The sequence below is a fragment of the Flavobacteriales bacterium genome (genome assembly GCA_019694795.1).
Classification (GTDB): Bacteria; Bacteroidota; Bacteroidia; order Flavobacteriales_D; family UBA2798; genus UBA2798.
Map to the genome: position 1 here is coordinate 57672 of JAIBBF010000003.1, position 57671 is coordinate 115342.

Annotated in this window: 47 protein-coding genes (2 of these 47 cut by a window edge); 26 read left to right on the forward strand and 21 right to left on the reverse strand. The window is 39.2% G+C overall.

The genetic code is table 11. The features are described 5' to 3' along the window. Both K1X56_02380 and odhB read left to right on the forward strand, forming a co-directional pair. Positions 1-2182: the 3' portion of a 2-oxoglutarate dehydrogenase E1 component gene (locus K1X56_02380; GenBank protein ID MBX7093540.1), read on the forward strand. The gene continues 575 nt to the left of window position 1, outside the view; 2182 of the gene's 2757 nt are visible here — the last part of the coding sequence; its start codon lies beyond the left edge, outside the window; the stop codon is at positions 2180-2182. A 29-nt stretch (positions 2183-2211) separates the two neighbouring features. Beyond that, positions 2212-3462, forward strand: a complete 1251-nt coding sequence (odhB, locus tag K1X56_02385) for a 2-oxoglutarate dehydrogenase complex dihydrolipoyllysine-residue succinyltransferase (GenBank protein ID MBX7093541.1) — start codon at positions 2212-2214, stop codon at positions 3460-3462. Between the two features lie 138 nt (positions 3463-3600). Here odhB and K1X56_02390 read toward each other — a convergent pair whose 3' ends face one another. After that, positions 3601-4713, reverse strand: a complete 1113-nt coding sequence (locus K1X56_02390; protein ID MBX7093542.1) for a hypothetical protein — start codon at positions 4711-4713, stop codon at positions 3601-3603. 224 nt (positions 4714-4937) lie between these two features. Here K1X56_02390 and K1X56_02395 point away from each other — a divergent pair, with 224 nt between their 5' ends. Further along, positions 4938-6377, forward strand: a complete 1440-nt coding sequence (locus K1X56_02395; protein ID MBX7093543.1) for a hypothetical protein — start codon at positions 4938-4940, stop codon at positions 6375-6377. Here K1X56_02395 and K1X56_02400 read toward each other — a convergent pair. From K1X56_02400 to K1X56_02415, 4 genes are all read right to left on the reverse strand, one after another. After that, complete coding sequence (locus K1X56_02400; GenBank protein ID MBX7093544.1) at positions 6374-7471, reverse strand: tetratricopeptide repeat protein; 1098 nt, start codon at positions 7469-7471, stop codon at positions 6374-6376. The two genes, K1X56_02395 and K1X56_02400, sit on opposite strands and share 4 nt — an antisense overlap. Then, complete coding sequence (locus K1X56_02405) at positions 7455-8030, reverse strand: sigma-70 family RNA polymerase sigma factor (protein MBX7093545.1); 576 nt, start codon at positions 8028-8030, stop codon at positions 7455-7457. Before K1X56_02405 ends, K1X56_02400 begins: the two co-directional genes overlap by 17 nt. 50 nt (positions 8031-8080) lie before the next feature. After that, positions 8081-8797: a TonB-dependent receptor gene (locus tag K1X56_02410; GenBank protein ID MBX7093546.1), complete on the reverse strand. Its 717-nt coding sequence runs from the start codon at positions 8795-8797 to the stop codon at positions 8081-8083. A 98-nt stretch (positions 8798-8895) separates the two neighbouring features. Beyond that, on the reverse strand, positions 8896-9519 hold the full coding sequence (locus K1X56_02415; GenBank protein MBX7093547.1) for a NifU family protein: 624 nt from the start codon (positions 9517-9519) through the stop codon (positions 8896-8898). Between the two features lie 97 nt (positions 9520-9616). Between K1X56_02415 and K1X56_02420 the strand changes: the two genes are divergently transcribed. Genes K1X56_02420 through K1X56_02440 form a run of 5 tightly spaced genes read left to right on the forward strand, consistent with a single transcriptional unit; the run spans position 9617 to position 13728 of the window. Next, positions 9617-10063, forward strand: coding sequence for a hypothetical protein (locus tag K1X56_02420; protein MBX7093548.1), 447 nt, complete (start codon positions 9617-9619; stop codon positions 10061-10063). A gap of 53 nt (positions 10064-10116) precedes the next feature. Next, positions 10117-12339, forward strand: coding sequence for a TonB-dependent receptor (locus K1X56_02425; protein MBX7093549.1), 2223 nt, complete (start codon positions 10117-10119; stop codon positions 12337-12339). A gap of 11 nt (positions 12340-12350) precedes the next feature. Continuing rightward, positions 12351-12701: a heavy-metal-associated domain-containing protein gene (locus K1X56_02430; GenBank protein ID MBX7093550.1), complete on the forward strand. Its 351-nt coding sequence runs from the start codon at positions 12351-12353 to the stop codon at positions 12699-12701. Positions 12702-12703: 2 nt separating this feature from the next. Further along, on the forward strand, positions 12704-13216 hold the full coding sequence (locus tag K1X56_02435; GenBank protein ID MBX7093551.1) for a gamma carbonic anhydrase family protein: 513 nt from the start codon (positions 12704-12706) through the stop codon (positions 13214-13216). 41 nt (positions 13217-13257) lie between these two features. Then, the gene (locus K1X56_02440; protein MBX7093552.1) at positions 13258-13728 is read left to right on the forward strand and encodes a hypothetical protein; all 471 of its coding nucleotides are present in this window, start codon (positions 13258-13260) and stop codon (positions 13726-13728) included. 46 nt (positions 13729-13774) lie between these two features. On the opposite strand, the gene murI is transcribed toward K1X56_02440, so the two are convergent. The 10 genes from murI to K1X56_02490 form a co-directional block, all read right to left on the reverse strand. Next, positions 13775-14602, reverse strand: coding sequence for a glutamate racemase (gene murI, locus K1X56_02445; GenBank protein ID MBX7093553.1), 828 nt, complete (start codon positions 14600-14602; stop codon positions 13775-13777). 35 nt (positions 14603-14637) lie between these two features. Continuing rightward, the gene (locus tag K1X56_02450; GenBank protein ID MBX7093554.1) at positions 14638-15141 is read right to left on the reverse strand and encodes an OmpH family outer membrane protein; all 504 of its coding nucleotides are present in this window, start codon (positions 15139-15141) and stop codon (positions 14638-14640) included. 16 nt (positions 15142-15157) lie between these two features. Further along, positions 15158-15667: an OmpH family outer membrane protein gene (locus K1X56_02455; protein ID MBX7093555.1), complete on the reverse strand. Its 510-nt coding sequence runs from the start codon at positions 15665-15667 to the stop codon at positions 15158-15160. 36 nt (positions 15668-15703) lie between these two features. Next, positions 15704-18211, reverse strand: coding sequence for an outer membrane protein assembly factor BamA (gene bamA / locus K1X56_02460; protein MBX7093556.1), 2508 nt, complete (start codon positions 18209-18211; stop codon positions 15704-15706). Continuing rightward, a complete protein-coding gene (locus K1X56_02465) occupies positions 18201-18953 on the reverse strand; it encodes an isoprenyl transferase (protein MBX7093557.1) in 753 nt (250 codons plus the stop codon). The genes bamA and K1X56_02465 overlap by 11 nt, the downstream gene beginning before the upstream one ends. Positions 18954-19062: 109 nt before the next feature. Beyond that, on the reverse strand, positions 19063-19896 hold the full coding sequence (locus K1X56_02470; GenBank protein ID MBX7093558.1) for a hypothetical protein: 834 nt from the start codon (positions 19894-19896) through the stop codon (positions 19063-19065). Then, on the reverse strand, positions 19896-20813 hold the full coding sequence (locus tag K1X56_02475) for a hypothetical protein (GenBank protein ID MBX7093559.1): 918 nt from the start codon (positions 20811-20813) through the stop codon (positions 19896-19898). Before K1X56_02475 ends, K1X56_02470 begins: the two co-directional genes overlap by 1 nt. Positions 20814-20880: 67 nt before the next feature. Then, positions 20881-21759 (reverse strand): NAD kinase, encoded by an 879-nt coding sequence (locus tag K1X56_02480; GenBank protein ID MBX7093560.1) that lies wholly within the window; start codon positions 21757-21759, stop codon positions 20881-20883. Between the two features lies 1 nt (position 21760). After that, complete coding sequence (locus tag K1X56_02485; GenBank protein MBX7093561.1) at positions 21761-23158, reverse strand: hypothetical protein; 1398 nt, start codon at positions 23156-23158, stop codon at positions 21761-21763. A gap of 3 nt (positions 23159-23161) precedes the next feature. After that, positions 23162-23833, reverse strand: a complete 672-nt coding sequence (locus tag K1X56_02490) for a CBS domain-containing protein (GenBank protein MBX7093562.1) — start codon at positions 23831-23833, stop codon at positions 23162-23164. Between the two features lie 76 nt (positions 23834-23909). Between K1X56_02490 and K1X56_02495 the strand changes: the two genes are divergently transcribed. Further along, positions 23910-24626 carry a pyridoxine 5'-phosphate synthase gene (locus tag K1X56_02495; GenBank protein ID MBX7093563.1) on the forward strand — a complete coding sequence of 239 codons (717 nt, stop codon included), beginning with the start codon at positions 23910-23912 and terminating at the stop codon, positions 24624-24626. Next, on the forward strand, positions 24623-25381 hold the full coding sequence (locus tag K1X56_02500; GenBank protein MBX7093564.1) for an alpha/beta fold hydrolase: 759 nt from the start codon (positions 24623-24625) through the stop codon (positions 25379-25381). Before K1X56_02495 ends, K1X56_02500 begins: the two co-directional genes overlap by 4 nt. A gap of 1 nt (position 25382) precedes the next feature. On the opposite strand, the gene K1X56_02505 is transcribed toward K1X56_02500, so the two are convergent. Then, on the reverse strand, positions 25383-26426 hold the full coding sequence (locus tag K1X56_02505) for an endonuclease/exonuclease/phosphatase family protein (GenBank protein ID MBX7093565.1): 1044 nt from the start codon (positions 26424-26426) through the stop codon (positions 25383-25385). Positions 26427-26618: 192 nt separating this feature from the next. Between K1X56_02505 and K1X56_02510 the strand changes: the two genes are divergently transcribed. From K1X56_02510 to K1X56_02550, 9 genes are all read left to right on the forward strand, one after another. Further along, entirely contained in the window at positions 26619-29156 is a 2538-nt protein-coding gene (locus tag K1X56_02510) for a TonB-dependent receptor plug domain-containing protein (GenBank protein MBX7093566.1), read from the forward strand. Positions 29157-29178: 22 nt separating this feature from the next. After that, the gene (locus tag K1X56_02515; protein MBX7093567.1) at positions 29179-30399 is read left to right on the forward strand and encodes a choice-of-anchor J domain-containing protein; all 1221 of its coding nucleotides are present in this window, start codon (positions 29179-29181) and stop codon (positions 30397-30399) included. A gap of 20 nt (positions 30400-30419) precedes the next feature. After that, the gene (locus K1X56_02520) at positions 30420-31757 is read left to right on the forward strand and encodes a T9SS type A sorting domain-containing protein (protein ID MBX7093568.1); all 1338 of its coding nucleotides are present in this window, start codon (positions 30420-30422) and stop codon (positions 31755-31757) included. Positions 31758-31967: 210 nt separating this feature from the next. Further along, entirely contained in the window at positions 31968-35171 is a 3204-nt protein-coding gene (locus K1X56_02525; protein MBX7093569.1) for a PKD domain-containing protein, read from the forward strand. Positions 35172-35310: 139 nt separating this feature from the next. Next, positions 35311-36999, forward strand: coding sequence for a gliding motility-associated C-terminal domain-containing protein (locus K1X56_02530; GenBank protein MBX7093570.1), 1689 nt, complete (start codon positions 35311-35313; stop codon positions 36997-36999). Next, entirely contained in the window at positions 36996-38444 is a 1449-nt protein-coding gene (locus tag K1X56_02535) for a PorP/SprF family type IX secretion system membrane protein (GenBank protein MBX7093571.1), read from the forward strand. The genes K1X56_02530 and K1X56_02535 overlap by 4 nt, the downstream gene beginning before the upstream one ends. A 250-nt stretch (positions 38445-38694) precedes the next feature. After that, entirely contained in the window at positions 38695-43578 is a 4884-nt protein-coding gene (locus tag K1X56_02540; GenBank protein MBX7093572.1) for an HYR domain-containing protein, read from the forward strand. Positions 43579-43718: 140 nt separating this feature from the next. Beyond that, complete coding sequence (proC, locus tag K1X56_02545; GenBank protein MBX7093573.1) at positions 43719-44519, forward strand: pyrroline-5-carboxylate reductase; 801 nt, start codon at positions 43719-43721, stop codon at positions 44517-44519. 1 nt (position 44520) lies between these two features. Next, entirely contained in the window at positions 44521-44949 is a 429-nt protein-coding gene (locus tag K1X56_02550) for a DUF1572 domain-containing protein (GenBank protein ID MBX7093574.1), read from the forward strand. Here K1X56_02550 and K1X56_02555 read toward each other — a convergent pair. From K1X56_02555 to K1X56_02565, 3 genes are all read right to left on the reverse strand, one after another. Then, positions 44946-45332 carry a carboxypeptidase-like regulatory domain-containing protein gene (locus tag K1X56_02555; protein MBX7093575.1) on the reverse strand — a complete coding sequence of 129 codons (387 nt, stop codon included), beginning with the start codon at positions 45330-45332 and terminating at the stop codon, positions 44946-44948. The genes K1X56_02550 and K1X56_02555 overlap by 4 nt on opposite strands. Beyond that, positions 45320-46651 carry a hypothetical protein gene (locus K1X56_02560; protein MBX7093576.1) on the reverse strand — a complete coding sequence of 444 codons (1332 nt, stop codon included), beginning with the start codon at positions 46649-46651 and terminating at the stop codon, positions 45320-45322. The genes K1X56_02555 and K1X56_02560 overlap by 13 nt, the downstream gene beginning before the upstream one ends. 61 nt (positions 46652-46712) lie before the next feature. Beyond that, positions 46713-47471 (reverse strand): EI24 domain-containing protein, encoded by a 759-nt coding sequence (locus tag K1X56_02565; GenBank protein ID MBX7093577.1) that lies wholly within the window; start codon positions 47469-47471, stop codon positions 46713-46715. 98 nt (positions 47472-47569) lie between these two features. On the opposite strand from K1X56_02565, the gene purB reads away from it, so the two are divergent. Both purB and K1X56_02575 read left to right on the forward strand, forming a co-directional pair. After that, positions 47570-48925: an adenylosuccinate lyase gene (purB, locus tag K1X56_02570; GenBank protein ID MBX7093578.1), complete on the forward strand. Its 1356-nt coding sequence runs from the start codon at positions 47570-47572 to the stop codon at positions 48923-48925. Positions 48926-48994: 69 nt separating this feature from the next. Continuing rightward, a complete protein-coding gene (locus tag K1X56_02575; protein MBX7093579.1) occupies positions 48995-50143 on the forward strand; it encodes a thioredoxin family protein in 1149 nt (382 codons plus the stop codon). Positions 50144-50147: 4 nt separating this feature from the next. Here the strand turns inward: K1X56_02575 and K1X56_02580 are convergent, their stop codons facing one another. Both K1X56_02580 and K1X56_02585 read right to left on the reverse strand, forming a co-directional pair. Next, on the reverse strand, positions 50148-51113 hold the full coding sequence (locus K1X56_02580; GenBank protein ID MBX7093580.1) for a fatty acid desaturase: 966 nt from the start codon (positions 51111-51113) through the stop codon (positions 50148-50150). Positions 51114-51152: 39 nt separating this feature from the next. Beyond that, positions 51153-52043 carry a lysophospholipid acyltransferase family protein gene (locus K1X56_02585; protein MBX7093581.1) on the reverse strand — a complete coding sequence of 297 codons (891 nt, stop codon included), beginning with the start codon at positions 52041-52043 and terminating at the stop codon, positions 51153-51155. 120 nt (positions 52044-52163) lie between these two features. Between K1X56_02585 and K1X56_02590 the strand changes: the two genes are divergently transcribed. The 5 genes in view from K1X56_02590 to K1X56_02610 are tightly spaced (at most 19 nt apart) and all read left to right on the forward strand, a layout consistent with a single transcriptional unit that may run on beyond the window. Further along, entirely contained in the window at positions 52164-53243 is a 1080-nt protein-coding gene (locus tag K1X56_02590; protein ID MBX7093582.1) for a tetratricopeptide repeat protein, read from the forward strand. 17 nt (positions 53244-53260) lie between these two features. After that, the gene (locus K1X56_02595) at positions 53261-55351 is read left to right on the forward strand and encodes an OmpA family protein (GenBank protein MBX7093583.1); all 2091 of its coding nucleotides are present in this window, start codon (positions 53261-53263) and stop codon (positions 55349-55351) included. A 19-nt stretch (positions 55352-55370) separates the two neighbouring features. Continuing rightward, a complete protein-coding gene (locus tag K1X56_02600; protein MBX7093584.1) occupies positions 55371-56654 on the forward strand; it encodes a GWxTD domain-containing protein in 1284 nt (427 codons plus the stop codon). Next, positions 56651-57415, forward strand: a complete 765-nt coding sequence (gene rlmB, locus K1X56_02605; GenBank protein ID MBX7093585.1) for a 23S rRNA (guanosine(2251)-2'-O)-methyltransferase RlmB — start codon at positions 56651-56653, stop codon at positions 57413-57415. The genes K1X56_02600 and rlmB overlap by 4 nt, the downstream gene beginning before the upstream one ends. Further along, a protein-coding gene (locus K1X56_02610; protein ID MBX7093586.1) for a hypothetical protein crosses the window boundary here: on the forward strand, positions 57415-57671 show its 5' portion. 205 nt of this gene lie beyond the right edge of the window; 257 of the gene's 462 nt are visible here — the first part of the coding sequence; the start codon lies at positions 57415-57417; the stop codon falls past the right edge of the window. Before rlmB ends, K1X56_02610 begins: the two co-directional genes overlap by 1 nt.

Genomic DNA, 57671 nt, shown 5'->3' on the forward strand with positions numbered 1-57671 from the left:
TGTAGGACAAAAACGATTTTCACTTGAAGGTGGTGAATCCTTGATTCCTGCTTTGGATATGTTGGTGGAGTCGGGTTCTACATTGGGAATAAAGGATTTTGTGTTGGGGATGGCACACCGTGGTCGCTTAAATGTTTTGGCCAACATCTTAAATAAAACGTACAAGGATATTTTTACTGAATTCGAAGGAAGATTATCGGAAGATTCTTTGTTTGATGGTGATGTAAAATACCATTTGGGTTATTCTTCGGATCAACTGACAAACAAGGGAGAAAAAGTTCATATTTCTCTTACGCCTAATCCTTCTCACCTCGAAACAGTAGATGCTGTTGTTGAAGGAATCACCCGAGCTAAAATGGATAACATTCACACAGGTGATGAAAATAAAGTTTGTCCGATTCTGATTCACGGTGATGCAGCCGTTGCTGGTCAGGGTATCGTTTATGAAGTGATTCAGATGTCGCAGCTGGATGGTTATCGTGTTGGCGGTACACTTCACCTGGTGGTGAATAATCAGGTTGGTTTTACCACCAACTATCTTGATGCGCGTTCCTCTACCTATTGTACCGATGTTGCAAAAGTGACCCTCTCTCCGGTGTTTCACGTAAATGGTGATGATGTAGAAGCAGTGGTTTTTGTTGCAAAGCTCGCTATGGAGTTCCGTCAAAAATTCCATCGCGATGTGTTTATCGATATTCTCTGCTATAGAAAATACGGACATAACGAAGGTGATGAACCACGTTTTACTCAGCCGATTCTTTACAAGGCTATTCAGAAACATGCAAATCCACGCGAGATTTACGTTAAGAAATTGATTGAAGAAGGATCGATGTCGACCGATATGGCGAAGGACATGGAGAAGAAATTCAAGGATTTGCTCGAGTCGATGTTAAGTGAAGCAAAACAAACTGAGAAAGCAAAAATCACTTCATTCCTGGAAGGATATTGGAACGGAATAAAAATGGCCGCCCCCAATGCCTTTGATGAATCTCCCAATACAGCCATTGATAAGAAAACGTTCCTCGATATTGCCAATAAAATCGTTACGCTTCCATCAGATAAAAAATTCTTCAATAAGATTGAAAAATTATTTGCCGATCGTAAAGCAATGATTGAAAATGATAATTACGATTGGGCGATGGGTGAATTAATGGCTTATGCTTCGCTTATGAATGAAGGACATCATGTTCGTTTTAGCGGACAAGATGTTGAGCGCGGAACTTTTTCTCATCGTCACGCAGTGGTAAAAGTGGAAGATTCCGAAGAGGAATACACGCCCTTAAATGCATTCGGAGCAAAAGGTGAATTACGCATTTTCAACTCGCACTTAAGTGAATATGGTGTATTAGGATTTGAATATGGATATGCCATGGCATCTCCGAATGCATTAACCATTTGGGAAGCGCAATTCGGAGATTTCTTTAATGGAGCACAGATTATTGTTGACCAATACATTTCTTCGGCCGAATACAAATGGAGAAGAATGAATGGTATTGTGGTTCTCTTGCCACATGGTTATGAAGGACAAGGACCTGAGCACTCTTCTGCTCGTATGGAGCGTTTCCTACAGATGTGTGCCGAAAACAATATGCAAATTATTAACGCAACAACACCTGCAAATCAATTCCATGCTTTACGTCGACAGATAAAACGCGATTTCAGAAAGCCGATGATTTGCTTTACACCGAAGAAATTGCTTCGATATCCCGATTGCGTATCCAAATTGAAAGATTTCACCGAAGGAAAATTCCAGGAAGTCATTGATGATCCAAGTGCAAAAGCAGCTTCAGTGAAAAAACTTGTTCTGTGTTCCGGTAAAATTTATTTTGAATTGAAGGAACGTCAGGCACAACTGGAAAATAATGATGTCGCCTTTGTACGTATTGAACAACTTTATCCTTGGCCTGCAAAACAACTTGAAGCGATTTTATCGAAATATAAATCGGCTAAAGAAATTTGTTGGGTACAGGAAGAAGCTGAAAATATGGGCGCGTATAATTTTGTTGCGAAAAAAATGCGCGATGTGAAGCTGACTTATATCGGAAGAAAAGAAAGTGCCAGTCCTGCTACCGGTTACGCCAAACTTCATCATGCACAGAGTGAAGAAATCATGGATAAAGTTTTTGGTGCTGTAAAGACCATGGACGATGCCAAAAGCAAAAAGAAAGAATCAGTTAAATAAGAGTTTGTAAATATTTAAATACATCGATCATGTCTGTTATTGAACACAAAGTACCCAGTCCGGGAGAATCCATTACAGAAGTTGTTATTGCCCGTTGGATTAAGGCGGATGGTGAATACGTAGAGAAAGATGATGAGCTTTGCGAAATTGATTCGGATAAGGCTACGCTTACCGTGAATGCTGAGGAATCCGGACAATTAAAAATAATGGCTGCAGAGGGCGATACCGTAAAGGTTGGACAAGTGATTTGTTCGGTTGACTCATCTGTGAAAGGTGAAGCGAAACCCAAAACGGAAGCACCGAAAGCTGAAGAGAAAAAAGCAGAGACGTCAAAAAAATCTGAGCCTGTTCCGAATCCGCTTCCGGTTGCACAGGAGAAATCGTATGCATCGGGACATGCATCACCTGCTGCTAAAAAAATGATGGATGAAAAAAACATTTCATCCTCGCAACTTACCGGAAGTGGTCCTGGTGGTCGTATCACTAAACAAGACGTTCAGGCTGCACTTACTGCAGGATTTAATTTTGACAAACCTGCTTTTGGTGGCACACGTGATCAGGAACGTAAAAAGATGACCACGCTTCGTAAGAAAATTGCTGAGCGCTTGGTAAGTGTAAAAAATGAAACGGCTATGTTGACCACTTTCAATGAGGTTGACATGAAGCCGGTGATGGATTTGCGTAAAAAGTACAAAGATAAATTCCAGGAAACTCATGGTATTGGATTAGGATTTATGTCTTTCTTTACAAAAGCGGTTACTATTGCACTACAACATTATCCAGCTGTAAATGCCTATATCGATGGCGATGAAATGGTGTTTAACAATTTCTGTGATGTGGGTATTGCAGTATCTACTCCAAAAGGTTTAATGGTTCCCATTTTAAGAAATGCAGAGATGATGAGTCTTGCTGATATTGAAAATGGAATTAAAAACCTTGCATTAAAAGCACGTGACGGTAAATTATCCATTGATGATATGACCGGCGGAACATTCACGATCACCAATGGTGGTGTGTTTGGTTCTATGTTATCTACTCCGATTATTAATCCTCCTCAATCTGCAATTTTAGGTATGCACAACATCGTTGAGCGTCCTGTTGCCATTGAAGGAAGAGTGGAGATTCGTCCGATTATGTATGTTGCCTTGTCTTACGACCATCGTATTATTGATGGAAGAGAATCGGTTTCTTTCCTTGTAAAGGTAAAAGAAATGCTTGAAAATCCTTCCAAGATGTTATTCAATGGCAGAGATCCGCAGGAAGTTGTACTTGGTTTATAAATCAACTAAGAATATAGTTAAAAGCCGCCCCGTTAGAGGCGGCTTTTTTTATACATGATCCGCTCCGGAAAATGGCTCCTATCGGAGAAACGACAAATTCCGGTGATTTTAAACGTGCATCACAACTGGAGCAGGATCTTATTCCGGTTTTTTAGCGTTAAATCCGAATGAAAACCCGAAACGGAGTCCATCTCGTTGCGGAACAATGTATGCGTTGAATGGGATATTTAATTTTCCGCTGCGGATGGACCGGCCAAAGGCAAAAACAAATCCAGAACTGAACATATAGTTACCGCGCGAATCCATTCGGGTTGTAATGCCATGAGGATTTAAAAGTGTAGAATCTCCCCAGGCCGATTCCAGTTGCCAACCTAAGTCAGGGTCGTAATATCCTCTTGCTTTTTTCATTAATCCGAGCGTGGGACCAAATGCAAATTCCCATCCTTTTTTGTTTCCTCTTAAACCGTGTAGAATGGTCATGCTGGGAATAAATAGGCCCTGATCCAATCCGGTTACCATGGGAATGAATTCAAACAGCGCCTGAAAATTTCCTTCATTGAGATATTGTTTTTCGAATTGATATCCGAATTGGAACATCATAGGAAATCCGTCAAATCCACCATTGTCTTTAGAGGCTTTAAAGATCTCGGCATTGGTTCCGGTCAACATCGTAAATCCCATTCTCGGTCCATCAAGTGCAAGGCGGTCTTTTTTGGGTTCATTGATGGAATTGGCAAAAGCATTTTTTTTCGTGAGACTTTCTACCATTGTTTTATCGTTGTCGATGCCGAACATTTCATTAAGGGTAATGGTGACCATCGTTTTTAGTTCTTTTGGAAGAAATAAAAATTCTTTCACGTTAACTTTTTCAATGGTTTCCTTTTCTACATCAACCATACGGATGGTTATTACCAGCATATCGGCAAAACCTTCAATAGAACCCGTCATCATCTTATCTGATCCAATCGCATTTCCTAATTCAACCAGACAAAGCTTTCCGTAGCAATTATCCACTTTCAGTTTTTTGCTTTCTGCAATGTATTTTACATCGTAAGGATCAGTGACGTCATAGATATTCAGTTTTTCAATTTCGCGTCGAAATAAATCTCCTGCCGTTTCCGGACTTAAGGTGATTCCTTTTACATCCACATTGAGTACAGTTAATTTTTCTCGCTCATTGTTTTGTGCGTTTAATACAGTTGTGTTTAGAATCAAAGCAACAACAGTAAGTGATTTTAAAATCGTTTTCATGTTATTAAGTATTTTGGTTTTCATGCAGCAAACCTAAAACGATGTGCTTAACCGGGAAAGTTCAAATTTTGTAAAAACGGTTTTTTTATTTGTTAAATATTTTTATTAAATTGCAGAAATACAATTATTTAAGTGTTTTATAATGGTCTTAAAAAATGGATAATATTCGTGAAATTATTCTGGGTTTTTCTGAGTCGGACAGAAAAGAATTACGGCTTTTTTTGATGAGGAAGCGCCTGGATTCAACACGAAAAGATGTGGAGTTATTTGATGAATTGAGCAGAGAAGAGCTTCGCGAAAAAAAAATGGATAAATTGGTTGGAACTGTTTCATTCCATTCGAACCGTAAACGGATTATGCGTGGTATTGCAGAATTTATTGCGGTTAAGCAATTGACGGATATTGCCGGAATAAATGGGAATTTGTTTGTGAATTTAAGTTTGTCACGTTTTTTATTCGAAAAAAAATTCTTTGATACCGCCTGGAAATATGTTTTAAAAACAGAGAAACATGCATTGGAGGCCGAGGAATTCGATTTTTTGATTTCCGTTTATAGCTTAATGATGGAATATTCGCACACTTCCGATGTGTATACATTAGAAGAGTTGATATCGCGGCAAAATATTAGTAAGCGTCTTGCTGATGAGGAAAACAGAATGGTGCAGGCCATGGCGTTTATTCGGCGCAAAACGGAAGAAATAAAACGAAGCGGAGAAATTGAAGGATTCTCTTCCTACGTGGAATCGATTCTGGAGGAGTTTGAACTGGATCAGGCTATGTTGTCGCGCCCTTCATTGATTTATCGTTTGGTTGAAATTGTTCGTGCAACCTATCTTACTACCCGAAATCTCACCAATTTTGAGGGTTTATTATTAGAGCAGTTTGAACATTTTGAAAAAGTGTCGAATGAAGGGAAGCATCATACCTTTTACCGGATGAGCTTTTTATATATGATTGCTCATATGTATTACCACAACCGTAAATTTTCTGAATGTTCGCACTACCTGGAAATACTTGGATCATTATTAAATTCCAACGACGACAAATACAAACAACAATTTTTAGCGAGATACCTGTCGCTCAAATGTACATTGCTGAGTTATTCAGGATCCAACGAAATGGCGATTTCTGAAATGAATAAATTTTTAGATGATAAAAAAATTAAATGGGTTTCATCTGATTTGTTCAATTTGCAATTGAATCTTTCGTTTTATTATTTTATTCAAAAAGATTTTAAAAAAGCGAACCGGATTTTTATTCAATGGGGAATTCATAGTGATTCCTACTATGAAAAACGGATGGGGCAGGAATGGATTTTGCGTGCAAAAATGATTCGGTCGATTATTCAGTACGAACTTGGCAAAGATGATCTGGCACTTGCCGGTATTCGTCAGATTGAAAAGGACCATGCCCTGTTATTGGAACAAGCACAGTACCTCAAAGCAAAAAATTTCCTTAAAATTCTATACCGGTATATGTCCGACCCTTACGCACTTAATTTTTCAGAATTTCATAGTCAGGCATTAAAAGAATTGTTTGTATTGCCTGCTGGTACCGAAGAATCGAAAGCTATTGCGTTCTATTGTTATTTGAAATCAAAATTACTTCATCGCGATTATTATGAAGTGCTGCTGGAAGAAGTGTTGACTAAACGGGATGATTAATTCTTCTTTATCTCCTGTGCTTTTTTTGCATAGAATCCATTCTGTTGAATGATTTCCTCTAATAATGCATTTGCCTCTGCTTTATTTCCGGATTTCATTAAACTCAATGCCTTGTACCATTCTGCTTCTTCAGAAAATGTAGAAAAGGAGTGATTGATACAACGGTTAAAATTGGTGATGGCTTTGTCGAATTTCCCTAAGTTGTAATAGCATAATCCGCCATAAAAGGATGCATTTAAATCTTCCGGATATTGTTGCAGAATTAAAGTAAAGTTTTTTAAGGCCGACTTATACCGGTTATTGGAAAATTCTTCCATGGTTTCTTTCAGAAATTTCTCATAAGGAATAAGAACAGTGCGTGTTTCGGGTTCGTTATTTCTTGGTGTTGTGTTATCACCCACATTGGCCGGTGTTCCTGTGAGTAAAATCTCCGTCTTTTTAATATCACTGGTATATAAATCGCTGTAATCAATCACTTTTAAGTCGTGCATAAACGTGAATTTCACATTGGAGTGCGCGACTTTTTCTTCCGGATCAGGTGAGAGGTCCACCACCTTTTTTTCTTCAACTTTATTGATGGAAATATTGTCGTTATCTGTAATCTCTACTGGAGTTGGAATGGTTTGTGGTTGATCTTTTAATGTTTTTTGATACGTGATTTGCTCCTTTTCTTCAATCGGTTCAGTAGCTTCAATTTCCTTTATTTCATTTTCAATTTTTTCTACCTGTTGGGTTTTTTCAGGGCTTTCTTTTACGGCAAGTAACTCAGGTTGCTTTTGCTCTTTGTTTTGTAAAAGGTACACAATACCCGTAATGGCTACTACTGAAATGATGGCTGTTATTCCAAAGTAAATTTTATAGTAATTCACTGTTCCGCCTTTTCCGGAAAGAAAATCGGGTTTTGCAGGAACATTTTTCAGTAATGCGGGATTCTTCGAGTAAATTTCAATGGCTTCCATGTTCATTTCATTGGACGCAATTTTTTTCTCAACCGCTTTTAACGATTCTCCCTTTAGTTTACCTGAAAGGTAATCGCTGATCTCTTGTTGACTAAGAGAACCCTGATCTTTTAATATGTCAGAAGTTCGTTTCATGGCTTTTGCTCAATAGAATCTTCAGGTTTCGTTTCCCGTTTTGTATGTGACTTTTCACTTTGTTCAAATCGAATCCGGTGATGTCTGCAACTTCCTGGTAGGACTTATCCTGAAGATAGAATAATTCAATACATGTTTTTTGTTCGGGATTGAGTTGGTTTATTGCATCCGGAAGTTGATTCAAAAGGTCCTCGGTCAGTTGAATTTCTTCCTGCTGTTCTTCCAATAAATGTTCTAACTCATCAATGTCTTTTTCTTTTCCTTGATTATTGCTTTTTCGTAAAAGCATTAAACAGTGATTTCGTGCAACGGAGTGTAACCATGATTTGAAATTTTCGATGGAATGTAATTTAAGATCATGCATTAATTTTTCGAAAATATTCAAAACGGCATCTCTGCTTTCTTCAGTGTTTTTTAAATATTTCATACAAACCGCAAACACTAAATGAGCGTGTCTCTCGTAGAGCACACCCACTAGTGATGGATCACCGACAGAGGAATATTTTTTTACGATTTCCTCATCGCTTTCACCTGTGATTTGTTTTTTTCTGAAGAACATGCTGCAATATATGCAATTATCACTCTTCTGTTTCTCCTTCCGAAGGAGGATTATTGTTGGTTAGCTTCTCTCCAGAGGTCGAAGTAACTCTTGGTTTCAACCATAATCACCCCACTGGTTACATCACCATATTTGGCTGGAACGCCTCCGGTATAAATGGTCAGACTTCCAATAGCAACTCCAGGCAAATGAATATTTCCGCTTGTCACTTTTACACCATCAATGAAATATATACTGGCATCTGATCGTGATCCACGCACATAGGCATCACCGGATTCGGTGACCATAATTCCGCCCGACATGGATGCAGAAAGTTTCTTGAGGTCGCGTAGATTCGGATTGTTTTTAATTTGCTTGTAATCGACAGTTTGAACGGATGTTTCTTCGGGATTGATTAAGGGGTTTTTATAATCAATTACAACAACGTCATCCAACATCTCATTGCTTAGAAATATATCAGGAAGCATGGTGGTTTGATTGGGATTAACCCTGATTTCTATAATTTTTTTCATCCCGGTGTAGGAGATAGTAAGACTATATGAGCCGGGATCTAGCGGTTTAAGTGTAAATCGTCCGTCTAAATCTGTAGTTGTACCGATCATTTGGTCGCCTACCATCACAAACACATTAGCATTCGGTAGGGTTTCTTTGGTTAAACTATCAATCACCTGTCCTTTTACTGCACCATGGTTTTGTGCATTTAAATTTTGTTGTACAATCATCACCATCCCGATGATGAATGTTACGATGTGGATTTTTGTTTTCATGATCTTTTGTTTCTTCATGGATGCACAAAAACAAAAAAATCCATACGGAATGTATGGATTTAAATAAAAAATACTGTAAATCAGTGTCTTATAAAGGTTTAATCTTCTGCGGCTACGACTTCTTTAACTTCAGGGAGCATCGATTTCATTAATTGTTCAACTCCGTTTTTTAGCGTGACCATCGAACTAGGACACCCACTGCATGATCCGCGCAAAACCAAATGCACTGTTCCTTCATCGAAACTTTTAAAGTGAATGGCACCTCCGTCGTTTTCTACTGCGGGACGAACATATTCATCGAGAATAGAAATGATTTTAGAATCTAATTCTGAGCTGGGTTGTGCATGAGATGCTTGTCCTAACATCGAGAATTTTTTTACTTCTCCTTCTCCTTTTTTGGGTTCCGGAAATTTAGTTACTGCAAGTACATTTTTTCTGAGGTAGTCAAGAATAAATTCTCTCAACTCCATCGTAATAAAATCCCATGCGATGCTGTCATTTTTGGTTACCGTTACAAAATTGGTGGTGATAAATACGCTTTTTACAAATGGAAATTTAAATAACTCTTCTGCAAGTGGGGATGAATTTTTTGCTTCTTCTGCACTGCTGTATTCTGCAACACCATCAATTTGAACAATGGGTCGGTCGGCCACAAACTTCATGGTTGCGGGATTGGGAGTCATTTCCGCGTAAACATTAGTGATCTTGATATTCTCTTCCATGGCACAAAATTAAGCAATTATAAAGCTGAAAAACAGGATTACAAGTTAAACTGCTTTTTGTTTTGAAATTGGTCTTTTTTTTCGTTAATTTTGTACTATGAAAACAAAGGCAAATCTGTTTAAACACTTCACCCTCTGGGTGATGTTGCCCTTGTTTGTATTCATGAATACGGGTTTTAGCCTTTATAGGCACGATTGCCGCATGAGTGGTTCTTCCTTTTCATTTTTTCAGGCAGAAGATGGATGTTGTGTAAAAAAGGTGAAGGCAGAGAAAAAATGCTGCGCGGTTAAAAACAAAACAAAGCTTGCCAAAAAGAAAAAATCCTGTTGCTCTCAGGAACTGATTACAGCTCAATACCGCTTTGAAGCAACAAATCATTCAAAATCTTCAATCCAATTATTCCCTACCGCAATAGTATTAAGCGAATCTGTTTTTTCATTTGATCTGTTTTGGGACAGTCAACTTGAACAGTTTTGCGACAGCTCACCTCCTGGTTATACAGGGAGAGAAATTCTACTCAAAAAACGACAGCTTATAATTTGAATTTGTTCTGACAGGCAAAGCCTGGTTTTTGTTTAACATCAAAATCTCAGAACATGAAATTTATTTTTTCAGGAGTATTATTGCTTCTCCTGACCCATTTTTCATTTGGACAGAAAATTGAGGGTACTGTATATGGAATAAATAGTTCCGGTAATAAAGAAGTATTACCTGGAGTGAACATTTATTTTGTTCCCGGAAATGTGGGGACTGTTTCAGACTCACAAGGAAAATTTTCTATATCCAATCCCACAGCTGAACCCGTTAACATCGTTTTCAGTTTTATTGGTTATGCGAATGATACACTGCTGATTTCTGCTTCAGATACCACACTCGAAGTGATATTGAAAGAATCAAGGATATTGGATGAGGTCTCCATTGAAGTAACGCAATCGACCACTCAAATTTCTATGCTTAAGCCGGTGAATGTAGAAGTAATTGGCCAGGGAGAAATTAAAAAAGCAGCATGCTGTAATTTATCGGAGAGTTTCGAATCGAATGCTTCAGTAGATGTAGTTTATGGGGATGCAGTTTCAGGAGCACGCGCTATTCAAATGCTTGGCCTAAGTGGAGTGTACACGCAATTGCAAATTGAAAATGTTCCGATGTTGCGTGGACTTTCAGCCAATTTCGGTTTGCAATATATTCCCGGAACATGGCTGGAATCGATTCAAATTACTAAAGGAGTCGGAAGTGTAGTGAATGGATATGAATCGATGAGTGGACAAATCAATGTTGAATTTCTAAAGCCGGAAAACAAAAAATCGGACCGCTTATTTATCAATGCGTATAGCAATCACATTGGTCGCAATGAACTTAACTTTCACTTTAATCACAAGGTGAATGAAAAGGTAAGCACATTGTTATTTGCACATGGTAGTGGATATTTTCTGGAAAATGATATCAATAAAGATGGATTTCGCGATAATCCCTTAAGTAAACAAGTCAATATTCTGAACCGTTGGAAAATTCAAGGAAAAAAAACGGAACAGATTTTTATGATTCACGGAGTGAGTGAAAATAAAATAGGTGGTCAAACCGGTTTTGATCCGACCTCTGATAAGTTTACATTTAATAAATATGGCGTTGGAATAAATACCCGATTGATTGAAGGGATGTTTAAAAACGGATTTTTGTTTCCTTCCTCTTCTACGAGAAGTATGGGACTAATTGTAAATGGCAGGCATCACGAACAGGACTCATATTTTGGTTTCAGAAGTTACGATGGAATTCAAAATTCATTGTATGGTAATCTCATTTTTCAGGATGTGATTGGCAATACGATGCACAACTATAAAGTTGGTGCAAGTTATTTACTGGATCACTATAATGAACGTTACCGCGATTCTGTTTTTTCAAGTCTTGAAAGCGTGCCCGGTTTGTTTGGTGAATACACCTATACCTATCCTGAGACATTTAATTTATTGTTGGGTATACGTTCCGATTTTCATTCCATATATGGACCGAAATTTACTCCACGTGTTCATCTTCGGTATTCTCCCTATGAATGGATCACTTTCCGGGCATCCGGCGGAACTGGATTTAGAACACCGCATATTTTTATTGAGAACATGTCCACCCTCGCCAGTCAACGTAATGTCATTATCTCCGGACCATTATTACCTGAAGAAAGCAGAAATGCAGGTGCCAGTGTTACGCTTAAAACCACTTTGTTTAAACGTGATTTAAGCGTTAATGTTGATTTTTATTATACCTATTTTAAAAATCAAATCATTACTGACCTGGATGAAGATCCGCATTCTGTTCATTTTTACAATTTAAATGGACAAAGTTTTTCTAAGAGTTCGCAATTGGATGTTGACTACTCGCCATTTAAAGGTCTAACATTAAAACTAGCCTATAAACATTACGATATCAAAGCAACCTATCATGATACGCTAATGGAAAAACCAATGGTGCCTCGTGATCGCTATATGGCAAATGTTAGCTATCAAACTCCCTCTAAAAAATGGCGATTCGATTTAATCAGTAATTATTTTTCTTCTTCTCGTTTACCTAACACCATGGGTTTGCCGGATGATATTCGCTTTAAACAGCGTTCCGAGCCTTATTATATTATTCACTTTCAAATTACGAAACTATTCCGAAAGTTTGAATGGTATCTTGGTGGAGAGAATCTATTAAATTTTACACAAAAACAAGCGATCATGTCGCCCGATGATCCATTTGGTTCGCATTTTGATGCCAGTATGATATGGGGACCATTAAACGGACGAATCTTTTACACTGGTATACGTATAAATATTAAACACAAGTAAAAAAGACAATTATGAAAACAATTTTGAAAAGCACATTCATATTATTTTTCCTTCTTACAAGCAGTATTTTATTGGCCCAAAAGAAAACGGAAACTATTGTTATAAAAACATCGGTGGTTTGCGACATGTGCAAGGAGCGTATAGAGAAAAACCTTATTTTTGAGAAAGGGGTTAAGGAAGTAGTGGTGGATATATCAGCAAAAACGATTACCGTTAAATTTAAGTCTGATAAAACCAATGCCGACTCCATTAAACATGCAATTGTAAAACTGGGATATCGTGCAGACGATCTACCTGCTGATCCGGAAGCTTTTAAAAAGTTGCCGGATTGTTGTAAAAAAGACGGTTGCGGAAAAGATTAATTATGGCAATTATAAAAGAAGTTCAAGGAAAAAAACCACAATTTGGTGAGGAATGCTTTATCGCTGAAAATGCGACCATTGTTGGCGATTTACAGTGTGGTGATCAATGCAGCTTTTGGTTTAACGCGGTGGTCAGAGCGGATGTTCACTATATTAAAATGGGAAACAAAGTGAATGTACAGGATGGCGCCTGCATCCATTGTACGTATCAGAAAGCGCCGACCAATATTGGGAACAATGTTTCTATCGGACATCATGCCATCGTGCATGGATGTACCATTCACGACAATGTTTTAATTGGAATGGGAGCAATTGTTATGGATGGATGTGTGATTGAGTCCAACTCAATTATTGCAGCGGGTTCTGTTGTATTAGAAGGTACCCATGTAGAAAGCGGAAGTGTATACGCGGGCATTCCGGCCAAAAAGGTAAAAGAGGTGAATAAAGAATTATTTGAAGGAGAAATTCAACGGATTTCTAATAACTATGTGATGTATTCGTCCTGGTTTAAATAGGATGGCATAGTTTTGGGAATAATCCGGAAAAAATAAAAACCATGAAAAATATTTTTACCCTCTTTCTCTTTTTCATTCTTATGAATGCCGGCGCGCAGGTGCCTGGTCAAAAATTAGTCCCTAAAGCAGTGCTTGATCAATTCGCTGTAGATTTCCCCGGAATTACACCAAAACGGTGGGAAGCAAAAATCGGGAAACAATTTGAAGCGGTGATGATCCACAACAATAAGCCATCCCGCGCACGTTATGATGCCAATGGGAAGCATTTATTTACAACCTATCACTGGACAGGCAATACTTGTCCGGATGCGGCAAAAAATGCAATCCTGGCAACGTTCTCCGGCTTTAAAGTTGATTGGGCTAATGAAGTGATTAATCTTGAAAAGGGGACAGATCGTTTTTTAATTCATCTTTCCAAGCCGGGTCATATTCTTAAGGTATTTGTAAATGCCGATGGAAGTGTGGTTACTGATGGAAAAGAAGAAGAATTTAATGATGCCGGAAATAACTAACTAAATCTTTAGTTGATAAATGGCGGAATTTATGGTTCCGCCATTTTTATTTCAGATGAATGTGTTTGGATTGAATGGTTGTTCCAAAAAATACAGAACCTTTTTGGTCGAACGATTCCGTATCATCCGTGGTAAAAAAGGAAAGCGTCCCATTTTTAGAAATCTGACTTTCCAATTCCGGATGCCGGTGAAAGTATTCTTTTAAACTTTGTGCAACTATTTCACCCTGTGAAATCAATTCAATGTTTTCCGGTAAATACTTTTTGAAGGTGGAAATCAATAATGGGTAATGCGTACAACCCAAAATTATCGTATCAATATTTTTTTCAGCCGGATTTAATTCATCGATGTATTTTTTTACAAAGTAATCCGCACCTTCTGATTGGTATTCATTGTTTTCAATAATGGGGACAAGCATCGGACAGGCTTGTTGATATACCTGAATTTCAGGAAAGAATTTATGAATTTCAATGGGGTACGAGCCGCTATTAATCGTGCCTTGAGTGCCAAATACACCCACATTTTTGGTCTTCGAAATTTTACCGACCATTTCTGTTGTTGGACGAATAACGCCCAGTACTCGTTTGTTGGGGTCGATTTGCGGCAGATCTTTTTGCTGAATATTTCTTAGTGCTTTTGCAGATGCAGTGTTACACGCTAAGATGACCAGCGGGCAACCCATATCGAAAAGTTCTTTTACAGATTGCAGTGTGAATTCGTATACCGTTTCAAAAGAGCGGGGACCATAAGGCGCTCGGGCATTATCGCCAAGGTAAATGAAGTCGTATTGAGGTAATAGCTTATGGATTTCCTTTAATACGGTTAAACCACCATATCCACTATCGAAAACGCCTATTGCTTTTTTGTAATTCATTTCAAAAAAAAATCCCGCGGGATGCGGGACTAAATTTATTGAATTCCGAGATCTTTTTTCACTAACGGAGTGAGGTCGTTCCCTCCTTCGAGATAAACCATCTGAGAGATGTCGAGCACATAATTAATGCCGTTTGCCTTTGCTATTTTTCCAACAGAGGCTTTCACTTTTTCAATCATGGGATTAAGCAATTCTCCTTCTTTTTTGCTTAATTCTTCCTGCACATATTCTTCAAACTTCATCATGCGTTGCTGATATTCCATGATTTCCTGCTGACGGATCATATCTAATTCACCCTGAAGTTTACCTTCTTTTTTATCGCGTTCGTATTCTGTAACCAAAACATCATATTTTGCCTGCATACGCTTCATTTCACCTTCCATTTTGCCTGCAATTTTCTTCAGACTGTCTTCTGCTGTTTTTCGTTCAGGTAATTGCAACATTAGATTTTGAAAATCAACATGCCCCACCTTTTGCGCAATAGCAACTCCAATTCCAGACATGAGGAACATGGTAAATAATAGAATGATCTTTTTCATATTGGTTTTTGTAAAATTATAGTCCTAATTTTTTTAATACAGCTTCTGTTTTGTCAGCTTTAGGGTCTGCATACAAAATGAATGCCGAATTAGCTTTATCGAAAATAAAAGTATATCCCCCGCTTTCAGCAACTTCTTTAATGGCTTTATAGACTTTTTCCTGAACGGGTTTAATTAATTCCTGACGTTTAGTAAATAAATCTCCCGTAACTCCAAAACGTTGCTTTTGCAGTTCTTTAACAGAGCGCTCTTTCATCGCAATTTCATCTTCACGTTTTGCTCTTTCCTGATCAGGTAACAGAATTTTTTCTTTTTGGTAGGCCTGCCACATTTTGTCGATCTCGGCATATTTTGCTTCAATTTCTTTTTGCCATTGTTCCGAAAGATCGTCCAGCTTCTTTTGCGCATCCTGGTACTCGGGCATTTTTTCTAAAATCGTTTGTGTATTCACAAAACCGTATTTCTGTGCCTGTACACCTATAGCGCCGAATCCAAGTAATAAGAAAATGAAAAGTATTCGCTTCATGCTTTGAAAATGATTGTCGAAAATAAGTTTTTTCCTTTATAATTCACCAAGATTCATGCCAATGGTAAAGAAGAATTGTCCTGAACCAGGTCTAAAGCTCGGGTCGCGATCCACTTTATCAAAGCCCCATCCGTAATCCAGACCAAGTAATCCGAACATCGGCAGGTAAATCCTTACCCCAACACCGGCTGCCCGTTTAACGTTGAATGGATCAAAATCCTTGATTTTTTGCCAGGTATTTCCGGCCTCCGCAAAACCGAGCATGTAAACAGTAGCATTCGGATTTAAGGATAATGGATAGCGTAATTCAAGGACGTATTTTGCAATCATCATGTCACCTACCGACTGAGAAACAATTCCGTCTGAATAACCACGCAGTGCAATGATTTCTTGTCCGAAAATAAAATTCATACCGGATAATCCACTACCACCTAATTTGAATCGTTCAAAAGGTGAGTCGCCCACTTTTTTGTTCCATGGTAGCAGGAATCCAAAACCGGTCCGCGCATTAAGCACCAGTTTCTTTTTCTTATCCAGCGAAATAAAATGAGATGTGGTGAATTTCCATTTATTGAACTCCAGCCATTTGTAACGCTCCTGATCGGTAACGGTGGAATAGTCTTTTCCGTTGAAAAAAGAATATGGTGGAGTAAACTTACCGGTAAATGTAATGGTTGAACCTTGACGTGGATAGAGTGGTTGGTCAACCGAATTTCTGGATAAGGTAAACCGGGCTGCAAAGTTGTTTACATATCCATCGGTAAAGGTGAATACACCCTGGTAATTTTTTAAATCGTAATACTGGTAACTCGGGGCTTCCAGATAAACGCTAAAGTAATCGTCGGGCCATTTAAGGCGTTTACCAAAACCTACGGAAGCTCCTGTAATCATTAACCGTTGTTTTTCCGGATCACTTCGTTTTAAATTATCGCGAGATGAATAGGTATGGTATACGTTTACCGATAGGGAATTAGGTTTTTTCCCTCCCAGCCAGGGCTCTGTAAAGCTGAAGTTGTAACCTTGGTAATAGGTACCGGTCGACTGCGCACGAACACTGAGTTGTTGACCATCACCTGCCGGTAAGGGTTGCCAGGCACCTTTTTTGAACAGCTTTTTAATCGAGAAGTTATTAAACGATAATCCTAATGTTCCGATTACACGGCCAGCTCCCCAACCGCCTGAAAGTTCAACCTGATCGGAAGGACGTTCCTCTACGGTGTATTCAATATCTACGGTTCCGTCATAGGGATTAGGAACAGGATTTACTCCAAATTTTTCCGGATCAAAATAACCGAGCTGAGATAATTCACGTTGAGTACGAATGATATCATTTCTCGAAAATAATTCACCTGGTTTGGTTCTTATTTCGCGGCGAATAACATGATCGTTGGTTTTGGTATTGCCTTTTATGGTAATGTTTCTCACACGCGCCTGTTTTCCTTCTACAATCCGCATTTCGAAATCGATCGAATCATTTTCTACGCGAATTTCAACCGGTGTAACAGAGAAAAATAAAAATCCATTGTCCATGTACAAGGATGAAATATCATTGCCGTTGGCCGACATAAACAATCGTGATTCTAAAACGGATTGATTGTAGATATCTCCTTTTTTAATTCCGAGTAGAGTGTCAAGATAGCCCGTTCGGTATTGTGAATTGCCCACCCAGGTGATGTTTCGGAAATAGTATTTTTTCCCTTCGTTTACGGTTAATTTTATTCCTATATGTCCCGGGTCTATTTTATAAATAGAGTCCGAAACAATGTAGGCGTCACGGTATCCTTTATCGTTTAATTTAGCTATGACCTTGTCTTTTTCACCACGTAAATTTGACTCCACATATTTCGATACTTTCCAAAATCTCCACCAGTGTTCTTCCTTGGTATCTTTTAAAAGGCCCTTCACTTTTCTGTCACTGAGTGATTCATTTCCTTCTACCAAAATTTCTTTGATTTTAACTTTAGGACCTTTATTTACACGGATAACCAGAACCACTGCATTATTTAATTTTTGGGTATCTCTTACTTCGGTAATGTCAACCGTGGCATTAAGATGTCCCTTTTCCTTAAAATAGGCGACTACGGTATTTTTAGTAGTAGAAAGAAGATTGTCCGTTACAATTCTTCCGGCATAGAGATCAAGATTTTCTTTTACTTTCTCCCACTCACTTTTTTTGATTCCTACCGGTTTGTATCCTGCTAATCGCGGACGTTCTTTTACGCGGATATCCAGGAAAATTTTATCACCCCGAATTTGAGTTGCATCAATGGCAACATCGGAAAATAATTTTTGATCCCAGAGTTTTTTTATCGCTTTGGTAATATCATCGCCAGGCACTTTTATTTTCTGACCGCGTTCTAATTCCGATAAAAGAATGATAGCCTTTTCTTCAAAGTGAAATGCACCGGTAACGGTGATGTTCTCAATAATATATTCCTTGGGGTTTCCATAATCAATTTCGTTTCCACCCAAAGGCAATACTTGTCCGAAAGAAACAATCGGCAAAGCAATTAGTACAATTAAAAGGAATAGTTTATTCCGCATCAGATTTAAGTTGTTCACTAACCATACCGAATCGGCGTTCTCTGCGCTGGTATTCGGAAATTGCTTCAAAAAAGTTTTCTTTTTTAAAATCGGGCCAGAATGTTTTTGTAAAATAAAATTCAGTGTAGGCACACTGCCATAATAGAAAATTACTGATTCTGTTTTCACCACTGGTGCGAATTAATAATTCAGGATCAGGAATAGCCGAGGTGTTTAAATACGATGCAATGGATTGCTCACTAATGTCATCCGGATTTATTTTTCCGGACTTAACATCCTCTGCAATTTTTTTGCAAGCATTTACAATTTCCCAGCGGGAACTGTAGCTAAGTGCTAAAACTAAATTTATAGTTGAATTGTGCGAAGTTTTTCGAATCGCTTCTTTTAATGCCGAATTGCAGGAGGCCGGTAAATTTTCTATATCACCGATGGCCTGCAAGCGTACTCCATTTTCATTCAGCGTGTCAATTTCCTGAGCAATGGTATTTACCAATAAATCCATTAAGGCATCCACTTCAGCTTTGGGTCGATTCCAATTTTCAGTAGAGAACGCATATAAGGTCAGGTATTTTACCCCCAATTCTGTGGCTGCAGTTAGCGTTTCCCGAACAGATTCAACACCGCTGATGTGACCTACAATCCGTTGTTCGCCCTTTTGCTTGGCCCAACGTCCATTGCCGTCCATTATAACTGCCACATGCACAGGCACTTTACTTAAATCTATTTGGTCTTTAAAACTCATTTATGGTTGACATAAAGCGTGCAAATATCCACATTATTGTCCTTATATGGAAAAATTAAGATTAATTGGGTAAAATAGAGAGGTGGGGGATGTTTTGCCAAAAGGAAAATCAGTTTCGTTTGCTACTGAAACTATAGCATTTATTGGTTTTTCCAAGGCGTACACTGATGCTACCCCCCAGGTAAGCATACCAGTCTTTGTTATTAGGATTTCCCCGCAAGGTCCCGCTTAATGAGCGACCATCCGAAGATTGATTGGCAAAATGTGCAGAAAGGGGACCGTTTTCCCTGGCCAAATCGGTGGGATCTACATAATAGCCCGATACATCATCCAGGTAATCCGTAAAGGTTTTCCGTATTCCGTATTCTAAACCAATACAAATTCGCTTGCTGATGTTTCCCTTCATCCCAATTCCAAAGGGAATGGATAGTTGATTGAGGGAATATTCTTTTTTGCTGTTTAAACTGGAGCCTTGTCCTTCGGTCCCCAGCGACTGCAGGTCCACCCAATTGTCATTGAGTTTTCCCTGTGGATTCATGTTAAAATACATGAGCCCGGTAAAGAGATATAAAGTAGCAGATTCATCGGTGATGTTCCCCAATGAAAATTTTACAAAAGTCATTTCTACGATGGGACCAATTTCAATAATTCTGGATCTGAAACTCAGGTTGCGGGAAGCAAGATTAGGATTACTGGATAATGAATCTGCGCCACTTACCATTCCGTAGGTAGCAGAAAGTCTCCATGCAAAACGACGATTTAAATTGTTGCGAAGAAATATTCCACCAGACGCATGGAGTTGATTAAAGTGTTTATACGGATTCAAATCCCCAATATAATAACTCCCACCTCCGGTGATGCCAATTTCATACTGTGCCAAACTCGTTCCATAGGAAAGAGAAAGGAGTAAAATTGAAACCCAGATGCTGAATGTTTTTTTCATCAAAACTTCGGAAGAACAAATTTTCCTTTCAGGAAACGATAGTTAATGGAAAATATTGCGAACATGTACGAATCATTATCGCTTCGGTCACCACGTTGGTATCCGGGACGCGTAGGATCTCCACCAGAGTAGGAAAGTAAGGTGGGATCGTGTTTACTGGGGTCGGCAAAATAAGCGGCAACGGCTCCCTGATTGGCTAATATTGTTGCATTATCAAAATAAACTCCGCTTACATCATCAATATAATCCGTAAAGGTTAACCTTCCAGATACTTGAAATCCAATACTGATGTGCTTATTCATAGCATAATTCAATCCAATGCCAATCGGCAGGCAGATTCCCAATCGCTTATATTTAGCTGGTCCACCTGGTTGATTTTGACCTTCGGTTCCAAGTTGTTGAAGGGAATAGTATTTGCCGTCTACTGGATATTTAGCCCTTGGATTAAAATAAAAAGCAGCAACACCTCCGGTGATGTAGGGACTATAATAACTCCAGTTTTTTCCTTTTGCACCTCTAAGGCGGTACATGTGACCAATTTTTTCGCCAAAAGGATATACTTCTAATTGAAGTCCGAATTCAACAATCGGAGATCGGAAGGATAAATTTCTATTGTTCCGGAATGGTTCAGTGGTTAATGCATCATCACCTTTTAACCTTCCGTATAACAGATGAGACTTTGCTTTTAGTGTGGGAATAATTTTATAGGCATAATCGATTTCCACAGAGGGCCTGGTCATGGAAAATTCAAGATCCTTAATACCGTTTGTACCTATCGCATTGGCTCCACCAAGTTCTCCGAGAAAATTCGAAGCGCCTACACCGATTCTTACCTCGTGACGGTAAAATTTCCAGCTCTGTCCTTTACCGATAAAGGAAGTGCTCAATAAAATCAGTATTGCAAGTAGTCTTTTCAAGATGTATAAGCGACCCAAATATAATAAAAATGAGTAATTTAAGGAAAGGAAGAAGGTTAAGGGACTATTAGTTACGCTTATCGATCCCCCACATCAGTTTATTTCGAATTGTTCCGAAGAAATTCTGTTCACTTAACTGTATGAGCTTGATCTTAAATTCCGCTTTTGTGATGATGATTTCATCTTCACTGTCAACATTGTAGGAGCGGGAATCGAGGGTAGCTAAAAAATGCTTGGACCGGCCCTCAACTTTTAAACGGATTTCTGAGCTATCGGAAACAATTACGGGACGTACATTCAGGTTATGGGGGGCAATTGGCGTAATCACAAAATTATCTGAACCTGGAGTTACTATGGGACCTCCGCAGCTTAGCGAATACGCAGTAGAGCCCGTGGGTGTTGCTATAATCAATCCATCTGCCCAATAGGAGTTTAAAAACATATCGTCGATGTAGGTATGGATGGTAATCATTGAGCTGGAATCCTTGCGATGTAGGGTAAGTTCATTCAGCGCAAAAGCATGTTTTCCAAATACATTTTTGGTGGTATCCACATGGAGTAAAGCACGTTTTTCAATGCGGAATTCTTTTTCAAAAAGAGAGGTTATGGCCCGCTCTATATCCTCTTTGGAGATGTTTGAAAGAAAACCTAACCGCCCTGTATTTATTCCTAAAATCGGAATCCCTGAATCCTTAACAATTGAAACGCAATCCAAAATAGACCCATCGCCTCCAATGGAAATCAGGCAATCCACCTTGTTTTTTATTTCAGTATGCTTGGTAAAAAGTTTGATGTCGCTTTTTACGTTTACGCGGGGACGTAAATAGGAATTGAATGCTTCGAAGACGTATAGCTGCGTTTTTCTCTTACCCAATTCATCAAAAAGAAATTGAATAGGAGCAATAAAATTGTCGTTGAATGAACGCCCGTATATGGCAATGTTCATGTTAAATCGGTTTGATGAAGTGTAGAAAGAAGCCGTGCTCCAATTCTTTATTTAAAGAATACTCAAATCTAATAACTTTATCGTAAAAGCTAACAAAATCGAGACCTAATCCGGTGCCGTATAAAAGATTATTGGAAAGTGGATTCACAGCATAATACCGTTTATCTACCACATACCCGGCATCGATATACAGATTCAGATAAAAAGCATAATGAACTTTTGCAAAATTGGTGTTTTTAAGCATTTCAATGTCGTGCTCTTTCGGACCAAAAATCCTGTATTTAAAATTGGATTTAAAGAGACCAAAATGCTGACCATCGATAACGTAGTATTCGTATCCCCTGATGTAATTGGTATAACCTAATCCTTCCTGGAAAAAATAAGGCAAATCCTTGGTTGGAGTTGTTTTCACTTTGAATTGAGAAGCAAAAAACAGATGTTCGGCCAATTGGAAAAAATCATTCCGGGTTAGCGTCAGGTGTAAAACATTTGGACTATGAATCCCAATATTTGCGATGCCTTGTTTTACAAGATCAACCTGTGTATAATGTCCGGTTAAGGGATAACCTTTATTGTCGCGTTTATCAAATTTAAAAGTGTAATAAAGTGCCAGATATTTCATCTCGGTACTATTGTCTTGCAAATAATTATTCACCTGATGGGTGATGGTATCCAAAATCCGGGTATGGTTAAAACGCAATTCTGCATTGTTCATGGAATAGAATTTTCCCCTGAACGAAAGATTCAAACGCAAGGATAATTCATCTCTCGAATTGCCGGTTATTCCTGTATAAAAAAGTCGCTTATTATTAAACGTTCCTACGGTAATCTCATTGTTCTGAACATAACTGGCCCAAATGCCACCACCTAAATTCTGTTTTTTGGTGAGGTAGGGAATACGATATGTAGCAGCAAATTCTTTTGAATAGCCAAGCTGAATTTTTGCACCAAGATCTTCATTTCGGCCCCGGAAATTTTTCTTAAGTACTACAAGACCGTAATTGGTTCGGGAGAAATCCTTATTTAACCACCAGGTATTAAAGTTGGGATCGGCAAATTGAAAAACAGGAATGGGCCATAGGTAAAATCGTTCTTTTAAATGGACAATAATATCTGTATAAACAGAATCCACCGGATAGGAAACAATATCTACATAATTAAAAAGAAGTGTGTTTACCAGGTTCGATTTTGAACGTGATAAAACAGCATTAAAGTTGTTTTTTGAGATGGTATCTCCACTTTGAAATGTAAGTTCCCGTAGAATAATAGACTCTTGCGTTTTCCGGTTTCCAGCAATGGAAACGCGTGCAATTACGGTGTAATCGGAATTTTGCGCAAAGCTTACATCCTGTAAAAGTGCTGCTGTTATACTCAGCAAAATAAGCAGCGCTTTTGGCATTATTTACATTTTTAGATAATTCATTAAAGCGTCGTAACGGGTTTTCAGATCGTCGAAATAATCGGAGTCAACCTGAAATGCCGACTTAATGAAATAATTATAACGTTGAAACGTCTGCAGTATTCCGGAGACGTCCGTCTTATTGATTTTTAACGTAACATCTATCGTTCCGTTTTCAGGATTGTTGTTTAAAAACACAGAGAGGATTCGTGCATTATTTCCCTCTACAATTTGGGCAATTTGCGATAAGGAATAATCCTGATAATTGACTTCTAAAATCAACACGCTTCCGGGTTCTGTAATTGAAGAAACAGACCCGATTTTTTCCATCAGATTACTCATGGAAATCACGCCTAAATAGTGTTTGTCTTTATTCAAAACCGGAACAATAGAGAGGCGGTTTTCATTCATGATTTTTATCGCATCGTAAATGTGTTGACCTTCGGTTACGTGGATGTCGTCCAGTTCAAGATCTTCCAATTGTTCACCAATGGTTTTTTCCGGACTGTTCAAATCAAAAATGTCGGCGTCTGCTACCAAACCGAAATACTGACCATTATCTACCACCGGCAGATGAGCCACTTTAAATTCATCCATCCATTTCAGCGCTTTGGTTCCCGTATCGCTAAGTTTGATGGGTGGAATGTTTTCAGATATCAGGTCTTGTGTAAGCATAAAGGTCAATTATCAAATACCGTGCAAAAATTAAAACTAAATTTGCAGGGTTAATTCTACAAAAATAGGAAATCCTATGACAAAGCTGAGCGTGAATGTAAACAAGGTGGCCACCTTAAGGAATTCAAGAGGGGGCTCAATTCCAGATCCGGTTCAGGTGGCCCTCGATGCCGAGCGATTCGGAGCACAGGGAATTACTGTACATCCACGACCGGATGAACGCCATATCCGCTATGCTGATGTTCGAAATCTGGCACCATTAATTTCTACTGAATTCAACATTGAAGGAAATCCAAAAGAAAAGAAGTTTGTTGATTTGGTGTTGGATGTATGCCCTCACCAGGTGACATTAGTTCCGGATACAAGCGGACAATTAACTTCCGATCATGGGTGGAATACTGTAGTTGAACAGGAATATTTACGGGAAATAATTGGGTTGTTTAAATCAAAAGGGATTCGTACCTCCTTGTTTGTAGACCCGGAAATAGAAATGGTGGAAGCAGCATTTACAACAGGTACAGACCGCATTGAATTATATACAGAAAGTTATGCTGCTAATTATTCGAACAATCGTGTCAATGCTATTCAGGCGTATAAACTGGCTGCAATTCGTGCCAATGAATTAGGATTAGGTGTAAATGCCGGACATGATCTAAACCTGGAGAACCTTGCATTTTTTAAAGAGCAAATTCCCGGTTTATTAGAAGTTTCCATTGGGCATGCTTTAATTGCAGATGCGCTTTATTTCGGACTTCAAAAAACAATCGAATTGTATTTAGAAAAATTAAAATGAAACTACATTTCAAATCCTTCGGAGAAGGAAAGCCTGTAATTATTTTACATGGACTTTTTGGTTCTTCCGATAATTGGCAAACGCTGGCAAAAGTAATTGCAGAAAAATACAAGGTTTATCTGGTAGACCAACGAAATCATGGTCATTCTTCACATGTACCCGAAATGGATTATGGCGTAATGTGTGATGATTTGTTTGAATTGATACAAGATGAACAATTGGATCAGGTCGGTATTATTGGTCATTCCATGGGAGGAAAAACAGCCATGTATTTTGCTCAGGAGCATCCGGAATTAATACGTGATTTGATTGTGGTTGATATGGGAACAAAAAAATATCCACCCCATCACCAGGTGATTTTTGATGCCTTATTGGGAATAGATCTGGATAAAGTCACTATGCGAAAACAGGTGGAAGAACATCTTCGTTTAACGATTCACGACAATGGTGTAATTCAATTTTTATTGAAGAATTTATACTGGAGTGAAAAAGAAAAACTCGATTGGCGATTCAATTTACATGTTCTCTACAGAGAAATCGACAGAATATTAGATGCAGTTCCTCCGGGTAGAATCGATGTGCGGACTTTATTTATTCGCGGAGAAAAATCGAATTATATTTTAAATACAGACTTTCCTTCTCTTGGAGAGCAATTTCCGGGATGTGAAATAAAAACAATTATGGGCGCCGGCCATTGGGTGCATGCCGAAGCTCCAAAAGAATTTTTACACGAGGTGATGTCCTTTTTAAGTTGATTTATTTCACTTCCTTTTTGAGCATCAGATAAACCGGAAAGTGATCCGCATATCCGCCGGAATAAGTTCCGCCCGAATAGGTACGGAAGGGATAACCTTTAAAGTTTCCATTATCCTGCCTTAAAAATGGACGGTTAAACACTTTGGCCGAATGGAAAGAAAATCCGGTTTGATTTTGAATTAAAAGTGAAGAAGTAATCAAGAATTGATCAAATAAATTCCAGCTATCATTATAAGCCAGAGATCCAATTCCATTTTTATACATGGCATACATCGGATTATAAAGCTGCGTTCCTGTTGAGTCAGTTTGTTTTCCATATGCACCGATATGCTTATAAACCGAAGCATTTACCGGATCGTCATTTAAATCGCCCATATAAATCACTTTCGAAGCAGGATCTGCTTTTTGAAGTGAATCGATAATATGTCGACCAAGCTTCGCTGCCAATTCGCGTTTGGGCCGGCTCCTTTTTTCACCTCCTCTTCTGGAAGGCCAGTGCGCAACAATAAAATGCATGTTTTCTCCATCTAAAGTTCCCGATACCAATAACTGATCCCTCGACGCAAATGAAGTGTCGGTGGGGTCGCTCAGACGGTACGATTTTGCAGATGTAAGTTTAAAATATTTGGGGTTGTATAATAAAGCGACATCAACACCTCTTCGGTCGGGACCTTCAATAAGTATGGGTTTATAATTTCTGGCGCTGATTTGCGGGTTTTTTACAAGGTCGTTCAAAACGTTAATGTTTTCTATTTCGGCAAGACCAATAACGGCAGGCCCATCCGGATTAACATCTGTCCCTATTTGAGAAATAACTTCCCCAAGCCGATCGATTTTCTTCCAGTAGCGTTCGCTTGTCCAACGGTTGAGTCCATTCGGAAGAAACTCCTCGTCATTTTTAGTGGGTTCATTAATGGTATCGTAAAAGTTTTCTACGTTCCAAAAGGCCACCACGGCGGAATAGTATTTTTTTTGTGCAGATTGAGCAAAAAGACTCAGTCCTGTTAAAGAAAAAAACAGGAGCGCTTTAAATTTTAACATCATAGTATACCAGTGTTGGAGCAAAAATAAGCTTTTGAATCCTTAGTAGGGATCCGATATGGAATTTCTTAACAAAAGCCATGCAATTTTATTCACAGTCCTTCACCGAGTTATCAAATTGTTACCTTTGCCTCAATCTGTTTTTAGGATTAAAAAAAATCGTCCATCTTTGGACTCTCAAAAACTACTTGCCTGATGATTGCGACCTATCGCCATTCGTTATTATTGTCATTATTTTTTCTGACATCAGTAATTGGATTTGCACAAGACGATACTACAAAATTAATACAGCCCGACACCTTATTAGAACAGGGTTCCCGTTTACCTATTTTCACCACCACCGCCGGCGACAATGACGACCAGCAAGAATCGCAGGATATTTCAGGTTTATTACAATCCTCCCGCGATGTTTTTTCTTCAGTTGCCGGATTTAATTTCGGAAATGCTCGCTTTCGTATTCGTGGATTAGGTTCAGATCATTCAACTGTTTTTATTAACAACATCCGTGTAAATGACATGGAAACCGGTTGGGCTTCATGGAGCAACTGGGGAGGATTAAATGACGTTACACGATGGATGGAAGTCCGCACCGGAAATTCAGGTTCACGTTTCGGATTTACAGGTATTGGTGGTTATTCCAATATTGATGCACGTGCTTCCAGCTACCGCAAAGGAAACCGTATTTCTTATGCCTATTCTAACCGTACCTATGCTCACCGTGTGATGGCAACCGGTTCAACCGGAATGATGGCTAACGGTGTTGCAGTAACAGCCTCTGTATCCCGTCGTTTTTCGAATGAAGGTTATATTGAAGGAACGTTTTTCGATTCGTGGAGTTATTTTCTTTCTGTCGATAAGAAATTGAGTGATAAACATACGCTTTCATTTATCGGATTCGGTGCTCCTATTCGTCAGGGTCGCCAGGGAATAGCCACGCAGGAAGCAATGGATCTTGCCGGTTCAAATTATTACAATCCATTTTGGGGTTATCAAAATGGTGAAAAACGAAATAGCCGCGTAAGTCATAGTCACGAACCTATGATGATTTTAAGTGATGTATTTACTATTTCATCCAAAACTCAATTGACCACAGGCGTATTTATTTCGCCGGGGAAATCCGGTCAAACAAGTTTAAACTGGTACGACGCAAAAGACCCTCGTCCGGATTATTATAAATACTTACCAAGCTACTACGATCCTGAATATCCTTCATTGGTACCGCAAATCACGGCCAACTGGCAAAATGATGTAAATACACGTCAGGTCAATTGGGATCAACTATATTTTGCAAATTCTAAAAATCTTTACACCGTTAATAATGCCGATGGTATAGCAGGTAATACGGTTTCCGGAAATCGCGCAAAATATATTGTAGAAGATCAGCGTAACGATGTTACACTAATGGGTGTAAATGCATTATTGCAACACAAATTGAATGAACGTGTACATATTACTGCAGGCATTAACCACACACGACATAAAAGTCATTATTACAAAGTGATTGACGATCTGCTCGGTGCTGATTTTTGGTTGGATTTAAATCGTTTTGCAGTAGAAAACGCCATTGATCAGTCGGAGTCGCAATCCAATCTTGGTAATACTAACAATGTTGTTTATAAGAATGAAATATTCGGATACGATTATAACTTGTACATCAACAAAACGGATGCTTTCGGGCAAGCAGAATTTTCAGGTAAAAAAATCGATGGATATGTATCATTAGATTTGTCCAACACCACCATGTGGAGAGACGGTTTAATGCAAAATGGAATGTTCCCGGATAACAGTTTAGGGAAATCAGAAGTATTCAACTTTTTTAATTATGGAATAAAAGGTGGGGCAGTGTATAAGATTTCCGGGCGTCATTACATCACCGCTAACCTTGCACATTATACAAGAGCGCCGCTTGCAAGGAATATCTTTTTGTCGCCCCGCACCAGAAATCAAACCGTAGAAGATCCGCAAAGCGAAAAAATTTACTCCGGTGATATCGGTTACGAAGTGAGATTCCCCAAGTTTAAAGGACGTGTTACCGGTTTTTATAATTTGGTAAATAACCAAACATGGTTGCGTACATTTTATCATGAGGACTACAACAGTTTTGTCAATTATTCAATGACCGGATGTAATCAAACGATGACCGGTTTAGAGTTGGGACTTCAATACAACGTAACACCAACAGTTCAATTAACAGGAGTTGTTGCACATGGGCAATATCTTTGGACCAATCGTCCTTTGGCTACGGTTACAGCCGATAATCAGTCCCAATTAATTGCCAGTGATAAAACGGTTTATTTGAAGAATTATCACATAGGTGGAATGCCGGAAACCGCAGCCTCCTTTGGTGCAAAATATACAGGTGTAAAAAACTGGTTTGTCGGATTTAATTTTAATTATTTCGCGAATATCTGGATGGAAGTGAATCCGGATCGTCGTACAGCAGAAGCCGTGGAAGGTTTAGTCGTTACAGATCCGCAATGGGGTGAATTAGTAGATCAAACCAAGCTGGATAATAATTACACCTTAGATGCCTATGCCGGAAAATCATGGAGAGTAAAAAATTACTTCATCAACATCAACCTGAACGTAAATAACGTTTTGAATAATCAAAACTTCATTATTGGCGGAATGGAACAACTACGTTACGACACACGTGATGTAAGCAAATTCCCGAATAAATACAGCTACCATTTGGGAACAACATTTTTCGCAATGGCTTCAATTCGTTTTTAAATAAGGATTCAAATAAAAGATCATGAATAAATTCAAATTATTATTAGGATTAGCGCTGGCAGGAGTGATGTCGCTTTCTTCTTGTAAAAAGGATTTTGATTCTCCTCCTTCAAGGGAAATTCCGACAGGTAGCATTATGACAATTGCTGATCTTCGTGCATTGTATACCGGAAGCCCGGTGCATTTTAGCAATGATGAAACGGTTTTTGCAGTGGTTACTGCCGATGAAGTTTCAGGTAATCTGTATAAAAATGTATATATCCAGGATAATACCGGTGCAATTAACATGCGCTTAATGTTTTCCGGCGGATTATATGTTGGAGATTCACTCCGAATCAATTTAAATGGAACAGTGCTCTCTTCCTATAATGGAATGTTGCAATTGGATTCGGTGAATGTCGATAACAATATTGTTAAACAAGCTACCGGAAAATTCATCACACCGGAGGTTGTTTCACTGGATATGATTGATGCGTCTTACCAGGCAAAATTAGTTCGTATCGAGAACGTGCAGTTTTTATCTTCTGACACAGCTTACACCTGGGCTGATGCAGTGGGGCAGACTTCACAGAACAGAAATCTGGCGGATTGTTTAGGAAACGTCATGTTGGTTCGCACCAGCGGTTATGCAAACTTTGCCGGAAGCAATGTTCCTAATGGAAACGGATATCTCATTGCAATTGTTGGGCAGTATAACACCGATATGCAATTGTATGTTCGCGATCTTAATGATGTAAACATGAATGCAACACGTTGCCAGGAACCTTATTTGGACAAGGACTTTGAAGACTTGAGTATTGGTTCCGGTGGTTGGACTCAACAATTAGTTTCGGGTGGTATTTCCTGGACAACTGCCACTTTTGGTATTGATAATTTTGCCAAGGTTACCAATTACAATGGTGTAGCCAACATTGCATGTGAGTCATGGTATATTTCTCCAGCTATTGATTTGAGTGGGGCAACACAACCTATTCTTACATTTAGAACAGCATGTAATTATGCAGGTGCTGCATTGGAGTTATATATTTCAACCAACTATGATGGATTTTCCGCTCCTAATACGGCAACATGGACCCTCTTACCGGCAACTTATTCATCCGGATCATGGGTTTTTGCTAACTCAGGTAATATCAGTTTATCTTCATATTTAACTTCCGGTGTACACATTGCATTTAAATATACCGGTACCAACGTAGATGGTAAAACCTGGGAATTAGATGATATTTTAATTGATGAACTTTAAATAAATTAATTGCAATCGATATGAAAAGAATTTTATTTGCTGTTGTTGCTACTTTAATGCTTTCACAAGTTGAAGCCCAAGTAGTTTTTTCTACCAGTTTCGAAAACTGGACAGGTGCTGATCCCGACGGATGGAAAGGCTCAAAAACAAATTTTGCTGCAGATAGTATCATTATGGTTACTACCGGTACCATTTACGGAACCAAAGCAGTTCAATTAAATAACACGACTACCAGTCACAAACGTTTTACAACTCAACCAATGGCTGTGACCCAAGGTCAGGTTTTTGAAGTTTCATTTTGGGTTAAAGGAAGAGGAGATGTACGCATCGGTATTTTTGATAGCAGTAATGTAGCTACTACCAGCGGTTACCATTATGCGGCATACAACACGATCAATACTACCAACTGGACTCAATACACACAAAGCATAACTGCGGACACAACATGGAATACCGCGCAGTTTATTGTTTCGGTTAAAAACACAATTCCATCTTCTAATCACATCCAAATCGATTCACTGGTAATTTCATTACCTTCTGCTCCATCTACAGTTTCGATTTATGATATTCAGTATTCAACTGTTGCTCCTTACGATTCACCATTAAACAATACCTCAGTTAATACCGGAGGAATTGTTTCTGCGGTTTATGCATCCGGCTATTTCATCCAGGATAATTCTGGAGCATGGAACGGTGTTCACGTTTTTGATAATACACATACCCCTGCTATTGGAGACAGCATTTTAATCTCCGGAAATGTTACCGAGTATTTTAACATGACTCAAATTAGCAGTATTTCATCCTATACCACTGTTTCAACCGGAAACCCTGTTCATGCAGCTGTGGTTATTCCAACAGCATCGGTTAATCTGGAAGATTATGAAGGTGTTTTAGTTCAGGTAACCAATGCCAATTGCGTAAACGCAAATGCAGGTTTTGGAATGTGGACAGTAAACGATGGCAGTGCAGATTGCAAAATCCATAATCTGATTTATCAGTACACACCAACCCAAGGAAACGTGTATGCGGTTACAGGACCAGTTTATTATTCATTTGCTGAGTTCCGAGTTGAGCCAAGAGACGTTAATGACGTAATCGTTCAAGGATTCGCAGGCGTTGAAGAAGGATCACTATCTAATCTAAACATTTACCCTAATCCGGCATCAGATTTCTTTGTAGTTCAGGATGTTGAAATGAATTCCTCCGTTGAGATCTATGATTTGTCTGGCCGAATGATTAAGTCAACCATCATTTCCAAAGAAAATCAACAAATTTCAGTTTCTGAGTTAAAATCGGGCTCCTATATTGTTTTAGTAAGCTCTAATAAGGGTTCCTATTCGACAAAACTTGTAAAATAATAGACAAATCAACCGCTGAGTTGGAGAAAGGAGGGGCGACCCTCCTTTTTTTTTTCATTATTTCGCAGAGATTGCAATTCCTAAAAAGAGGAGTAAATATTTAAATCTCTGATAAACATGAATTTTAATACCGTCATCTGGCTTTTTCTTGTCATCGAGGCAACTTTTTGTGTAAAATTCGTCAGATAATTGTATTCTCAATTTTCTACCATGAAGAAAATACTACTTATTGTCTTTTTACTGATAGGGTCCTTTACCGGACTTTTTAGTCAGAACAATATATTCAAACCCGATCCAATCTGGATAGAACAGTCCATCCAGCAACATTTTTCATTTGATGCTTTTGTGGCAGCATTAAAGGAAAAAACGGATCACGTGTTGCTTTCCAACGGGAACTATAAACCACTTTTATTAAAACTTTACACTTCAAGCAGAAAGAGAATCCTCAGAAAATATTTTAAAGGGGAATTAAATATTGCCTTTATCGAAAGTGAATTTGAAAAGCAAATTAATTCTATACTTACCGTATTACCTACGCTGAGTGCTTCAGATTTAGATATTCGATTAGCACGACTAACCAATCTGGATTCGGATCACGATCATCCGCAACGTGTACCCGGCGGACCATGCGACAATCCGGATTTTGAGACTTGTAATTTTAATAACTGGCAAATGGTGACCGGTACAGTGGATGGTAGTCAGCCTTATTCATTTACCGGAGCAACCAATACTACATCATTTTCTACGATCAATTCACCATCCAGTGGAACAGATCAGCACTATATCTGCAATGGTGGAACGGATACCTATGGTTTCCCAATGGTATACCCAGGTGGGTCCTGCTCTGCAGAAATTGGTGATTTTTCAGGATTAGGTTACGACGCTTCACAAATTCGTCAAACCTTTTTAGTTTCATCAGGCGACGCAATTCTTACATTGAATTATGCAGTTTGTTTAGAAGATGGTGGACATGCGGCTAATGAACAACCTTATTTCCGAATGAGGGTTTATGATCAGTCAGGAAATTCCATCACCTGTGCAGCCTATGAAGCCGTTGCGGGAGATGGTCAACCCGGTTGGCAATCTTCAGGGATTTGGCAATATAAACCCTGGACAACAGTATTTATTCCTCTAGCACCTTATTTGGGACAAAACGTAACGGTTGAATTTACTGTTGGAGATTGTTCACAAGGTGGTCATGCAGGTTATGCTTATGTGGATGCATCTTGCTCTGCAATGGCGATGGATTTATCTGCGACTGCTGTTTGCGCGGGACAGCCTATTACGCTTACGGGTCCTGCCGGTGCTGCATCTTACCTGTGGAGTAATGGAGCTACAACACAAACCATCTCAACAACTACCCCGGGTGCCTATTCTGTTACCGTTACACCTGTAACAGGGTCAGCATGCGCAATTACTTTAGATACTGTTGTTTCGGCAAGTCCTAACCCAATTGCTCAATTCACCAATAACGGTCCGGTTTGTTTTGGACAGCCTATTACGTTTACAGATCAATCCAATCCCAATGGATCAACTATCGATTCATGGTCATGGGATTTTGGCGACGGATCAAGTTCTACTTCACAAAATCCGACTCATACTTACGCAGCAGGAGGAACCTATACGGTTACATTAACCGTTTCAACCCCTGCTGGATGTACGAATTCCACTACGGCAAACATAACACAGGCTCCTCAGCTTACCTTGCCCACTTCTTTCGTAGATGAAACATGTGGTCAATGTGACGGAGTTGCCATTGTTGCACCACAAGGAGGCACATCACCTTATTCATACAACTGGAATGGGGCAGGACCTAATGCTCCTTCGATCAACAATCTTTGTTCAGGAAATTATCCGGTAACTGTAACCGATAATATGGGTTGCACGCAAACGGCAAGCGTTGCAGTAGGAAATGGAGGAGGATTATCTATCACTTCTATTACATCTACACCAGAACAATGTCAGGGTGATTGCTCCGGTACAATTACAATTACAGCTCCTGGAGCAACGCAGTTTTCAATCGATGGAGGAGCAACATTTACTGCCAGTGGAAATTTTGCAAATGTTTGTTTTGGGAATTACAACGTTGCTGTAACAAATGCTTCAGGATGTAGTGCAACCGGAACTGTTTCAGTAACGGCACCTAATCCTATGACATTAACTGCTACCGGCGATACCTTAATCTGTATTGGAGGTACAGCGGTAATTTCCGCTTCTGTAGTTGGTGGTACTGCTCCTGTAACTTTAATTTGGGACCAGGGCTTGCCTAATGGTTCTCCACAATCTGTTTCTCCTTCTGCAAATACAACTTATTCAGTTTTTGCACAAGATGCGAATGGATGTACTACCACTCCACAAACAGTAGACGTAACAATCAACCCTCCTCTAAATGTTATTGCATCGAATGATGTGAGTATTTGTCCAGGACAAAGCGCTTCAATTTCTGCCAATGCATCTGGTGGAAATGGTGGACCTTACACGTATGTTTGGACCGATGGAAATGGAAATACCTTGAATGGACAAAACCAAACGGTTTCTCCTTCTGCAAATACTACTTACACAGTAACGGCAACCGATAACTGCGGAACACCATCTGCAACCGATCAGGTGGTGGTAACAATTAATCCTGTACCGGTGGTAACCTTTGTTGCCGATCAATTATCAGGATGTGTTCCATTAGCAGTAAACTTTACCAATACAACTGATCCATTGTTAACCAATAACTGCAGTTGGGATTTTGGTGATGGAAGTACATCTAACAACTGTGTCAGCTCCCACGTGTTTACACAAACAGGATGTTTCGATATCAGTCTCACTGTAACATCGCCTGATGGTTGTGTTGGTTCTTTAACCGTTCCTTCCATGATCTGTGTGTACCCTTACCCGGTTGCAGATTTTAATTTCGGACCCCAACCGGCAAACATCCTCGATCCTGAAATTGATTTTGTGGACGCCTCTTCGGGAGCATCTACTTACCTGTGGGATTTTGCAGGATTAGGAAGTTCTGCATTAGCCAATCCAACATTTGTTTTCCCTGAAGATGAACCCGGATCTTACAATGTATGTTTGCATGTAGAAAACCAATACGGATGTGCAGATGATATCTGTAAAATTGTGGTGATCGATGATTATTTCACTATTTATGTTCCAAATGTTTTCACACCAGATGGTGATGGTCATAACGATTTCTTTTTCCCTGTTATCGATGGTTATTTAACCGGATCTTACCAGCTCTATATTTTTAACCGCTGGGGTGAGATAGTATTCTCCTCAACGGATCCGTCTGTGAGTTGGGATGGTTATAACAAAGGACAAATGAGCAAAGAGGATGTTTACGTTTGGAAGATTATTGTGAAGGATGCTACTGAGAAAAAGAAAAGGACATTTGTTGGACACGTGTCCTTGTTAAAATAATCAGCGATAATGATTAGTCCTCCTCTGATTTAGAGGGGATTGGTCGTTATAAATATTTCATTAAGCCATTTTTTTTCGGCTTTCGTCTGGCTTTATCGTTTTTTTACCTTATTTTTATTGGTCGAATCGAACCATTGCCATGAGAAAATTTCTATTTGGTGCTATTACATTTTTGATGCTAGCCCTTCCGGGAAAAGCACAGGATGTTGGGATTACATCTATCATTTCTCCCGTAAACGGATGCTGTGTTGGTATGGATACGGTTCGTTTGTATCTCTATAATTATTCTTTATTTCCCATAGGTGGAAATTTTAATATTTGTTACACGGTTAACGGCGGTGCTCCTATTTGCGAAACCATTTTAACCAGTATTTCCCCCAATGCATCTTATCTTTTTGGATTCAATACGCAATGGAATTTTCAATGCCCGGGCTCATATCAGGTTTGTGCAACGGTTACTTTTGCTGGGGATGTCAATCTGGCAAATAACTCTTTATGCCTCAACATGGTTTCAGATACTTTTGTTGTAGGCGGTAGTATTGTTGGGCCTGATACTGTTTGTGCCCTTGCTAATAACGGAGTGATGGTACTGCAGGATAATAATCATAATGACTCATTGTTATGGCAGTTTTCCAATGATGGATTTATCACTTCTGCAAATACGCCAAACGACTCCGCTTCTTATTTATTTTCAGGACTCACTCAAACCACCACTTTCCGTGTTTTTGTAGATGGCGGATATTGTCCTGATGGGTATTCAACAACACATACTATTAATGTGGATCAACCTCCGGTTGCAGGTACACTTCTAAGCAATATGAATGTTTGTGCGGGGAATAATACCGGGCAATTGGATATGGTCGGCGGATTTGGGGATTCGATTTTTTGGTCGAGTTCTATTGGAGGACCCTTTACTAATTTTGCCAACGATTCCAGTTCATACACGTTTAATAATCTAGCTCAAACTACCCAGTTTCAGGCCTGGATAAGTAACGGTGTTTGTCCACCCACTGGATCCAATATTATTACCGTCACCACCGATCCGCCAACGGTCCCTGGAACAGTAAGCGGGGCAACAGTTGAGTGTTTTGGCGTAAATACCGGTTCTGTGAATCTACTTGCCAATAATGGAAATATTTTAGGATGGATTTATTCCTCTGATAATGGTTCCACCTGGCAGAATAACTCCAATACGACAGCTATCCTAAACTATACCAACTTAACGGATACTACCATTTATTGCGCGGTGGTACAAAGTACCGGTTGCCCTGCAGATACATCAGTTTGCGATACGGTAATTGTCGTTCCATTGCCTGTAGCTGATGCTGGAGTGGATGATACTATTTTTATTTATGATCAAACACAGTTGATGGGTTCGGGAGGATTATTTTACACCTGGACGCCTACCGATAGTTTATCTGATCCGAACCTTTCAAACCCATTTGCAAAACCTTCAGTTACTACAACGTACACACTAACCGTAACAGATGCATACGGTTGTTTTGATACAGATGATGTTACCATTTTCGTTATTGATACTACAGCTCCCCCAACTCCCACAACTATAACTATTACAAATTATATTTCCGTCAATGGAGATGGACTAAACGATGTTTGGAACATTATGAATATTGAATACTTCCCGGATAATGAGGTGATGATATTTAATAATCAGGGAGAAATTGTATATGAAAAATCAGGATACGATAATACATGGGGAGGAACCTATAATGGGGACAAACTTCCTGACGGCTCCTATTTTTATGTAGTAAAAGTGAATAGTTTAAATCAAAAAGTAAAAGGCGTACTTACGATTACAAGTAAATGACATCCTACATCCGACATAGCCTTTTATTGCTTTTGCTGATTATTTCCCGCACTGGTTTTTCCCAGCAGGTTCCTTTGTATAATCAGTATTACATTAATCCGTTTGTTTTAAATCCTTCCTTAAGCGGACACGATGATAAAACCAATGCGTATTTCCTGCGCAATCAGAAATACCTGGGATTTGATGGTGGTAATGTCACCAATATTTTAACGGTCGACGGTAAAGTATTTACAGATAAAATTGGATTAGGATTAACCATCTTTAATGATCAAATGGGACCCGCCATTTCACAAGGAGCCGGATTGTCATTTTCTTATAAAGTAAATTTTCAGGAAGATGTCGCTTTAGGTTTCGGGATGTCGGGCGGAGTAACTGACCGAAGATTCGATCCGAGTAATTTGGTGGTGAAAGACTGGAACGATCCTACCATTCAGTATGTATTTCCATCACGCAAAACATATTTCGATTTAACAGCGGGATTGTATTTTGATTATAAAAAGTTTCAGGTTGGTGTATCGGCACCACAATTACTGGCCAACGATATTAAGTTAGCTATTGACGGATCACATATTTTATCCCGCCATTATTTCATGCACATGAAATATGATTGGATGGTTTCTGAACCTTTGAACCTCTCCATTATTCCATTTGCAAAAGTAATGTATGTTACCGGTGCACCTTTACAGTATGATATCAATGTAAGTGCAGACTTCAAGAATATTGGTTGGGTCACTGCAACATATAGAAGCAATTATTCAGTTGGTGCTAACCTGGGAGTAAGAATTAAAAAGAACCTGATGTTGGGTTATTCCTACAATTTTGTAATGAATAATACCAATGCCTACGGCCCCGTAAATCAGGAAATATTGTTCGGATATTCTTTTGGAACGAAGAGCAACGACAAGGAGAAGAAATTACTTGAAGAAGCTCTGAAGGAAAATGAACGTCTGAAAATGGAGCTTCAGAAAAAACAAAATGAAAACGATTCTCTTGCCAGAGAGAAAGCACGAAGTGAAGAAGAATTGAATGAAAAACTTCGTAAGCAAGAGGAATATTATAACGATACGGTAAACAAACTCAACGAAGAGATACGCAAGCTGCGTGAGCAGAAGAAAACGGTTGAAGAAGTTAAAACGACCAATACAACCGACGATAAGTTGATCCGCAGAACGGATAATGACCATTTTGTTGAACTCGATAAAACAACTGAATCACCTAAGGGGTACTATGTAATTGATGGAGCATTTGGTCAACTTTCCAATGCAGAAGAACATTTCAACGAAATAAAAGCCAACTTCCCTGAAGCACGAATTATATTTAACGAGAGAAATCAGTTGCACTATATTCTTCTGACCTATTCAACGGAAAAGACCAAAGTATTCGACACGCATAGAAAGTCGAGAGGTCTTGGGCTGGAGAAGAGCTGGATTCTTGAGTACCGTTAATCGGAAGGCATCCTTTAATTCCCTTGTTTTGTCATTTCCCGGTCACCGTTGCCTAGTTGGTCGACAATTTACCGATTTAGATATGAAGGGGTTAGCCCTTTATTTTGGGGTATGACCAAAAATGTCGTCCTATTTTTATAACCTATAATTGTTAATAACGTATGATTTGGCTACTTTAGAAGGCTTATTTCCTTAATGTTTGCGGTGGGGATTGGGCAAGCTCAAGTTGTTAACAACTTTAAACTTAACTATGAGAAAAACTCTACTCGGACTGCTCCTGATCAGTGCGGCCACAAGCGGAGCGTTTGGACAAAACATTTGTTTACGTGCCAACAACGATTTTACATCTGCCAATGGAACCAATGGGGTAACCAACCCTAAATTCTGTGCAAAAGGAGATTTTAACGGAGATGGGATTCTTGATGTATTAACATCAAATCCGAACGTTACCAATGTTTCTTCTGTTTCGGTATTTTTCGGACAAGGCAATGGATTATTCACGTTCCAGGACACCGTAACCATTACCCCATCCGCATCGAACGCACAGGCACTTGCTGTTGCTGATTTTAACAGTGACGGTAAATCAGATTTTGTGGTGGTTAAACGTATTAGTACTTCGTCCAATGTTCGTGTGATGGTTGGAGATGGCACCGGAAATTTTAATCTCTATGCCGATCTTTCTGTTGCGTCTTTATTGTTGACTGACGTCGTAACCGGCGATTTTAATAATGATGGCAGTGTTGATATTGTAACGTTTGCAGCTTCATCTCCGGGTACTCTTACTTTTTTTGCAAATAACGGAGCAGGCTTTGATGCCGGAGTAAATACAGCTCCAACTTTTACCGGTCTTGGATATTATGCAAAAGCTGCACAGGTTGATGCTTCAGTAGATAATAATTTAGATGTAGTAATTACACGAAATGGTTCCGATCGCCTCACCTTAATGCGAGGAACAGGAACAGGAACATTTACTACAGGCTTTAATATTTTAATTGGTACGGCACCGCGTGATTTGGATCTTGGAGATTTAAATGGCGATGGATTCGTTGATGTAGCTGTTGCTATGAGTGGATCCGATTCCGTACATGTTGTTTTCACCAACGGAAGTGGTGCAGTGACTTCTATTTCCAGATTCCGCTCCGGTGGAGATGGTCCTCAATCTTTATCCTTAGTCGATATCGATAATGATGGCGATAAGGATATCGTTGTTGCTAATCTTACCGATTATGTTGTTGGTTTATTAGTTAATGATGGAACAGGAAACTTTACCTTAAAACGATACGAAGGATTTAAAGATCCGCAAGAATTAATTGTCGGAAATTTCGATAGCGATGCATTTGCGGATGTAGTGTTTACTTCTGCCGGTACCAAATCGCTCATGTTTATGGGGAACAATGGTGCAGGCGGGTTTAATTCCTATAACAATATTTTTTATCCCACATTTACCGCCCTTCCCAATGGGTCCACCTCCGGTGATTTTAACGGGGATGGAAAAACGGACGTTGTTTCATCCAATGTTTCTACCACTTCGTTTTCACTTTTTAGTGGTAATGGATTAGGTGATTTCACCTTTGTGGCAAGTACCTCGGCTGGTAATACCATTGCGGGAATTGCATCCGGAGATTTTGACGGTGACGGAAAAAGAGATGTGATGACAGTAGAAAGTACGAGTCAGAACATGGTGATTTATCCAGGTGACGGAGCAGGTGGCTTTAATGTTCCCAGCACTCTAGCATTACCTGGAAATCCAGCAGCTCTAAAAGTTAAAGATTTAGACAATGATGGTGATTTGGATGCTGTGGTCACATCCTTTGATGCATCCGCTGTATATGTATATAAAAATACGGCAGGTGTGTTTTCATTGGCTTCTACTTTAACAAGTGGACTGAACGGTTCAAACTCTACTTCCATATCTGAATTCAGTGGAGATAATATTCCGGATTTGGCTATTTGTAATAACACCAATGGAACAGTTCGTATTTATATCGGAACAGGAAACTGCAATTTTACTTCGGGTAATAGTGTAAATGTAAGTTCCAGCCCGGATATGGTCACCACCGGTGATTTTAACGGGGATGGTTTTAATGATGTAGCAGTTTGTTATGGAACAGGAGGAGCAACCAATAACGATGTAAGTTATGCACTCGGAAATGGTAGTGGAAGTTTTGGTTCCGTTACTAATTTGGACATCGTGCAGGCTAATACAATTTCCTACATTGTCGGTGTTGATTTGAATCAGGATGGAATAACAGATATAGCAACAGCCAATACAGGAACACATGATGTTTCCATTTTAAAAGGTTCATTATCCGGACCCGCTTATCAGCAAGGATTTTTCTCCGGATATAAAAGTGTTCACATTGTTGATGCTTATATCAATAATGATTTAATGCCTGATTTAGTCGTGTGTAATTCTGATGCTACCGGTGGAGGAAGCAGCGTTGCTGTTTTATTAAACCGATCAGCAAAAATCACTAATTCGGGAGCTGATTCTTTTTGTGCAGGAAACTCTGTTACATTAACATCGACCGAAGCCTATTCTTACCAGTGGAATACTGTTGCAACTTCACAATCTATTGTGGTAAATACTTCTAACAATTACACTGTAACCACCGGAAACTTTAACAACAGTTGTTCCAGTGTTTCTTTACCTTATACCATTACTGTAAATGCAGCACCAACTGTATCGGGTGTTTCAGGAAATACCACCATTTGCGCAAGTGCAACTACAACACTAACCGCAAATAGTTCTGCATCTTCTCCAAGCTATCAATGGTTTGATGCTTCTTCGGGAGGAACATTATTAGGTTCAAATGCAAACTATACCACTCCGGTATTGGTTTCCAATACTTCGTATTTTGTTGAGGTAACAGATGGTACTACAGGCTGTGTTTCTTCACCTCGTTTTCAGGTGGATGTTGTTATAGGCGATATTACAGCACCAACTATTTCTGGTTGTCCATCAGACATGACAGTAAACGTTACTGCCGGAACTTGTGGAGCCGTTGCAAGCTGGACTTCACCAACGGCAACAGATAACTGCGGTGCTGCGAGTGTGACTCAAACCATCGGATTGCCTTCTGGAAGTACGTTTCCTGTTGGTGTGCATAATATACAATATACAGCTACAGATGGAGCTTCAAATACATCTACCTGTTCGTTTAATATTACCGTAGTTGATAATGAGCTTCCGGTATTCACATCGTGTCCATCTAACATCACACAAAATGCAGTTGCAGGAACATGTGCAGCTACTGTTTCATGGACTACACCTGTTGCAACGGATAATTGTTCTGCAACGGTTACCCAAACATCAGGAGCCATTTCTGGAAGTAGTTTTAGTGTGGGAACAAGTACAGTTACCTATACTGCAACCGACCCTGCAGGTAATACAGCCACATGTTCCTTTACAGTAACAGTAGTTGATGCCCAGGCACCGGTAATCACTTCATGTCCTTCCAATATTTCAGTGAATGCAAGTGCAGGAATTTGTGGTGCTGTTGCATCATGGACGGCACCTTCTGTTACAGACAACTGCTCGGGAGCTACCATAACTCAAACTTCTGGACCAGCATCTGGCAGTACATTTCCTGTTGGAGTAACTACCATTGTGTATACTGCAACTGATGGAGCAGGATTAACGGCTACATGCACCTTTACCGTAACAGTAACCGATAACCAGGCACCTACTATTTCAGGTTGTCCGTCTAATCAAACATTGCCTAACACCAATAACGTTTGCGGACGAGTTGTAAACTGGACAGCACCAACCGCCACAGATAACTGTACGGGTGCTACAATTACCCAAACATCAGGACCTGCATCAGGAAGTACGTTTCCGATAGGAGTAACCAATATTGTTTATACAGCAACGGATGCTTCCGGAAATACATCAACCTGTTCGTTTTCTATTACGATAACGGATACACAAAACCCAACCATTGTTGGTTTACCAAGTAATATGTCTGTTCCTGCCAATAGTGGGGGATGTACAGGAACCGCCAGCTGGACCGCACCTACCGCTACCGACAACTGCTCTGGTGTTACTATTACACAAACAGCAGGTCCGGCATCCGGTTCTTCTTTCCCAAGCGGATTAACTACCATTACCTATACGGCTACCGATGCTTCGGGTAATACGGCAACAGGTTCATTTACGGTGAATGTGGTAGATAATATTGCACCGGTGTTTTCTAACTGTCCCTCTAACATCACAGCTTGTGAAGGAACCACAGTTACATTTCCAACACCAACTGCAACCGATAACTGTACAGCTTCTCCTACAATTACACAAACAGCAGGATTGCCAAGTGGAAGCGTATTCCCTCTTGGAGTAACCACAGTAATATTTAAAGCAACAGATGCTTCTGGTAACTTTACCAATTGTACGTTTACCGTTACTATTAATGCTGCGCCAACGGTTAGCTTTACTACTCCAGATCCAACTGCATGTGAAAACGATGGATTTATTAATCTCAGTACAGGGGCGAGTCCAAGTGGAGGAATTTTTAGCGGAACAGGAGTAACAGGATCTTCGTTTGATCCGGGAGCTGCTGGTCCTGGTACCTTCTCTGTTACCTACACCGTTACTAATGGAAATGGATGTTCAGCTGCAGATTCAGACAATATTCAGGTATTTGCTGCACCTTCGGTGACGTTTACGGTGAATGATAATTTAGTTTGTGTTTATAATGCAGCCTTCACCTTAAGTGGTGGAAGTCCTTCTGGCGGAAGTTATTCTGGTACGGGTGTGTTGGGTGGACAATTTACGCCAGGTTCAGCAGGTGTAGGAACTCATACAATAACCTATTCCATTACCGATGCAAACAGTTGTACCGGATCTGCTACTGATATCGTTGATGTATCTGCATGTACTTCTGTAGATGAAATTTCCGAAGAGCAAATGCGTATTTATCCCAATCCTACCAATGGTAGATTTGTGGTAGAATTTAATACAGGTATAAGTACAACCAATTTGCAAATATTTAATTCAGTAGGGCAAATGGTGCATATGGTAGTTGTAAATGGAACACGTGCTGATATTGATTTATCCAGCCTGTCGAGCGGAATTTATTTTATTCATTTGGAATTAAATGGAGTTCGGCAAACTCAAAAAATTGTGATAGAACGCTAATGCATTATCTCTAGTTTTGAGTATGAATTATGAATTAAAAATCAATTCCCCGAAACTGTTTTAAACAAGGGGTTTTTCAACTAAAGAATTAGTTATATTATTAAAATCCCGGTTTAGCCGGGATTTTTTATTTTTTAAAGATGAAAGTTGCAATTATTGGATTTGGAAATATTGGAAGAATATACGCCAGATCATTCGTGAAATTAGGATTAGTAGAGCGAAATAATATTTTTATTTCCGCCCGGTCTGCCGAGAAGAGCAAAGAAGAAGGATTTTCTACGCTAAATGAAAATCCGGAATTGATTAGCGTGGCAGATGTGATAATTATAGCGGTTAAACCACAGGATTTCCCCAGTCTTATTCCAAATCTTCAGAATAAATTGCGTCCTGAGCAAGTCGTATTATCCGTAATGGCGGGAGTCACCATTGAACAAATTTCCAAGGCACTTCATCATCCTACAGTCGTGAGGGCCATGCCCAATTCGCCTATTGAAATAGGTATGGGTGTTACTGGTTTTTGTGCATCGCCACAGGTGAATTTAGATCAGATCAGAATGGTCGAACAGTTATTATCTACCACTGGAAGAACGGCGTTTTTTAAGAATGAAGAGTTGATGGATGCAGTTACTGCTTTAAGTGGAAGTGGACCAGCTTACTTTTTCTATTTTGTTCAATGCATGATAGAGGCGGGAATTGAAATGGGATTTGAAGCTTCTGTTTCATCTTTGTTGGTAAAACAAACCATGTTAGGTGCATTCCATTTATTAAATAGTTCCGATTTACCCTTAGAAGATTTAATTAAAACCGTAGCTTCGAAAGGAGGAACGACCGAAGCTGCTTTTCGGATTTTTCACCAAGGGAAATTAAACGAAGTAGTAAAGGATGGAATTTTTGCTGCAAAAAACAGAGGTGCAGAATTGTCGAATTTAATTACACATTAAGATGGAATTAGGAAATCACTATCGTAGAGAATTAGAAATGCTAAAGAAGGAATTAGAGCAGATTTCTGATGATAATTTATATTCAACAGTAAATGGAGTTTCAAATTCATGCGGTACACTGGCGCATCATTTAATTGGGAATTTAAACCATTTTATAGGTTTTCATTTAAAGGGAATATCCTACACCCGTAATCGGGAACTTGAATTTTCGGATCGTGAAACGAATAAAGTTGAACTAATTAAGCGGGTAGATGATTTGGTTTCCTGGCTACCTGATTTTTTGAATACAATTCCGGATAGCGAATTAAATGCTGATTACCCGATTGAATTTTTAGGGAGTAGAAGAACGAAAGGAGATATGATCATTCAAATGCTTGCACATTTAAATTATCACCTTGGACAAATCAATTATTTACGAAGAGTAAACTAGTTAGCTGGGATAAAAACATTGATGAATTCCGTTTTGGCCGGATTCACATTTATCCCTGAAATCACAACCGGATTCAAACTGTTTTTTGCGCAGGCTTTAACTTCGTATTTACCTCCGGAAAGGGAGGAGAAGGAATAATTGCCGTTTTTTCCGGATTTTGTTTTAGCTATTAATACGCCATTTTTCAATAGGCATAGGTTTACACCTTTCATTCCAACGGAATTTTGTCCGCTTGTTACTTTACCCTGAATAATTGCACTACCTTTTTCTTTAACAGTTTTACCTGCGCAATCGCATTGTTCCGTTGGGGAGGAAAACGAGAGGCATAGTCCTGCGAGTACAAAATAGGGCAGGAGAATAAAAAGCGATTTTATTTTAACCATTCAATGGTGCTTAGGTCGATCATGTAAATATCACGCTCACCTACTCCGCCTGGACGATTACTTGACATGAATGCATATTTTCCATCAGGAGAAATTCTGAAATGCGTTTCATCGTTTACGGTGTTGATAGGATAACCTAAATTTCTTGGATTTCCCCAATCAGTACCGGTCCATTCTGCCACATAAATATCATAACCTCCCATCGAATTAAATCCTTTAGAGGAAAAGAAAAGCCATTTGCCATTAGGATGTAACCAAACTGTAGTTTCGTTTTCGGTAGAGTTCAGTGATGGACAAGGAATCGGGGTCGACCATTTCGAACCGTTTTTGGTGGCTTTAAACACATCAGAACCGAATTTCTCACCATTACGTTCACTCACGAAATACAATGTTTTTTCGTCGGGAGAAAGGGTTGGACAAGCATCGAAATACGAGGAGTTAATCGGCTTCGGAAGAAGTTTAGCCATGTTCCATTTTCCGCTTTTCGACATTTTTGAAACAGCTAAATCAGAGCTTTTCGTATAGCGGTTAATGTTTTGTGTAATGTACATGGTTGTTCCATCTGCTGAGATATGTGAACAGTTATCAAATTCATCTGAATTTAATTTACCTTCTACTTGTTCTGCTTCTGTCCATGTACCGTCTTCATTTAATTTGCAGTAAAAAATATCTTCGAAGTAGGTATTGTCTTCGGCTTGCATACCACCCGTACTTTGTGGTCGGCGAGAAGTGAAATAAATAATATTTCCCGCCGGAGCAATAACCGGTGAATAATCATCGAATTTGGAATTGATATGAGTGCCTGCGTTTTTAATGGTAACGTTCAGGGCTTTGGCCATGACTTCTTTAGCAGTTTTTACCTGGCTCAGATAAAAGTCAATATCTGAATCTGCAAGCTTTTCAGGTTTTATTGTGCTTTTGTATTTTTCTAAATGTGTTTTTGCATCATCTAGTTTTTCTAAACGATGCAGCACTTTTCCCCATAAAAATTCTATTTCAGGTGAGGTTGCCGGATCTAAAGCGAATGCCTTTTCTACATATTCCAAACTCAGGTCCCAATGTGAAAGTTCAAAATGACATTCAGCAATTTTAAAATGGGCTAATGCATTGGTTTTATCTTCAGCTATAATTTCACGATAGGTGTTTAAGGCCCCGCGGTAATCGCCGGCATATTGTTTGTTTTTGGCTTCCACCATTTTTGCAGCAATTACGCCTTTGTCGAGTACACTAAGTGTAGTATCTGGCGACGCAAAATTGCTTGCACTTGCGCTATGATAGCCCAAAAACAGAAAACCTGACAGCAAAAGGATAGATTTCATCAGAATGTGTATTTAAACAAATATAACTTAAAATTTCATTTTAAGGCAAGAGGGAAGGACCTTAATCCTTTTGGGCATAGGGGTTTTTGTTGAGGTCCACAATTTCATGCATACCAATGGTGCCGGCAATTACGGCAAGGACGGGCGCAAAAATCACTCCGATATCATAAGGGATAAAGAACATCGCCGAGAAAACAAATCCGTTTCCAATGGCAAATCCGGCATGCTCTCTTACAAATTCAACGCTTTTCTCAATGTTTAATCTCCTTCTTTCATTTACATAATCCATCATGGAAAATCCATAGAAATAACATCCTACGGCGAAAAGGAAAAAGGGAGTAAGAGGTCTTGCGTCAGCAACAAACAAGATAAAAATGTACCATGCAGCGAAAATGGAATATTCCAAAATAAAATTTCCTGTTGCTATCCGTAAGGCTCGTTTAATATCTTTCCAAAATTGAGCCCAGTCCGATTTATACGTGTTTCCGGTGATCAGCAATTCGGTTTTCAAACTCAAATGTGTTAGCATCGGTGATAAAACGATAAACACGATGTATTTTCTCAGTTTATAACCCATCATCACGATTGAGGCCAGAATCAGGTTTTTCATGAGATAATTGATTAACTCCCTCAAACTGTCCACCTCGCTGAAATCAATCTTGCTGATTTTTTGATCTAAGGCCCAGGTTCCCCAAAGTATTAATGCGGATAAAATAAGGGGCGGAATAAAAAAGTGCCATAACCGATTATTGCCCACAAAGCGAATGGCATCCTTGTAGGTCCTGATACCCAGCCAAAAAAGGGAGAAGAAGTCCTTCATGCTTTAAAAATATAAAGAAATTCTGTCTTAGCAGAAATACTTTCAGAATCGCCGTGTCATTCTTATCGTATTACTTACTTTTGCGCTTTGCAAATCATATGGAACTATCAGTTTTAACCGCCATTTCGCCTGTTGATGGGCGCTATAGAAAACAAGTTCAGGAGTTATCCTTGTTTTTTTCTGAAAAAGCTTTAATCCGCTATCGTGTTTTGGTAGAGGTGGAATATTTTATTTCGCTGTGTGAATTACCCTTGCCTCAGTTGGAAGGGATTGATGCTTCGCTCTTTAGTTCCATGCGTAAAATTTATATTGATTTTACCGATGAGGATGCCCTAAGAATTAAAGAAATTGAAAAAACCACCAATCACGATGTGAAAGCAGTGGAGTATTTTTTAAAAGAAAAATTTGAAAAACTCGGTGTTGGAGATCATAAGGAATTTATCCATTTTGGGTTGACCTCCCAAGACATCAACAACACGTCGATTCCCCTATCACTTAAAGAAGCGGTTAATGATAGTTACCTGCCCTTATTGGATACCATTATTGCGCAACTGGAACGATTTGTTCATGAATGGAGAAATATTCCAATGCTGGCTAAAACACATGGTCAACCTGCATCGCCAACCCGACTGGGAAAAGAAATTCAGGTGTTTTCAGAACGTTTAAAATCACAACGTGAACAGCTTATTCAGATTCCGTTTTCTGCAAAATTTGGCGGAGCAACCGGAAACTTTAATGCCCACCATGTTGCATATCCGCAAATCGACTGGGTTGCATTTGCAAATCGCTTTGTAGATCACACGCTGGGATTGAAACGATCGCAGACTACCACTCAAATTGAGCATTATGATAACCTTGCTGCTTTGTTTGATGTGATGAAACGAATCAATACTATTTTGCTGGATCTGGACAGGGATATGTGGACCTATATTTCCATGGAATACTTTAAACAAAAAATCAAGGAAGGTGAAGTTGGATCATCGGCCATGCCACATAAAGTTAATCCGATTGATTTCGAAAATTCAGAAGGAAACATTGGAATCGCGAATGCAATTTTCGAACATTTATCCGCCAAATTACCGGTATCTCGACTTCAACGTGATTTAACGGATAGTACGGTTCTTAGAAATATCGGAGTGCCATTCGCACATACGTTAATCGGACTGCGCTCTCTGGAAAAAGGATTAGGTAAAATTATTCTCAATGAGGCCGCAGTGCACCGTGATCTGGAAAACAATTGGGCAGTTGTTGCTGAGGCCATCCAAACCATACTTCGACGTGAAGCCTATCCGAATCCTTATGAAGCATTGAAGGCATTAACCAGGACAAACACGCATATAAATGCTGAATCCATTGCTTCTTTTATCGAAACATTAGATGTGAGTGAAGAGATTAAAAATGAGCTTCGGAAAATATCTCCGTTTAATTATACGGGTGTTAATTTGATCTCCTGATTGTTGTAACATTTTCCCGGTATTTACTTTATAGCTAAAAAAGGGAATGTTTTTTGTAAAGATATTTTTATGAGAAGAAGTGTAGTTGTATTATTGATGTTGTTCCCCACACTGTTATTCGCACAGGGCATACAGTTTTTTGAAGGGACATTTGAACAGGCTTTACAAAAGGCTAAAAAGGAAAACAAAGAAGTGTTTGTCGACTTCTACGCCGTTTGGTGTGGCCCATGTAAATACATGTCGGGTGCTGTATTTACAAATCCGGATGTTGGAGCTTATTTTAATGAGCATTTTGTTAGCGTTAAAATTGACGCGGAGAAACAAGAAAAAGATTTAGTTGAAAAAACCAATATCGAAGCTTATCCGACCTTAGCATTTTTTAAATCAACAGGAAATGTGTCGTTCATCACCGTAGGTGCACTGGATGGAGATGGATTAATGGAAACTGCCAGTAGGGTGGTAAATTTTGAAGCGAACAAAAAAGCATTTGAAAAAAATAAAAGTGATTTAAAAGCGATGACCAATTACATCACTGTATTGGTTCAGCAAAATCCGGAGGAAGCGAAACGAATTGTTGGCGATTACCTTCAATCGGTTAAAACGGAAGATTGTAAAAATCCGGATACCTGGAGTTTGGTGAGTATTTTCGAAACAGATCCTCAATCGAGATTCTATTTGTATTCCCTTGATCATTTCAGATATTTTATTGATTCCATTCCCGGTTATCAAACCTATTTTACGGAGGTTAGCGGAATGTTACTTCAGGATGCAATTGCCAATAAAGATGAGTCTAAAGTTGCACTTTATAAGCAACAAGCAAGAAAGGCCATCTTACAAATGGAGGTGCCTATGCCTGATGGTTTCGAAGATGAAGTGGATATTTATTATTATTCGGAAACAGGACAAAACGAAAAACATTTGCAATCGCTTGATCACTGGATTATGAATTATGTTTCGGATGTTGAAATGATTTCCAATAACGCCCAGGAGACCATGGATCGTTATGGTGAAAAAGCATTTTCTTATTGTATTAAATGGGCAGAAAAAGCATTTAAAGCAGAAGAAAGCGCTTACACTTACCTTACTATCGCTTACGTTTATAGAGCCAACAACATGAAGGCAGAAGCCTTAAAGAATGCAGAAAAAGCAAGTGAGGTTGCAACTGACGAGGACGACAAGGAATTTATTTCGAATTTTATTGATGAACTAAAAAAATAGTTGATCAGTATCCCACCATTGAATTTTGATCCGGATCCCAAAATTTTAACCGGAAGCAGGCAATAATATCTTTCGGTTTAAGACTGGTTTTTTTCGGTTGGGATAATTCTGGTATCTCACGCATTACTTCCGGTAAACGATAAAATGGTATTCTCGCATTCATATGGTGAATATGATGATATCCGATATTGGCAGTTACCCATCTCCAGAAAAATGACATTTCCATATAACTGGAAGATTCAAGTGCTGCTCCTGCATAGGTCCAGCCTTCTTTATTTCTAAACACTACTCCCGGGAAATTATGTTGTGCATAGAACAGATAAGCGCCAATCATATCGGCCAATACAAAAGGAACAACAATAGCGAGCAACCAGGTTAACCAGCCGAGGTAATAAAAAATAATGACCTGGTAAATGACATGAAGAATAATTGCCAATAAAGAATCCCAGTGTCTTCGAGGTGAACTGCTGAATGAGTTATAGCACATTCCAATAAGGAACATCGAAAAATAACCCCAGAAAATGGTGAAAGGATGTCGACTTCTCAGGTACATTTTTTGTTCAGCGGGTGTGCATGAATTAAATTTTTCGCGGGTCATGATGGGATAAGAACCAATACTCGCCGTAAATAGTTTTGAGTTGTGATTATGATGATAATCGTGCGATCTTTTCCAAATGGAGCTTGGCGCCAGAATATAAATCCCAAAAAGTTGAAAAAGGATATTTGCAGGTTTTGATTTGTGTAGAATAGCCTGATGTTGATGATCATGATAAATCACGAAAAACCTAACCATCACCAAACCGGTGAATAAACTTAGCGGAATTCGGATATAAAGAGGTTCAAAATAGTAAATGCCAAAAATGGACCCACACAAAAGGAAAAGTGTTGAAAGGCTGTAGTACCAGCTTTTCCATTTGTTTTCCTGTGCGTAAGGCTTGGTAGCTAATATTAATTCACGGCCCTGTCTCATTCTTTTGCCAAAATACAAGAAAATTAGGATTGGTTTAAATCAAATTTCCTGACTTATTGCAGGTCTTTTATGCTTCCATCGCTTATGACTCCATAACCAGATTTCCGGCCGGCGACGAATATCTTCCTCCAGCAAGCGCGTGTGCATTTCAGAAATTTCACCTTCACGGGTAAGGGATGGTTTTTCAATCATTTTTTTAGCATGAATCCGGTATCTGCCTCGCTTATAACGGTCGATGGTAATATAAACAATCGGATAATCCAGTTTGCATGCCAATCGTTCTGTGCCCCAGAATACAGGAGTGTCCTGGTGAAGAAAGGTGGTCCAGTACGCATTTTCAGGCGATGGGGTTTGGTCGGCAATAAACGCAGTTACGTTCACTTCCTTCCTGTTCGCTACCATCCCTTTAAATGCCTCCTTCATCGGATACAGTCGATTACCAAATCGAGTTCTCATTTTGTACATCAACCGATCGAAATAAGGATTTCGCAGCGGGTGATAAATGATATAAAGCGGTGATTTACAACTCAGGCTAAAGGTGTTGCCGGCCCATTCCCAATTACCGTAATGGCCCATTACAATAATGACGGATTGTCCCTTATCGTGATATTCATTAAATAATTTTACTGCTTCAGGGGTCGCTTCACATTTTTTCAGGGCAGATTTTTTGCTGATTGTCAATGTTTTAAAAGTTTCCAGCATGAGGTCTACCAGGTATCTGAAATACATCCGTTCAATTTTCCTTCTTTCCTTTTCCGATTTTTCAGGGAAGGCGTTTTTCAGATTGGTGCGAACCACCTGTTTTCTGTATCCGAAAACATGGTACACCAGGAAGAATATCCCGTCGCACAATCCGTAAAACAATGGGTATGGCAATAAGGATATCAGGTAAAGTAATGGCAATGAGAGGTAAAAAACCAGTGCTTTCATGCTGCAAAAATAGAGTTAATTCTGTTTCAATCTCCTACTAAATGCGTTCAGTAACATTCCGTAGTTCTTGCTGTTTTTTGGCTGGATTTTTGCTAATTTTATAATCCAAATCAAAAAATCATGAAGGTGATAATTAGAACTGTTCTGTTGGTGTTTTTGTTGTGGGCGCATAATGCCCAGGCACAAACCGATACACTTGCGCAGGTAAATCCTGAAGCACAGCAGAAATACAACGAAGGTGTGAATGCTTACGAAAGCAAGGATCTGCAGGGCGCCATTGCTCGTTTTACCGAAGCGATTGCCTTAGATGCTAAATTCGAAAAGGCCTACATGAACAGAGGAAGCGCCTATTACGAATCTAAAAAGCTGGATGAAGCAATCAAGGATTTTCAAATGGTAACCACTTTAGGATCAGAAAATGCACATAATGCGTATTTCATGATTGGAAGTGTGTACATGGATAAAAACGATCCTAAAAACGCAGAGGCTGCTTTTTTGAAATCGGTAGAATTGAAAAACAACGATTCAAAATACCAGTACAATCTTGGCGTTGCTCAATTTTTAAACGAAAAGTTCGAAGAAGCGATTGCATCGTATAACAATGCCATTCGTTTAAAACCAGATTACGCCTATGCTTACAATGATCGTGCATCGGCTAAAAAGAAAATGGGGGATTTGGACGGAGCCATTAAAGATTACGAGAGCGCAATTCAATCGAATCCGCAATTGACATTTGCCTATAATAACCTTGGTTCCGTAAAACGGATGAAAGGAGATTTTATTGGCGCAATTCAGGAATACAACAATGCCATCCGCTTAAAGAAAGATTATTATATCGCATATAATAACAGAGGCATGGCAAAAATGGAAGCGGGAAAAATCGACGAAGCCATTGCTGATTTTAATGAAGCGATTAAAATAAAAAGTGATTATGCATATGCCTTCAACAACAGAGCGGCTTGCTATATCAAACAGAAGAAATACAAAGAAGCTATTGCCGATTGCGATAAAGCGATTTCACTTGATGAAAATTATGGCGCTGCCTATTTGAACAGAGGAATTGCAAAAGAAATGATTCGTGACTTAAAAGGAGCTTGTTCAGATTGGGAAAATGCCGCATCTATGGGTATTCAGTCGGGTGAGACCTATTACAACATTTACGGAGTTTGCTCTGAAGTTGAAAAATATAATCAAAAATGAAAAGGGAGGGAATAATCATGAAAAAACTGACTACGCTTTTGTTGATTCTGATCACTTCAGTTTCATTTGCTCAGCAAAAAGATATGCCTTTCGAAAAGGATCTCTTTAAAGATCGTAAAGATGAATTTAAAGAGGCAAGAAGAGCCTATGAAGAAGGAGTTGAGTTGTTTGAACAATACCAATTTGAAAAAGCAGAAGAATTTTTTGAAAAAGCATATGCTTTTAATCCGAATTATTCCATGCTTAACTACTACCTCGGTGTTTGTGTATTGAATTCATCCTATAAGTTTAAATCACTGAATTATTTCAGAAAGGCTTATGAATTAAATCCGAATGTAAAACCGGAAATCAATTTGTTGATTGGTATCGGGTATCACATCAATGGCGATTGGGATAATGCTACAAAACATTATGAATTCCATAAAAAAGTACTCGATCCGAAAAATGCGGATACACTGGTTTACATCAATAAAAAAATTAAAGAGTGTAAAACCGGTAAAGAATTATCAGCTAAACCTGAACGGGTGTGGATCGATAATCTGGGTAAAAATGTAAATACAGAATTTCCTGAATATGGTCCTTTTATTTCTGCGGATGAGTCCATCGTAATTTATACCGGAAGAAGAAATGATACAGAAGGTGGGAAAAAGGATGAAGGCGACGGTAAATACTTCGAAGATGTTTACTATTCCCAACGTAACCCGAATACCGGTGAATGGGAAAAATCGCAAAACATCGGTAAAAATATTAATACGGAAAATCATGATGCTCCATCAGGATTATCTCCGGATGGTAAAACGCTTTATATTTTCTACGGATGGAAAGGCAATGGAGATATTTATGAATCCAAATTAAAAGATGGTCAATACGGTAAACCCGAAAAGCTATCCAACAATGTAAGTTCAAAAAATTATTATGAATCTTCCGCTTCAGTTTCATTCGATGGTAAAGAACTTTATTTTGCTTCTTCTCGTCCCGGCGGATTAGGTGAGGAAGATATTTATGTTTCTAAGTGGGATGAAAAGAAAAAGGAATGGGGACCAGCAGAAAATCTTGGTCCGGTAGTAAATACCAAATACCGCGAAACCGGGGTGTTCCTTCATCCGGATGGTGAAACCATGTATTTCTCTTCGCAAGGTCACAGCACCATGGGAGGCTTCGATATTTTTGTCACCAAACGTGGTGAAGATGGGAAATGGGGTGAACCTGTAAACATCGGCTATCCGATTAACTCTCCCGATGATGACGTGTTTTTTGTAGTGTCCGGTAGTGGTCGTTACGGGTATTATTCTTCGTTCCGTCAGGATGGATTTGGAGAAAAAGATTTGTATCGCATTACATTTTTAGGTCCCGAAAAAGCGCCTTTAACCAGTTCTGAGGACAATCTTCTTGCGAGTCTTGCCGCACCGGTAAAAGCGATTACGATTGAACCTAAAGTGGAAGTTCAAACGGTAAATCTTGCCATCTTAAAAGGGATCATACGCGATGCACGCACCTTGCAGCCCATTGAGGCGAAACTCGAATTGATCGACAATGATAAAAATGAATTGGTAACTACGTTAAACAGCGATTCCAAAACGGGACAATACCTGGTGTCATTACCCGCAGGTAAAAACTATGGTATTTCTGTAAAGGCGGATGGTTACTTATTCCATTCCGAAAATGTGGATATTCCGAAATCGGCCGGATATAAAGAGTACGAGAAAAATATTGACCTGAAAAAAGTGGAGATTGGTCAAACCATCGTACTGAGAAATATCTTTTTCGATTACGACAAAGCCACTTTACGTGATGCCTCGAGAAACGAGTTGGAACGTTTGATTAAATTATTGAATGAAAATCCAACGTTGCGTATTGAAATCAGCGGACATACCGACACCCAGGGTGATGCTACTTACAATCAGAAACTTTCCGAAAACCGTGCAAAATCGGTAGTTGAGTACCTGATTAAAGCGGGTATTGATCCAAAACGTTTGGAATATAAAGGTTATGGTGAGTCAATGCCTCAGATTCCTGAATCGGACATTTTAAAAATGAAAACGAAATCAGAAAAAGAAGATGCACATCAGCAAAACCGAAGAACTGAGTTTAAAATTCTTAGTAAATAAAAAAAAGAAACCCGTCGCAATGGCGGGTTTTTTGTTTGCAATGAAATCGTTTGTATTTTGGCACATCGCTATGGTTAGAATTCAATTCGTACTCGCATTTATTTTTGTCTGCGGATTTTCATTTGCCCAGAAATCCGTGAACAAATCTTCAGCCGGACTAAAGGCAGATTTTCATATCTATCACTTTAGTGATGCTGAAAGCGAAATTTATTTTAATGTGGCTTCCCGCGATTTAATTTATACCACCATCAATGGTCAAAATCCTTCCGCAGCCATTTCTATTCAATATAGGGTACTCACCATTGAAAATGTAAAGCAAGTAGCCGATAGCGGTTCGCTGGTGCTGAATGATGTGAATGCGGATAATTCGGATAAATTAATCACCAGTTCATTTAAAGTAAAAATGAATGCCGGAATGGATTACCAGGTACGCATCACCATTGGTGACAAAAAACGATCTGCAACCAGAGATTATTATTTAACAGCTGAAAAGAAAAATACAAATGGTCGCCAGAATTATTTATTGCGCGATGGAGGTGTGGTGAAATGTATTCCATTTGTTGCGGCAGGTAAATATGTGATTGAGTCGAAAAGAAATGCAGGACACGAAGCGCAAGTGCGTGTTTACAAACGAAATTACTCGCTGGCACCACCGCCATTTTCAGAACAGCGTTTCCAGCAGTTTAATTATGCAAGCGATTCGATTTATGCAGTTAAGTTTGACGCCAATGGATTAGCGGAATTGAAAATTACAAGTGGAACTTTTATTCATGTGGTAACCGATTCCAGCAGCAGAAATGGATTTACAGCTTTTCATTTTGCTGAATATTTTCCTCGCGTAATGACGCCCGATGTTTTAATTGAGCCTTTGCGTTTTTTGTGCAGTTCAGATGAGTTTAAATTGTTGAAAACCGCAGAAAATAAAAAACTGGCCTTGGATAAATATTGGTTGGATCGTGCAGGAAGTAAAGAAAGAGCGCGCGAATTAATTCGTGTTTTTTACAATCGTATGCAGGATGCCAATCGAAATTATTCTTCTTATACCGAAGGATGGAGAACGGATCGCGGTATGGTTTATTTAATTTTTGGTGAACCCGGTAGTGTGGATGTTTCGTCGGACGTGGAAACATGGACCTATGGTGACAAATACAGTTCTTCGAGTTTGCGTTTTAGTTTTGTTAAAGTGGAAAATCCATTTACAGGAAATGATTTTTCCCTGCAGCGTTTGGCGGTTTATAAGCCGGAATGGTATAAAGCCGTTGATACCTGGCGAATGGGAAGAGTTTATTATTTTATTCAATGATGAATTACGAAGACAAGGAAATTTCCGATTTAATTTTTGGAACCCGTGCAGTGATAGAAGCGGTTCGTTCCGGAAAGGAAATCAATAAAATTATGGTTCAGAAGGGATTGTCCAACGACCTTTTTAATGAATTAAAAAATGAATTGAAAGGAATGGATGTCACCCTGCAATTTGTTCCCATCGAAAAGTTAAATCGACTCACCCGCAAGAATCATCAGGGCGTAATTGGTTTTATTTCACCGGTAACGTATCACAAAGTGGAAGAATTATTGCCAGGGGTATTTGAAAGTGGAAAGGTTCCGTTTTTATTAATGCTTGACCGGGTAACGGATGTTAGAAATTTTGGTGCTATTTGCAGAACAGCCGAGTGTATGGGAATCGATGCGGTAATTATTCCTTCGCGTGGTGGTGCTTTAATCACTTCCGATGCTGTTAAAACATCGGCCGGTGCCTTGCATCGTATTCCGGTTTGTAAAGAAGATAATTTAAAAAAGACCATTCATTATTTATCTGCAAGCGGATTACGCGTGGTTTCCTGCACCGAAAAAGCCGAGAAACAATTGGATCAAATAGATTATTCAGATCCGCTTTGTATCATCATGGGTTCGGAAGAAGATGGAATAAGTGGCGAATATTTAAAGTTGAGCGACGAAAAAGTAAAGATCCCCATGATTGGTAATATTGAATCGCTGAATGTTTCGGTGGCAGCCGGAATGATTATGTATGAAGCCGTTCGTCAACGCATTGCATCCGGTATCTGATGAAATTTATATTCTGCCTTTTTTCCCTTTTATTATTGTTTTCGTGTGGCGAAAAACATCCCTGCGCATGGCTGGAAGGGACATGGCGACAAAAAAATCCTGAATCGGGTTCAGGTGTATTGCATGAAAAATGGGAATACGACGCCCATGGTGTTTTAACGGGAATTGGATATGAAGTTAATGGTGCGGATACGAATTGGTTTGAAAAATTCCAGGTTGTTTTAAAAAACAATGAATGGTTGTATCAGGTGAATGT

Bases quoted from the DNA above. Each gene is read 5' to 3' on its own strand.
- odhB (MBX7093541.1), top strand. From the start codon at position 2,212: ATGTCTGTTATTGAACACAAAGTACCCAGTCCGGGAGAATCCATTACA.
- K1X56_02390 (MBX7093542.1), bottom strand. From the start codon at position 4,713: ATGAAAACGATTTTAAAATCACTTACTGTTGTTGCTTTGATTCTAAAC.
- K1X56_02395 (MBX7093543.1), top strand. From the start codon at position 4,938: ATGAGGAAGCGCCTGGATTCAACACGAAAAGATGTGGAGTTATTTGAT.
- K1X56_02400 (MBX7093544.1), bottom strand. From the start codon at position 7,471: ATGAAACGAACTTCTGACATATTAAAAGATCAGGGTTCTCTTAGTCAA.
- K1X56_02405 (MBX7093545.1), bottom strand. From the start codon at position 8,030: ATGTTCTTCAGAAAAAAACAAATCACAGGTGAAAGCGATGAGGAAATC.
- K1X56_02410 (MBX7093546.1), bottom strand. From the start codon at position 8,797: ATGAAAACAAAAATCCACATCGTAACATTCATCATCGGGATGGTGATG.
- K1X56_02415 (MBX7093547.1), bottom strand. From the start codon at position 9,519: ATGGAAGAGAATATCAAGATCACTAATGTTTACGCGGAAATGACTCCC.
- K1X56_02420 (MBX7093548.1), top strand. From the start codon at position 9,617: ATGAAAACAAAGGCAAATCTGTTTAAACACTTCACCCTCTGGGTGATG.
- K1X56_02425 (MBX7093549.1), top strand. From the start codon at position 10,117: ATGAAATTTATTTTTTCAGGAGTATTATTGCTTCTCCTGACCCATTTT.
- K1X56_02430 (MBX7093550.1), top strand. From the start codon at position 12,351: ATGAAAACAATTTTGAAAAGCACATTCATATTATTTTTCCTTCTTACA.
- K1X56_02435 (MBX7093551.1), top strand. From the start codon at position 12,704: ATGGCAATTATAAAAGAAGTTCAAGGAAAAAAACCACAATTTGGTGAG.
- K1X56_02440 (MBX7093552.1), top strand. From the start codon at position 13,258: ATGAAAAATATTTTTACCCTCTTTCTCTTTTTCATTCTTATGAATGCC.
- murI (MBX7093553.1), bottom strand. From the start codon at position 14,602: ATGAATTACAAAAAAGCAATAGGCGTTTTCGATAGTGGATATGGTGGT.
- K1X56_02450 (MBX7093554.1), bottom strand. From the start codon at position 15,141: ATGAAAAAGATCATTCTATTATTTACCATGTTCCTCATGTCTGGAATT.
- K1X56_02455 (MBX7093555.1), bottom strand. From the start codon at position 15,667: ATGAAGCGAATACTTTTCATTTTCTTATTACTTGGATTCGGCGCTATA.
- bamA (MBX7093556.1), bottom strand. From the start codon at position 18,211: ATGCGGAATAAACTATTCCTTTTAATTGTACTAATTGCTTTGCCGATT.
- K1X56_02465 (MBX7093557.1), bottom strand. From the start codon at position 18,953: ATGAGTTTTAAAGACCAAATAGATTTAAGTAAAGTGCCTGTGCATGTG.
- K1X56_02470 (MBX7093558.1), bottom strand. From the start codon at position 19,896: ATGAAAAAAACATTCAGCATCTGGGTTTCAATTTTACTCCTTTCTCTT.
- K1X56_02480 (MBX7093560.1), bottom strand. From the start codon at position 21,759: ATGAACATTGCCATATACGGGCGTTCATTCAACGACAATTTTATTGCT.
- K1X56_02485 (MBX7093561.1), bottom strand. From the start codon at position 23,158: ATGCCAAAAGCGCTGCTTATTTTGCTGAGTATAACAGCAGCACTTTTA.
- K1X56_02490 (MBX7093562.1), bottom strand. From the start codon at position 23,833: ATGCTTACACAAGACCTGATATCTGAAAACATTCCACCCATCAAACTT.
- K1X56_02495 (MBX7093563.1), top strand. From the start codon at position 23,910: ATGACAAAGCTGAGCGTGAATGTAAACAAGGTGGCCACCTTAAGGAAT.
- K1X56_02500 (MBX7093564.1), top strand. From the start codon at position 24,623: ATGAAACTACATTTCAAATCCTTCGGAGAAGGAAAGCCTGTAATTATT.
- K1X56_02505 (MBX7093565.1), bottom strand. From the start codon at position 26,426: ATGATGTTAAAATTTAAAGCGCTCCTGTTTTTTTCTTTAACAGGACTG.
- K1X56_02510 (MBX7093566.1), top strand. From the start codon at position 26,619: ATGATTGCGACCTATCGCCATTCGTTATTATTGTCATTATTTTTTCTG.
- K1X56_02515 (MBX7093567.1), top strand. From the start codon at position 29,179: ATGAATAAATTCAAATTATTATTAGGATTAGCGCTGGCAGGAGTGATG.
- K1X56_02520 (MBX7093568.1), top strand. From the start codon at position 30,420: ATGAAAAGAATTTTATTTGCTGTTGTTGCTACTTTAATGCTTTCACAA.
- K1X56_02525 (MBX7093569.1), top strand. From the start codon at position 31,968: ATGAAGAAAATACTACTTATTGTCTTTTTACTGATAGGGTCCTTTACC.
- K1X56_02530 (MBX7093570.1), top strand. From the start codon at position 35,311: ATGAGAAAATTTCTATTTGGTGCTATTACATTTTTGATGCTAGCCCTT.
- K1X56_02535 (MBX7093571.1), top strand. From the start codon at position 36,996: ATGACATCCTACATCCGACATAGCCTTTTATTGCTTTTGCTGATTATT.
- K1X56_02540 (MBX7093572.1), top strand. From the start codon at position 38,695: ATGAGAAAAACTCTACTCGGACTGCTCCTGATCAGTGCGGCCACAAGC.
- proC (MBX7093573.1), top strand. From the start codon at position 43,719: ATGAAAGTTGCAATTATTGGATTTGGAAATATTGGAAGAATATACGCC.
- K1X56_02550 (MBX7093574.1), top strand. From the start codon at position 44,521: ATGGAATTAGGAAATCACTATCGTAGAGAATTAGAAATGCTAAAGAAG.
- K1X56_02555 (MBX7093575.1), bottom strand. From the start codon at position 45,332: ATGGTTAAAATAAAATCGCTTTTTATTCTCCTGCCCTATTTTGTACTC.
- K1X56_02560 (MBX7093576.1), bottom strand. From the start codon at position 46,651: ATGAAATCTATCCTTTTGCTGTCAGGTTTTCTGTTTTTGGGCTATCAT.
- K1X56_02565 (MBX7093577.1), bottom strand. From the start codon at position 47,471: ATGAAGGACTTCTTCTCCCTTTTTTGGCTGGGTATCAGGACCTACAAG.
- purB (MBX7093578.1), top strand. From the start codon at position 47,570: ATGGAACTATCAGTTTTAACCGCCATTTCGCCTGTTGATGGGCGCTAT.
- K1X56_02575 (MBX7093579.1), top strand. From the start codon at position 48,995: ATGAGAAGAAGTGTAGTTGTATTATTGATGTTGTTCCCCACACTGTTA.
- K1X56_02580 (MBX7093580.1), bottom strand. From the start codon at position 51,113: ATGAGACAGGGCCGTGAATTAATATTAGCTACCAAGCCTTACGCACAG.
- K1X56_02585 (MBX7093581.1), bottom strand. From the start codon at position 52,043: ATGAAAGCACTGGTTTTTTACCTCTCATTGCCATTACTTTACCTGATA.
- K1X56_02590 (MBX7093582.1), top strand. From the start codon at position 52,164: ATGAAGGTGATAATTAGAACTGTTCTGTTGGTGTTTTTGTTGTGGGCG.
- K1X56_02595 (MBX7093583.1), top strand. From the start codon at position 53,261: ATGAAAAAACTGACTACGCTTTTGTTGATTCTGATCACTTCAGTTTCA.
- K1X56_02600 (MBX7093584.1), top strand. From the start codon at position 55,371: ATGGCGGGTTTTTTGTTTGCAATGAAATCGTTTGTATTTTGGCACATC.
- rlmB (MBX7093585.1), top strand. From the start codon at position 56,651: ATGATGAATTACGAAGACAAGGAAATTTCCGATTTAATTTTTGGAACC.